We start from the raw sequence: 57,671 nt of genomic DNA on the forward strand, positions 1-57,671 counted from the left end.
GAGAATCACTTACACCAGCTGCTTCTTGATAGTCAGCCTTCCTTGCCTCCGGAACGACCAACTTATCTGCCTTAAAGGTTTGGAACTTAATTGCATCTGCTCCAGCATCCGCAGCTTCATCAATAAGGTTGATTGCCATTTCAACTGACCCGTTGTGATTCACTCCAGCCTCAGCAATAATATAAGTGCTCAATTCCCTGTCCATTTTCATGCTGCTCCTCACACATATTCTTCTTTTTGAAGATCATAAAAATCCTTTTGCACAATCCCTATTAGATCCGTATTCTTCAGCACTTCCTTGATCTTCTTGGAGCTATTTCCTTCACCGAATAAATAGACAGCATTTGCAATTTCATCTTGAAATGATTTTGAAAGTGCCAAATGAATGGATTTACTGATATCATTCGCAGTCTCGGAGCAATCGATGATCGTAGCCCCCTTTAACCGACCTTTCTGTCTATCACCGATATTCACAGTAGGTTTATAAAAAAAAGGCGCCTCATAAATCCCACTCGAAGAATTTCCAATTACAACATCGACGTGGGACAATGCGCTCATATATCTTAACTGACCCATATTTGTGACGGATATAGCTCGCAAAGTATTCTCTTCTACGTATTGATCAATCATTTGAGACAGTATTCTTCCTTCAGCATCTGCATTCGGTTTTGTAAATATTATTTTCACTTCAGGAAACTCATTTAAAGCCGACAACAACTCTGACATTACTTTCTCATTCCCGTCTCTATGTAAAGTAACAGGATGATAAGTGACTAAAAAGTTAAGCTTTCCAAGTCGGAAACCCACTGATTTCTCAAATTCATCTCTGGATAAACGAGACGTTTGCATTAGCTGATCTATGCCCATTGCTCCCACTTGAAACACACGTTGCGGAGGTTCGCCCAGCTGAATGACCCTCCTCCGATAATCATCGGCTGCGACAAAGTGAAGCTGTGACATTTTTGTAACAGCATGCCTGATTGATTCATCAATAGCACCCTCGGTTTTTTCGCCCCCATGTATATGAGCAACTGGAACCTTTAATACAAGCGCGGCCTGCGCGGCAGCCAGCATTTCATAACGATCACCTAGCAAAACGATGATATCAGGAGTGAGTCTGTCGAATGCCTCAGCAAAACTGATAACTCCTAGACCAATCGATTTAGCTATACCGATAGGTGTGTCACTCGATACAATCATCTCGATCTTACTGTTAATAATAAAACCATCTCGTTCAATTTCTTTATACGTGAGACCAAACTCTGGTGATAAATGAGAACCTGTCGCTATTAATATTAATTCAAGTTCCTCATCCATATTAATTTCTTTCATAAGCCAATACAACAGACCATATTCAGCTCTACTCCCAGTTATAATACATATTTTACGCCTTTCCATGTAAACTTCCCTTCCCTTCGTCAATTCAAAACGAATTTATTTCATCAGCCAAGGGTAGGTCCGCTAGGTATATTAATGATTTGCCTCTGTAGAATTAAGGTTGTTTCCAATTCCATTGCTGGGCACTCCTTGTACATCGACAATAAATGGAGTGGTTTCCATATTGGTCTAAGCATTAATCCTTCATTTGCAGCCGATTCCAATAGATCATCTCTGGATACTGTACCGCCCAAAAAAAGAACATTAAGCCAATAATTACTGCGTGCCCATTCCTGCTCCGTATACAAATGAACGCCAGAAACGTTTTTAAATGCACTCCGATATTTCTTAGCCAGTTCTCTTTTTGATTTTATGAAGTTAGGCAACTCTTCCATTTGTGCACAACCTAGTGCAGCATTAATGTTAGGCATTCTATAATTATAACCGATGGAATCGTGATCATATTCCCATTTATGAGGTATTTTAGCCGTAGTAGTAAGATGCTTCGCCGCTTTTGCTATCTCAGAATCGTTAGTAATAATGGCTCCCCCACCACCAGTGGTAATGATCTTGTTCCCATTAAAACTAATCGCACCCATTTTACCAAACAAACCAGTATGTTTCCCTTTGTAATACGAACCGAGAGATTCAGCAGCATCTTCAATCAATTCAATCTTGTAATGGTGCACTAATTCAATTAATGATTCAATATCTACTGGTTGTCCAAAGGTATGCATAGGAACAACAGCTTTTATTCGTCTGTTTGTTCGTCGATTATAACAGCCATCATGTTTCAAGATAGCAATGTCTTTTAAATAATGATCTAGTTTTTGTACATCAAGTCCTAGCGTGTGATGGTCTACATCAGCGAAATGAGGTATTGCCCCACTATAAGTTACTGCATTGGCAGTAGCAACAAAAGAAAGTGAAGGTACAAGAACTTCATCGCCTGCTTTTACTCCAGCCAGTAACAAGCATATGTGAAGGGCTGCTGTTCCATTTACAACAGCTACTGCATGTTTAGCCCCAGTGAATTGTTCTAATTTTCGTTCAAACAAATCGACATATTTGCCAACGGATGATACCCATCCCGTATCGATGCAGTCTTTTATATACTTCCATTCATTTCCTTTAAATGAAGGTTCATGTAATGCCACCGTCGCATCTGGCCCCACAGCAATTACGGATCGGATCGTTCTAATAATTTGCTTCTCAAAAGTTCCGATGGTCATTTCTTCTCACTCTTTTCATGAATGCCATTAGATATTATAGATACCCATCTTGTATTTTGCTAAATTCTCGCCATTACTAAACCACTCTACTGTTTTTTCGATTCCTTTATTTAAACCATCTAAAGTCCCATACTTAGGCTCCCAATTCAACAACCTTTTAGCTTTTTGATTATCCGCCCATAAACGTTCAACTTCACTGCCTTCAGGCCGCAAACGAGCAGATTCAGTCTCAATTATCAGTTCTTTCCCCATTATCTTTGCAATGAGTTGCGCTGTTTCTCCGATTGATACTTCGTAATTACTACCTATATTAATAATTTCACCAATCACTTTATCAGATACCAACGCGGCCAAAAAACCTCTTACTGTATCTTCTACATAATTAAAGTCTCGTGTCGGGCTGAGGGAGCCAAGTTTAATGGTTTGATTCCCTGCAGCTAATTGAGTTATAACTGTAGGTATTATAGCGCGTGCAGATTGGCGAGGACCATAAGTATTAAATGGTCTTATTATTCCTACTGGCGTTTCAAATGATCGAAAGAAAGACATCGCAATCTGATCGGCCCCTATCTTTGTTGCCGAGTAAGGCGATTGACCTTGTAGTGGATGTTCTTCCGTTATAGGAACAAATTGAGCTGTACCATAAACTTCACTAGTTGAAGTGTGAATGATTTTGCTTAAACCAAGCTCTCTTGCCGCTTGAAGTACATTTAAAGTTCCTTTTATATTTGTATCCACATAAGTGTCCGGAGAATGATACGAATATGGAATTGCAATCAGAGCTGCTAGATGAAGCACGGTATCACACCCCGACATCGCTTTTTTAACTCCGAATGGATCCCGAATGTCACCTGTGAAAATCTCAATTTGCTTAACGATCTCCTTATCGCAGTCATCCAACCATCCCCATGAGTTGAATGAATTGTACATAACAAATGACCGCACATTATATCCGGCTTTCACCAGCGCTTCTGTCAGATGAGAACCAATAAATCCATCGGCACCAGTCACTAATACTTTACGGTTATTAGGCATTATGTTCTCCTCATTAAATATTTTTCTTCGACTGATTTACACTTTCAATCACTTGTTCAAACAATTTTATTAGTATTGGGGTTTCACTATAAATAGAAGCGACTAGTCTCCCCAAATGAGTAATTACAAACTCCGCTTTCTTCGTTATTTCGCTGCAATCAATTATTGTTGGTAAAAAGCGATAGTAAATAGAAATATCAACTTGAACGACAAAACCATACACTGGATCAAATATTGCACTACTTGTTATCTCTTCCCATAACCAATTAATTCTAACCAATGATTTTTCGATCGTTTTTTCTTTCTTTTTATCTAACTTTTTACTCAAACTTTCGAATTCATCTAATATTTTTGTAATTGGGCCTTCTTGAAGTCGTCTCAATTCATTCAGACATTCATGCATACGATCGATAATTTCTCGAGTCTTCGTGTCACTGTATGGTAATGCATGATCATTGAAAATTCCCCCGAATTTCTCCGGTGTCATTTCCTGACACTTCAACTCATCGAGCATTTTAGAGAGTGGAACATTTCTAGCACCTTTAATAACCGCTCCCATTTGGGAAGTATTAATAAATTCAATTGTATCATCATAGTACCCTATAACCATCTCGATATTCTCTAGCATGTTTTTCATTGGTTTGGTTGTGGGATTGGTTCCACCCTGAACATTTTGCACTTCTTCGCTAATATTATTGATGAATCTTGTTAATTCTTTATCACTAAAATGATCGATTCCAGATGAATAAATTGTTTTTCCTGGGTATGATAAATCTTGACCAACAAAAATCAATTTTTTGCATCCTAAGTAAACAGCTGTCTGAATGACTGTCCCCGTAACAGAGGCTGTTGTAAAAAAAGATGGATCTGATTCCGTTAATCCAATAATATAAGAAGTCATTGTTTCTGACGAGATAAACACATGATATAGTTCATTAACTTTTTCTTCAATTATTTTATGTTTAATATACGAAGCATATACAAATGGAATCCCCTCGATATCTAAATCACTAAACGCTTCATAGTTTTTCACGCTTCCATCAACAGATACAATTAGGTGTGGACGTATTCCTCGCGAAAGCAATGCTTGTGTACTAGTACCTGCCGCGATAATAATGGCATGGTTTTGCAACTCTCTTAAATAATCAATATCTTGATCCAGGGAAGGACCTGATCCCACGATAATAGCTGTATGGTCTTTAAAATAACTTTTAACCCCAGTTAATGACCTCCCCTTATAGGTCTTTAGCAAATTCAATATTGCATTCTCGGGCCATTCTCGTTTAAAAATAATTTGAGTCGCATAATTGGTCCTATCCGTAAGAATTGTCGCCCTGAATAATTCCTGAAACTGCTTTATTTCCTCTTCATATAGCTTTAAATAATTAGGCATATACAACAAACAAAAGCTATTTGAAAGCTGTGATGTAAGTGTTGCAATAAATCTCCTAAAAACTAATTCGCCCTTTCCTATTGCCAACATACCTATTTTCTTATGCTTTAATATTTTACTATGGTCTCTTGCTTCCATGGCTGTTAGAAATATATCCAGATCTGGTTCAATAACATAAATAGTACGATCTGGGTATCGTTCAATTAACCGTTCCATGTGATATCCCAAACCAAAACCGAATAATAAAATACTTTGTGATTCTCCTATAACTTCTTCAACCGAGTTAATCCAATTTTCCGTTTCATTTCTTGGATCATATTTACTGTACAATAAAAAGGAAGGGTTCTCTTTTCGCTTGATTTCTATATTATAAAGATCCGACTTAGTAGGCAACAGTTGATATTGCTCTCGATCTGTTTCTTGATTTTTTATAAAACTATAAATATGAGGGTAATACTCTCGAATTAAATTCAGATTATCTTCCTTTAGTGACTTCATTTTACCACCCGTGTTCTGCAAATTGTTCATCAAGGACCTTAAAGACATCTATTAGCTCGTATTTAATAATATCGCCAGCTATAACATACTGTTGCCCTTGAAGTGCTCCGTCCAATTCCTGCAATTGATTCTCAAGAATATTTAAAGCTGGCTCCAGTATAACTAAACGCTGATCACTTGAGTTATTTTCAATCAAGATTGCAATTAAACCAGAAATACATTGATGTATCCATTGATAACCTTGCATAAGGGATTCTATAAGTCCCCATTCCCTTTCAGTTAAATCACCGTAAAATAATGAACCAATAGAATCGCATGCTGTTATAATTTTTTTGTTATAGATAATTAACTCATTCAAAGACGCATCAGTCAGTTCTGTATAAGAAACAATATTTAATGTTATTACTTTAATAGATGAGAAGTTCAAAACAATATATTGATTGTAGTCATCTTGCTCTAGCCCATCTATAACTGCAGATGAAATGACTTTCTTTTCCCTTTTAAAATTTTCATTTAATTCTTTCCAAAATTCATCAAATTCGGTCAAGCCATCAAAATCACGATTTATTTCATGATCATCAACGTAAAGTTTCAAACCTATCACCCTTTTAAAAGTTTATGTATTAATTATCGGTTACTCTCATCTTATTCTGTATAGAAAAAAAGTCCCATCCCTTATAGGATGAGACTTTTTTTGATAGGGGATATTATCCCAGAAGTTTCAGAACACCTTGTGGCATCGAGTTAGCTTGAGCCAGCATTGCAGTTCCTGCTTGTACAAGGATTTGATTGCGTGTGAATTCTGTCATTTCTTTAGCCATGTCAGCATTACGAATACGAGATTCTGAAGCAGCCAGATTCTCGGAAGTTACGCCCAGGTTGTTAATTGTGTGTTCCAGACGGTTTTGAACAGCTCCCAGCTTACCACGGTGTTGGGAAACTTCGATGATAGCCTTCTTAATAACGGAAAGTGCCCTTTGCGCACCGGTTTGGCTACCAATTGTTACACCAGCGGTCAGACCAATTCCAGTCGCGCTCATCGTTGCCATAGCTACTGTCAGGGTGTTCGAAGCTTCAACACCGATTTGGAATTTAATCGAGTTATTGGATTTCAAAAGGTTGATACCATTGAAATTAGTGGAGCTAGAAATATTCCCGATCTCCTTAATCAGTTCCTTCACTTCAGCTTGAAGAGCTGCACGATCCTCAGCGGTATTGTACGTACCATTCGCGGATTGGTTAGCCAACGTATTCATACGTTGCAGCATCGAGTGAACTTCAGTCAGTGCACCCTCAGCAGTTTGCAGTAAGGAAATACCGTCTTGAGCGTTACGTTGCGCTTGGTTCAAACCATTAATTTGGAAACGCATTTTCTCGGAGATTGCAAGACCAGCAGCATCATCAGCTGCACGGTTGATACGATAACCGGAAGAAAGTTTTTCCATGGTTTTACCCATAGTAGTGTTATTCGATGCTAAATTACGGTGAGAGTTGATTGCTGCTACGTTTGTGTTAATGTACATTGACATAATTGTTCATCCTCCATGATTAGGTTATTAGAGCCACATCCTTGTGGCTACATATATAATATCGGTTAATCTCATGTGATATTTAATAGATTATAAAAACTTTTTTTATTGTTTTTTGTCAAAATATAACGAAACGTAGTCCATCGAATTCATACCACCGTAGGAACGTACTGCTGTCTGCTGTTTTCTAGCACTTTCCATACCTATAGATGTTTGTAATGATATCCGATGCAGCTTCTCATTCATAATGATCACTTTATCATTCATATCCTTTATTAATAAGAGTATCTCTGAATCAGACATGAGAGTTGCTATATCCAACTCCGCTGCATCTCTTATTCTATCTATTACTCTGGCTAGATGATCCCATTCCTCAGATAGCACTGCAAACTTCTGCAACGCTTCTTCGTCCATATCATCAGCTATTAAAGTATTCTGTCGTTCCATAATTGATTTCATCTCATCTACAACTGCACGGAACTTTGTTAGGTCATCCTTTCCCAAGAGCAACTTCCTTTCCGATTTGCTCCCAGGCGGATTTGAGACTTTGAAGAATCTCAACTACTTCCTGCAATTTTTCGTGATTCTTTTGTAGATTGGCTTGAACCAAACAATCAATCACATAGAAATATAAAGACTGTAGATTCGTAGCAATTTGACCGCCTTGCTTCATATCCAAAGTAGCTATCAATTCGTACACAATATCTTGAATCTTCAGAAGTAACCGATTAGATGCAACTATATCCTGTTCTAAAAGTGCACGTTCTGCTTGAGAGGCGTACTTAAGCGCGCCTTCATAAAGCATTAAAATTAAGCGATGAGGAGAGGCAGTTTCAAACCTGTTCTTTTGATAGGCTTGATATCCCGCTTGATTTGGCATTTGCACGATTATTCATCCCCCTCATGAAAATGGATTAACTTGTTTTTGTCGGCGTAAGTGCAGCTAGCTGACTTGTTAACCAGCTCTGTTGGCTTTTAAGTTTAGATAAAGCAACTTCCATTGATGCGAATTGTTTTTTTAATTGATCCTGTTTCATCTGCAATCTGAGATCCATTGCTTCCATACGTTCATCAATAACAGTAATTTCCGAGCTGTAACCCTTTATTTTACTTGTCATCAAACCATTAACTGAATTAGTCCACTCTTTCAATTGTCCATCTAATACTCGCATAATACCCTCTTTGGATTTTTCTACTGCATCAGCTCCGTCAGAAGGTTTAAAATTAAACATATTGATAACTGCATTTGGATCAGCATTGAATTTTTCTTTGAAGACTTCTTTATCAAAAGTAATCTTCCCCGTCATTTGACTACCTACTTTGATTCCTTTATCAATATCAAAACCATAAGCAGACATCATGTTTGCTCCATGTGGCGAACCCGTTACCTTAGTGAAGATATCATACATTTTAGAGCTTATTTCTTTTAACACAGAATCACCTTGCAAAGGATTCATTTTTGTCTTATCCGTAGGTTTTGTAAGATTACCACGCACGAGACTAACCGCATCATTATAAGCATTAATGAATTTTTCAATTTTACCAGCAACTTTGTCCGTATCACGAGAAACGGTTACTTTAGAGCTTCCCGCCTCCAACAGGTCCAAGGTCACACCATTTATAACATCGCTGATCTTATTATTACTACGAGTAATACTAACGCCATTAACGGTAATTGTAGCATTATCTGCGGCTTGTGTCTGATTGACAGCCGTATCAACATTGGTAATCCCTAAATCTGCAAGTGAAGTACCACCTAACTCTATCCCTCCAGTCCCACCAGAAAGCTTCATTTTGTTAGCAGTACCCGTCTCTTTCGAGGAAATGAGTAATACCTTCTCCGTCGCGGAAATGGAAACAATCGAGGCTGCTAATCCACTGTCCTGGGAGTTAATCTGCCCCTTAATATACTCTAGAATGTCCCCGTTCGTAGCACCAGCTGCTGCGACAGATGTATCAATAGTTATTTGAGTGTGCCCTACACGATCAATTGTAAATGTTTTATTTTTCAAAGTGGAATCACCAATTGTAACAGCACCCGATTTAATGGCGTGACTTTGCGCTAACGTATTAACAGTTATATTGAAATCACCCGTCGAGGCCCCTTCGCTCGCAGTAGCTTTCAATACCTTTTCATTCGAGCTCGCACCTGAAACAAGATTGAAATTTGAATTTAACATCAAGTCAGACACTGCTGATTGTAAAACACCTAGTTTGGTATTCACTGTTTGAAAAATAGTTTGTTCTGCTCCCAAATCACCTTTCTTCTTATCCAAACGGTCATAAGGAATCCTATCAAACTCCATTAATTTATTAATGATAGCGGCTGTATCAAGGTTTGAAGCCAATCCTGGAAAACTAACAGACATCTTCATTCACCCTTTCAACGATTAATTTATAATTTCTTATCAACAAATAGTCCAATCAGTTCATTAAGCTTAGCTGAAAGATCTAACATATACTCTGGCGGTAAGCTATCAATAACTTCTTGCGACCTCGCATCAATGATTTGAACATAAAATTTATCCGCTTCTTCACTGTACTTGAATCTAAACAACTTGTTTGTGCTCTTCATTTGTTCATTCAGCTTCTCAATTTCCTTATGAATCTTATCTTTATCCCTGCCATCAGCTGCTTCTGTTTGTTGATTCATACTTTGTATTTTACTTACATCTCTTGATTCGTTTGGCGTTTTCTCGGTGTTAGTCATTGTTGTTTGGTTCGCCTGGTTCCAATCGCGAGCGGAAGCATCCATTCGATTAATTGCACCCAGCATAGCTATCCCTCCCTATTATATTTTTGTATTACGCATCATTGGGTTTCCTTCCCAATAGATGTAGTAACCTCTTAGGATCATTCTCTTGCTTGCCCGCTTGTAGATTTTCTTGGCGTATCGCCTCATAAATCTCAGATCTCATGATCGAAACATGCCTTGGAGCGACAAATCCTAGTTTAAGCACTTCTCCTTCGACCGCGAGAACATGGACCTCGATATGGTCTCCAATTCTAATTATTTCTCCAACTTTTCGCTTCAGCACTAGCATGATCCTTGCTCCTCAAACAATAATGCTTCCCTAATTGGATATGAAGGGTGGTGTATTACATATTGACAACCCTTCTGCGAAACTGGAACAATCAAAATTGGCGCCCTCAAGTTGATGTGAGGAACATCGTCTACAAAATTAACTATAAGGAATGGCAGTACATCAACTGCAGCATTTGTTTCTAACATCCTCACAGTTTCTTCATCTAACTCAAAAGCATAATCTTCTTTCACCTTTGCCGCTGCGATCAAGATAAAGCTTACATCTTCCCTTGAAGCGTGAAGAACAAAGAAATCCGTATCTTCGAATGGCATAAGAGCATACTCGGTAACGTTCGAGAATCCAACTATTCCTTGTGGAAATTCATAAACTTGCTCCTGTCGAACTGTCAAATCTCCATACCTTGAACTTTTTATCGTTATCATGATTCTCCTGTACGACCTTTCCACGCAATTATATGCGTTGGTCAATAAATCCGCTTGAATTGGATTGTAACGATTTCAAGCTTACTCTAGGACGAATATCATTGGGGTTTACTTCCGGACTATGCGGTTCGATATGAATATCCGGTTTATAAACGGTTACCGAGAATTTAGGCATTGTGTCTGGCATTAACACGAGTTTGGTTTCCAACTGACGTTCGCGATGAAACTTCTCCATACCAAGTCGTCCAAATATGTTTTTCTCACGCATTACAACACTTCGCGCTACCATATCGCCGTCCCTTGCGAGCTGAGCAATAGTCTCAAAAGATCGCCCTGTATCACTGGCCATCCTACTCCTCATTGAGCTTAACGGATTCTCCAGCCCAATACTATCCCACACCGGTTGCCAATTAACAGTGATCTCTGGGTTCCGTGTAGAAATAGATAACTCCGCAGCATGATATTTGACATCAATATCCGACAGTTTGCGTGATATCTCCATCTCCTGCAAGGGAACGTATACACTACCTGACGAAACGGCTACATGTGATCGAATAGACATAGACATTACCTCATTCCGATTATTTTATCGGATAAAATCAATTAACGAAACCTGCATGATTCGTGCACCCGTCGAAAGAGCCGCTTGCAGCACGTTTTCTTTTAATTTCAATTCTGTTATTGCTTCAGTCATATCCACATCGCCTACTTCTGAACGCAGTTGCTTCAATCCGCCTTTCTCATCAAGCAGATGATTCTCTACAAGATCAAATCGATTCATACGCGCTCCAATCTCCGCCCATGATTTGGACAGACGATCCGAAGAATCATCAATTAAGCTTAAATCCTGTAATAAAGCCGTCTGATTATTAGTATCCAGATGATTGGCAATATCATTAAGAACCTTGAATACATTGTCTGAAGCGCCCGCAGCACCGAATATTTTTTCGCCAGTAATACTGACAGGAACTGTAACTGAAGCACTTACGCTAAGGTAATAAACGCCATCATCTGTCTCTTCTGTCTCAGCACCTGCAACAGTATACGGCGCAGTATCTGTCTTTTGTCCATTGAACAAATATCTGCCGCTATAGTCGCTGTTCCCAATTGTCACAAGCTGCTCTCGCAATTGCCTAATCTCAGATGCGATCTGTTCCCTTGCATCCGCAGGAACTGTTCCTGTCGATGCTTGCTGTGTCAGCACACGAGCCCGTTTCAACACATCGGACGTCTGCAGCATAAGCGAATCCATCGTACGAAGCCATCCATTGCCCGTGCGCGCGTTCTCTAAAAATTCCTCTGTACGATTCAACTCGCTATCGTACCTCATCAAATATCCAATGCCGACTGGATCATCGCCTGGACGGTGAATCCGTTGACCGGTTGCCAGCTTATCCTGCCAACTCGAAATTCCTTCGTTCGTATTGCGCAAGTTTCTCATCAGCTGAATGTTCTGCATCATTCCCGTTACGCGCATGAATTATCCTCCTATCTGCCGACAAGGCCCATTTGATTGATAATACGATCCAACATTTCATCTACTGTTGTCATATTGCGAGCAGCCGCATTGTAAGCGTGCTGGAATTTAATCATGTCCGACATCTCTTCATCAAGCGACACGCCGCTTACCGACTGGCGCCGCATGGCTACCGAATCCGTCAAATCCTGCTGATTCTGCAAATTGCGGATCGCATTAGATGCCCGTATTCCCAAATCCCCAGTCAGTGCCCGAAAATAGTCATCGGTCGTTCCGCTAGAGAGCGAGGTCATATTCGCTGGATAGTTGAACACCTTGTCTCTCAACCCCGCAAGCGCATGAGCGATATCGCTGTTGCCTTTAATCGTTATCCTCGCTCCCGACCCATTAATTTCATATTTGCCGGAAGCAGCTACCTTGCTCGTATCCTGCACAATATCAGGATTAACACGGATGTTGGAAATATTAAAAGTCGAGCTTCCGTCAGAAGTAGTGAAGAATGAGATACCTGACTGTGAAGGATCTGACAAGCTGTATCCCAGCTCGTGCAAGCCGTTAAATCCGTTCACCTGAAGCTCAACCGCACTTTTGATCTTTGACCCAGCCGCGATTGTCGCGCCTGCCGGTATAACAGTTCCATCCTCCAATGTAACAGCATTCAATGCTGTAATATTGCCACTAGGAATGTAGCCGTTCTCAAGCTTAACTGTAACCTGCCCATTGACCAATGTGTTGACCATGGCGTTTAGTTGATCTCTCACCTTGGTCACCTCAGCTTGAGAAGCAACGTAGCCTGCCAGTTCGCCTGAAGTAGCGGTTGCAGCATTGCCTGCAGTAAGTGCGGTGAACGCAGTACCGTCAACGACCTGTACGCCAGCGGAAATGACATTAATCATATTATCCGGCGTCTCAGCAAACGTGACATCCGCAATGAGGGAGAGCTTATCGAGATATACATCGCGCTGGTCGCGATAATCATTGGCATTGTCGCCAAGCGCCTCCGTCTTGCGGATAATCTCGTTAAGCTGGGCAATATTCTCAATATACCCGTTCGCCTCAACAACCTTCTTATCGATGTTTGATGTAATATCGCTAGCTACTGTACTTAGCGATGTATCCATATATTTCATTGTATCTGCAAGATTCACTGCCGAGCCGATCAAATCAATCCGCGCGCTAAGCAAGGCTGGATCACGGTTCAATACTTCAAGCGAATTCCAGAACTTGTCCATAACGGCTCTCAAACCGCTGTTGGAAGGCTCGTTGATGATCTTCTCAATGGACTGCAGCGTCTGCTCTTGAACCTTCCAAGAGCCAAGCCCTTGATTCTCACGGCGATACTGCAAATCCAGGAAGGAGTCACGCACACGCTCAATGCTGTCATACTGCACGCCAGTGCCCAATTGACCCGGCGCATTGCTTCGCATCAAGCCCGGCGCCTCAATCGGACGCGCAGCCGATAGATTGACTCGTTGTCTGGTGTAGCCCTCTGTTGAAGCATTCGCAATGTTATGTCCTAAAGTCTGCATCGCTACATTCTGCGTCAATATAGCGCGCTTGCTTGTTTCCAGACCGTGAAATGTTGATCTCATTCTTCAACCTCCTGCGCTTAGGCGCGCGTATCGAATAATCCGTTACGGTTTTGTTTACCATTATGCAGCGCCGGATTCTGATAGGTGACCTCTTCTGTTGGAGAGCCTACTAGTAAATCCAGCGAGAATTCCAAGAGCGCTACTGACTGCTGTATGAGATGCTGGTTCAATTCATTGAGCGGTTTAAGTGCTGCTACCGTCTCGGACAGCTTGCTTTGAATCTGTCCCAGCTCCTGCTTGTCATCAACCGAGAACAGCATCTTGCTGATTTCAGTTAATGTGATGTATAACTTGGGCCGAACACCCATCTCCCGCTGAAGCTCAATAAGCGTCTGACGCCTTACCGTCTCATTCTCGGAGATTTGCTTCAATACCTTCGATTCCTTCGCAATCGTCGCCGTCAGGTCGTTGATCTGATTCTTTACAACCTGCTCCTTCTTCATCAGACCAAGCTCGTATAGCTCGATATAAAGCGAATGCAACTGTTCGAGCGTCTCCATTAATTGACGAAATGACACCAAGGATCACCCTGCTTTGCTTTATCTATTTAATGAATGGCCAAATCTTCTCTGCAAGTTTTCCTGAATCAACATGATAACTTCCCGTTCTGACCGATTCCTTCAAATCCTCAATCCGCTTGCTAAGCTCCGCGTTACTGGCGCGGCTATAGCTGAGCATTTCTTGCGCTTCCGCCGAAATCTGCACTTCGTCGGTTTGCTTTTTGCGGCCTAAGCCTCCTGCTCGCTGATCGTTTTGCTTCTGATAAGGATTCACTCCGCCAATTCGCTGGGTTTCATTAATTTTCATATTTATCCCTCCACTATCCGACGCCAATTAAAAAAAGCCGATAACTCTGTATAAGAGTATTATCGGCACTTTTGCATAAAAATTTATAGGTAATAAAATACGACTTAGTTTCGATCGCGAAGTCGATCCATAATTCGGTACGCCGCCCCTACTGAAGAAGGCGGTTTCTCCGAATCGCCTGCTTTTCTCTGATCGGGTTTATGGTTAATATCATGAACCAGGCGCGATCTGCAATTGATGCACATCGAGTTCTCGCGAATCAACGTTCCGCAAACTTCACAAGGATAGGCAAGATTAGGAACTCCAACAAGCGATATGCGCCCTTCACGAATAAACTTCGTTATTTGCTTGATAGAGACCGATGTTTCATCAGAAACCTCGTGAATGCTTGCTCCTTTTTGCTTGCGCAAATAATCGGAACAAAGCCGGTATTCCTCGTCAATATCTTTGATGCATGCCGGACAGACATCACGGAAGTTTACAGCGTACAGCTTACCGCAACGCGGACAGTTATCGAGACCCATGTCCTATGCCCCCCTCCAAACAGCTTGAATGATAATTATCCCTATTCTACCTCATAAACCGCCAAATTTCATCCTATTTTTTACTTTATATAAAACGAACATAAGAAATGGACCAGGAAGCGAAGCGAGAAGAATGGTACTGTAGAAGTATGAGGTCTAAGAACGCGCTAACGTAATCGTGTATATCTCAATATGCATTTGGAACCCTGCCCAATTAACCCCCTCTCTGACCGCTCTTGCACATGCATTCACCGTACTCCCTGTTGTGTATATATCATCTACTAAAAGAAATCTCACGCTTTCTCCTGAATTCAGGCGTGCTGGCATTGCCGAAACATCGCCGCCGAATAATCTGTCCATCATTTTCAGTATGGCGGGAACATTAGAGACAAAAAGCTCTCGTGAATCACGCAAACGCTCTCCTCGCGTCTTGAAGCTTTGCTTCTGGCTGTGACGAGCCCGGCGCAAAATGTCGAAATGAAGCAGGCCGCTCTGCTTTGCAATATAAGCCGCCAGCCGTTCCGCTTGATTAAATCCGCGCTCATGAAGTCGCTCCGTGCTTACCGGCACATGTACGACAGCATCTATTCGGAATAATTTGCTGCGTTGTGAGAATTCTTGCAGCAGGCCGCTGTAAGCAGTCAAAAGAAGCTCTCCAAGCAATGGCTCCAGCCCTTCATGCCCCCGGTATTTGTACAGAGCCAGCCATTGTCTGATGGTGTCGTTATACTGCACAGCACTGCGGTTGCAAATAAACGCCGCAGCGTGCCGTCGCCCACAATCGCCACAACGCTCCGGTCGACCGCAAATCGGACAATGGATACGAGAAATCCATGGAATGGATTCCCGGCATTCACTGCAGAGTGAGGGCAGCGCACTGACCGTCCGATGATCATTCCTGCCGCAAATAAGACAGGTGGAGGTTGAAGGCCGCAGCAGCGCTAGCAGATTGTGCATTGATTTGAAAAAGAGCTGGCTCCATGATTTTCGCATATGTATCTCCCTTCACTTCTTGATAAGATACCCGCTCCGTTTCGCCAGCTTGTTCATGCTGCGGATTTGCCGAATGGCCGCTTGCTGAGACCTGCTATACACCGCAGCACAGAAATAAACGCGACCTGCCGGGTCCTCCTTGGATCTTCCTGCTCGTCCCGCCATTTGCACCAGCGATGCTTCATCGAATAATTTGCCATCCGCATCAAGTATGAACACATCGCTTTTCGGAACGGTAACGCCACGCTCCAGAATTGTTGTTGTCACCAGCAATCGGATGCTCCGTCCCCGAAACTCCATAACTTTATTCGAGCGTTCAGCATCCTTCGATGAGGTTCCTTCGATTGCGATATTCGGAAAAGCATGGCGCAGTCGTTGTACAAGCGGTTCAACATGCCGGATCTGCTGCACGAACAGAAATAGCTGTGCGCCGCGATCCAACGATTTCTTCAGCGCATCCAACAATCTTCCTGGCAGCCTGCGCTGGTGAAGCAGCTGTCGCACCATAGGAATTCGGATCAGAGCTGGAACCGGAAGCGGATGGCGGTGAAATCGAACAGGAACACGAACATGGGCAAGATGCCCACGTTTAGCCGCCCGTCGCAGCTCAGCAGGAGGAGTGGCCGACAGCAGGACCGTGCATCCGCCAGCTGCGCAGACGTTGTCAGCCGCATAATGGAGCAGTTCGTCGTTATGGAATGGAAAAGCATCCAATTCGTCAATGACGACAAGATCAAACGCGCTTCGAAAACGAAACAACTGATGCGTTGTAGCAAGCGTAATCTCCCCGCTCTCCCAGCGCTGAGGGCTGCCTCCGTACAATGTCACTACCGAGGCCTCCGGAAAGGCCCTCCGTATTCTGGGATCCAGCTCCAACACAACATCCCGCCGAGGTGTTGCAATCAGGGCACGTCCTCCCCGCTCCAAGCAGGCCTCTATTAAGGGGAAGATCATTTCCGTCTTGCCCGCGCCTGTAACTGCCCATAGCAAGAACCTGCGTTGCGAAGCTTGCCGTGATGCTGAAACGAAAGGCAGCCTTCGGGCAAGACCAACGACCCTGCGAAAAATGCTGCCACCGGCAGTTGTGCCCGCCCCCGCTATATATTGAAGTGCAGCCGCTGCTGCAGCGGCCTGTGCAGGGCTAAGCTGCCAGCGGGCAAACCGCTCATCGCTGGCAGCAGCAATTGATGCCAGGTCTTGTGGCCCCTTCGTTGGGGCAGGGTGGTAAGCTGCTGGCGCAGCGGGGCTGGGAGCTAATGCAAAAGCGGAGACGCCCGCCTCTGCTGAGACGAGGGCGCGAGCTGTTGCAAAAGCTGGGGCGCTCGACGCTGCTGGGGTGAGGGCGCGAGCTGATGCAAAAGCAAGGGCGCTTGACGCTGGGGTCCGCGTGCCGAGTATGAGCAGTCCGCATTCGCGGCTGCGCCCCATGGTGAGGCACGCCTCGCAGTAGGCGCACATGCGCCCGCATACGGCGCATGGCGTGCGGCGCATGCGCGCCTCGCCGCTGCCGCATCGCTGGCAGCGCAGCCGCTGGCGCGGCGGTTCCGCGCGCAGCGCCAACCGCCACCGCAGCAGCGGTGGCTGCGGCTGCGGGGCGACCGCGCCGCCAAGGCGCAGCTGGCCGAGGAGCGCGGCCAGCTGGAGCGCGGGCGCTGCCGCGCTCCAAGCGGCCTGCTGCGCTTCGCCAGCAGGCCCGGCCGCATCCGCGGCCGCAAGCAGGGCGAGCGCTTCGCTGCGAAGCAGCGCTCGTCCCTGCAGCAGCGCAGCGGCGCGGCAAGCTGCCGCCGCCAGCGCACGCGCACCCGCGCGGTCCGCGCCACGCTCGGACGCGCCCCTCACAAGCTCAGCACGCGCCACCGGCGCTTCCTGAGCATCCGCTCTCCTCGCTCTCTGAGCATCCGCTCTCTTCGCTTCCTGAGCAACCCGCTCGCTCTTAGCACTCTCTCTCCTCGCTTTCTGAGCATTCCGCTCGCTCTGAGTACTCGCTCGCGGCTCTTCTGCCGACTGAGCTCCCGCCCCCGCCCCCCAAGCATCGCTCACGAGCCGCCCCAAAACCTCACGGACCGTACGCTCACTTGACGGGCCCCCTTCCCTATCCGGCCATCGCTGTGCAATCGCAACAGCGATTCCTAGCGGGAGCAGTTCTGGCCACAGCAGCATACTCTGACTTTCCCAATGAGTCAGCCTTTTCGCAGTCCGCTCCACTTCATTGCGATAACCCCTATCGAGCCAATAGGCACGGTCAACTTCTGGCGCGACCGACCACATGGCCCGCGAGCCTTTAGCGGACAACAACACATATAACGTTACCTGCACTTTCCCCTCTCCCCATTCCCAAATCCATATTTCCAACTCTCCAATAAACAGCCGAATAAAACAAAACACACCCGCAAGCTGTCATAGACAGCCATACGGGTGTGCTTCACTCGTCAATTAATAGATTTATAAAGATTATAACCCAGCCCCTTGCGCTTAGCAATTAATCATATAAAAGCGATGCACCGCCGCTATCCACAACTCTCAAAGGGGAAGCTTGCAAATATCCGCAGGATTCCGCAAATTCACCAGAATCGCATGATCATATTCCGTAACAATTCCTTCTTCTTGAAGCATCCACATCAAGTGTATCGACTCGGCACGCTGCCGGCTATCATTCTTCGCTTTTCGCGGAGGTAGCTTCCTCGCATTTCGAAAGCGTTGCCATTTTGCCCAGAGCGAGCTTCCCTTTACGACTTCCCTCTTCGTACAGTCAACCTTGTCTTTAGCTGCCCGGTCATCGTACTTGCCCCCAACTTCCATTCCAGCCATTACCCGAGGAGAAGCCCCCTCGCTCCACCCTTGTCCGGGACGATGCCCCAGCTCGCGTGCAAAATCATCAAATTGCCTTCTGCTTGAAGAAAAAGCATCACATGATCGGACGCGAACATCCATGCCTCTTCTTGCAAAACAGCGAACGATACCCATCGTCTCATCCTCGCACCCTTGGTTTAGTACGGTTACCCTAACTAACGTCCCGGTCACTTGGGAAAATCGGCGCAAGCAGCGCATATACATCTCCATATGGAGCCCTTCATTGCCAGCAATAAGCACGTAATGCTTCGTAACACTGCATCGTTTCATCGCAAGCGCAGTATAAGCATGAACGGCTGCAGCAGCCAAGGCGTAACAACCAAAGATCCAGAACAGGATCGGAATCATGGCGGCCACCTCCTTTTTGTGACATGATATGCCACTGACCGCCCAGGGGTTCCAGACATTTTGGACAATCAAGCAAAAAGGCGGCTGCCCGGCTAATCGCCCCTTTTTCTAACTCCCTTCTGCTTTGATCTTGATCTTGATCCTGCTCTTGCTCTTGCTCTTGCTCCTGCTCTTGCTCTTGCTCCTGCTCTTGCTCTTGCTCTTGCTCTTGCTCTTGCTCTTGCTCTTGCTCTTGCTCCGTCTTATCTTCCTTCCCCACTAAATAAGTTGGACAAAAGAAAGAACAACAGAGTGGAGCAGGGGAATGTTTCTGGAGAAGCGTCAGCGATCGTAAGAACATTCCCCAGCGCAGCGGCCTGTAAGTTCATTTCAATCGTTCAACTTATGTAGCACTTCACTCCACAAACCTCCAGCTGTCAGGCAGCTTGCTGCCCGCAGCCAGCGAAACATTCATATTTTGCGTGATCTCCACCTTTTTATCACTGGGCATAACGAGCATAAGGCTGCAAGCAGGAACATGCTGCTCCATGAGCATGCGCGTCCGCTCAGGACGTTTCATCTGTACGTAAAGCGTATCTCCCACCACATTGGACGTCACCAGCTCGACAGTATCAGGCTCCTTCTCATCCTTGCCTACCTCATAATGGCAAGTGCCGAAAGCCTGCACTTCATCAAGACCTGCGCGGCCAGCATCAATCTCCAGCATTCCATTCCAGTACGGGTCGCCCTTAACAACGATCCGATCAATTCCAGCGACGGATACCTTCAGCGTCTCCGCATCCACGTGAACCTCTCTGGCACTGATTAAGCCTCGTATTTCCGTAAAAACCCCTGATGCATTCACTGTCATAAGAACAATGCTGAACATACCGATCAAAGCGATGAACACGATGCTGAACAAATCGTACCGGAGCACCGGCTGATCCTCCTGACTGCGCCACAAATAAACCATAATCTCGGCCCCCAGTACGACAAGCAGGAGCGGCCACCACAGCAGTCCCTGATCAAGCCCTTGCAGTCCATTAAAATGGGATAGTATGAGCAGCACGCCCATCCCCGCGAGCGCTGCTCCCATCGACCACGTACCAACTCTCCATTGCCTTCTCATGATTGTCCCTTGCCTTCCTTGGATCTGCTGCCCAGCAGCAGCTTCATCCCTGCGCCAAGGAGCAGAAGAGCCGTTATACCCGTCTTGAAGTAATATCGAAGCTCATACGAAAGCTCATATTCCTGCAGCACACGCTGCAAATAATCAATCAATATTCTGTCTGCAATATAATACAGCCCCGCCATAAGCAGCCCAATGCCAATCCAGCGCTGCTGAGGAATCGCCCAGTCGACAAGCGGCACATCCTCAAGCATCCCTCCCCCTGCCTTGTAACGCGACTGAAGCTGCAGCCCATCGAAGAAAGAATAGCACCAGATAAGCGGCACAATAAACAACAGCAATGTCAACTGCAGCGCATTCAGCAAATAGAGCGCGATCAGAAACCCTGCCATGAGCTGCAAGCCGCGCTTCTGCAAGCCCAAATACATATGGCCCGCCCCCGGCACAAGTGACAGCATCACAGCAAGCCATTCGCTTCGATTCCCTCCCTGGCGATGCTCGTCCCAATCATCAACTATTGATCGATCCACAAGCGCCACACCTGCCTCTTTTAGCTGCACGTGACGAATCGCATCAAACATGCCATACAGCCAAATAATCGGCAGCACAAACAGGATGACAAGAAAGCTATCCTCATTCGCCAATGTCGATACAAACAGAATCATCGCAATCAGGCCAAAAAACCCGATCATTAGCGTAGAGCCCCGCTTCATCAGTCCAAGCTGCAAATGTCCGAGCCCCGGTATAAATGATAGCAAGATCGCATAGAAACGCTCTCCCGCATCATCTCTCCCGCGATTGGAGGCAGCCTCATTTCGCATAGCCCCATTGCTTTGAGACTGCCTTTGCCCGATTGAACCCTGTTGAAAGGCCGGTGGAATGAAATTGCCATCCTGCCCTAATGCCGGGTAACCTCCTCCTCCGCTCAGAGCTGCCATAGAATCCGCCGTCGGAAATACGGTGCCAATGGGAGTGATGCCGCCAGCTTGAAACCCGGCATTCCTGTCCGTGTAACTCCCCTCGCCCAATCTTTCTCCAGATGGCGGAGACGGTCGACTGCTTCTAAGAAGCAAATAGATCACCAAATGAAGCAGACTAATCGCCCAGATGATACCTGCAATAAACGCACCCGCAAGAAACGGAAACTCGTTATTCTCAGCTACTGACAGCATAAACCCAAGACCGGCAACCATCAAAGGAAGCGCAAAATAGACAAATCCCCATACCTTTCGCCCCACCGCCAAATGACCAAAGCCAGGAATAAACCCCAGAAATAAAGCTGCAACCGGATTGTTGACCATACTCGAATCTCCCTTATTGTACAATTGTTTGTCTTGCAAATTTCCCCATCCCAACAATAGACGATTGACAATAGAAAAGAGCTTCCGCATACATGCAGAAGCTCTCTCATTTCGTTATGTAGTACCTGCAAACACTAGAGCGTAACCCAACCAAACTTGATTGAATTGATTACTGCCTGTGTCCGATCATCAACTTCCATTTTTTGCAAAATGCTGCTGACGTGATTTTTCACTGTTTTCTCACTAATAAATAAATATTCGCCAATGAGCTTATTGCTCTTGCCCTCCGCCATTAGGCGAAGCACTTCCGCTTCCCGTCTGGTCAACGGATTGTTGTCGCCAGCGATAAACTTCACGCCCGCCTCACGTCCGGCAGCTGCCCCGGAAACGGCGCCGATCTCATCCAGATATGTCATGCGGCGCAGTTGGTTGATCAGCTTTCCCGTCACCTTCGGATGTATGTAAGCATGCCCGCCCACGACAGAACGAATGGCGTTAATAAGCGCCTCCGCCTCCATGTCCTTGAGCAAATAACCTGACGCTCCCTTGCGCAGGGTCTCAAAAACATAGCTTTCATCATCATGAATCGATAATATAATAACCTTCACATCTGGAAAAATATCGCGCAAACGCTCCGTTGCAACTACACCATTCTCAATCGGCATATTAATATCCATCAATACAACCTCAGGCTTAGTCTGATTGCAGAATTCCAACACTTGAATGCCGTCATTGCACTCCCCAATTACTTCCAGGTCATCTTCCATGTTGAGAATTCGTTTAAGCCCCTCGCGGAAAAGTTGATGATCGTCAGCAATTAGCACTTGAATCTTACGCTTGCCGGTCGTTGTTTTTTGGTCCATCGTCAATTACTCCTTTCTCTTGCCTCCGCGTTGATAGGGATATGGATGATAACCTTAGTCCCTTCATCAATTGCTGATTCGATCTCCATCCTCCCCTCCAATAGCTCGACTCTCTCGCGCATCCCGATCAAACCGAAATTCGCGCTGTCCTTTGCTCGGGATTCAATGAGATCGACGTGGAACCCAATGCCGTTATCCTTAACAATGATTTTAACGATTTGCGCCTGGTACGTAATTTCTAACGCGACATATGAAGGGTTGGCATGCTTGAAAGCATTGCTGAATGCCTCCTGCACCATTCGGTAGATTCCCGCTTCCATTGCGGAAGGCAATCTCATTTCCTTGCCGACGGTGTCGAATATCGTCCGAATCTTTGTTTTCTCCTCGAAATCTTGAATATACTTGCGAAGAGTTGGAATCAGTCCCAGATCATCCAATGCCATTGGACGCAGATTAAAAATGATTTTGCGTATCTCTTCGAGACCGGAGCGTACTTGTCTCTTCAAATCTATTAATTCTTCTTGCACTAATTGAAATTCCTTCTTTACGAGCATTCTTTCTGCAATTTCCGTCCTAAGAACTATATTTGCGAGCGATTGAGCGGGACCATCATGTATTTCTCGGGCTATTCGCTTGCGCTCTTCTTCCTGGGCCAAAATAATTTTCAACCCGATTTGCTGCCGGTTCTTCGCTGATTCAAGAATGCGTGTGACCTGATTCAAGTCGCCGGACAAATATTCCAGAACAACATTGATCTGAGATGCAATGGTCTCTGCCCGCTCAATCGATTGCTCGACATTGCGAACCCGCTTCTGAAGGTCATCCCGACGCGCTTTGAGATAACCTTCTTTCTCGCGGAACACCATGAGGTCCAACTGTATATGCGTCGCTTTTTCATAGGCGGACTTAATATCTTCTTCTTTGTATTTGACGAAATCACGGCTAACTTCCGTTAATCTGATCCGCGCAAGCCGATACGACATCTCCAGCTTGTCGACCTTCTCAATCACCTCTGCCGCTTCCATGATCACTTGATTGAGTTCTTGCCCAAGCGTATGCAGCTCCTTGCGAGCAGATTCGCAAATTTCAAATATTTGATACTTGCTTTCCTCCATCACAAGCACAGCATTGGTTATTACGCGATCGATATCGTTAATTCGATAGTCCACGTTGAGACCGGCCTACTTTCTTCTATAAGCTATTAGATAATATCATATCATAAAACAGCCTCGTCGCGTTCATATCATTCGACGGTAATCGTTCCCGTTTTCCCTTCCCAATTAACAGTAAAGCCTAATTGCTCCGATACGAGACGCAGCGGGACCAGTGTTCGCCCTCCGCGAGCAATTGGAGCAACCTCAGTGCTTATGCGGACACCATTCAGAACAATTTCTTTACGGCCGATCCACATCTCCAGCAGCTTGTCGCCGCGAAGAACCGTAACCCGCTTCAATGTCGGCTCCCAATTAATCTGGGCTCCCATGGCATCGGTAACGAAACGCAGCGGCAAATAGGAGGTTCCCTCCAGCAGAATCGGCGCAACATCCAGCTTGAATGGCTGACCGCCCAGCTTAGCCGATTTGGAGCCAATCTTAAGCGCTACTGCCGTTCTCTTCGGCTCTGGTACTGCAGCCGGGTATTGGAAGCTAATATTGTCAAAGGCAATCTCACCGCTGAGCGCCCGCTCATCCTGTCCCTCTTCGAGGGATGCGACATATAATCGTTTGAGCGTGATCGGATATGCCATACTGTCGCTAGGCAGATTCACCTTAATCTGCTGCCAGCCAGTCCAATCGATTTGCTTGGCTAATGTAACTAAATGCGCCTTGCCGCTGTTATCAATAAATTCAGCTCTAAGCCAGTTCAGACTTCCATCGCCCATCGCATCTATCGTCATCGCGGTCGGCTTGCCTTCCAGCTTCTGTCCTGCACTGCCCATAACAGCATATGCAGCCTTTGTGCCTGATCCATTCGTGAAATCATAACGCAATCTGAGCGCATTGCTGCTCTCGCGTCCTGGCAGCCCTGCAGCAATATCAACAGAGCCCACTACATTGTTCGTGCTGGAGAACGTAATTGGGTAGGTCGGCTTCTCGAAATCATCAAACTTCTTATCCGCTCCCCCTCCAAGAACTGCCGCTGAGGAGAATCCGTCATATCTGGCTATCGCATAACCGGCTTGAGCACCTTCTTTAATCGCGCCAATAGTCAGCTTATCTCCATCAACGCTGCCGCTGAACCCTTTCAGCTCCCATTTGACCGATGCTGCCGGAATTGTCATTTTGCGGCCGTCATTAAGAACGACGCGCACAGGAACGGTTATGCTCTTGCCCTGCTCCAATACAAGCGAGCTCGCATCGACGGTCATTTGCGCAATTTGACTGCCGCTAATAATTTCGACAGGCAGCTTGTCACTTGCGGCTCCAGTCCCGACAGTGACCGTTGTTTTGCCTGCCTTGACAGCCGTAAACGTGTTTCCGCTGAACGTGCCCAGCCCCTCTGTCGACTTCCATGTCGATGCCGATGCCGTCGCACCTGATTCGACCGGATTATAGTGGACATCATAAGCCTTCGTCGTGTACGTGGCCTGCTGGCCAATGAAGAGCACGTCCGGACCGCTGGCCTTAATGCCCTTCACCTCTCCCTGGGGAGCAGAGGTATACACACCAATACCATTGGCAACGAGGCGCTGTGTCGTTCCATACTCAGTCGCATGAGTCAGCTTCGGGTCGAATTCTCCGAGCGGGCGCGATATCATCGTTGTTGAACCGCCACCATCCAGATTTGTGCCCTTCCAGACACCGAGCTGCACCATAACCTTCTGCAGCTCAGCCAATGTCATTCCTTGGCTGCTTGAGCTATCCTCAATGGTAATCAGCATCACCTTCGTGCCATCCTTCGAATAACCAACCGCAGTTCTTGCACGGTCAGACGAAGGGCTGATGCTGCTCACACTGCGTGAGAAGGCTGCCGCCTTGCCTTGATCCACAAGAATCGTGTGGCCGCCGACCAGCATTTGCAGAGATGCCGGATCAACCTTCTGACCCGATGATTGCGAGACAAGATTGTAAGAAGCCGCAACCATCGTACCCGGCTGCAAATGCTCGCGAACATATTGCGCCGCCTTGCCGTGCGTGCGAAGGATGTAGCCGTTCTCAGGCGGGTTCATCGGCAGCAGTGCATTCTCCGATACCTGCACAACCACACCATCCTGCACAAGCACCTCCGTAGGTGTCGAAGCACTGTCCTTAACATCCGGCCGCGTTACCGTCCATGCATTCGTATAGATATACATCGCATTGACGTGGCTGTAGGCCTCATCCGGATCTGTCCGGTAAGCGGCCTTGTTAATGCCCGCCAGCTCGAAGCTGGAGCCGTCTCCGGAAGTGATGCTGCCTTCGAATGCAAACTGATCAATAATCGGCTTGCGGTCTTTCGTCACAGCAAAAGCAAACATGCCCTTCAGCTTGGAGGGACTTGCCATTAATGCTCCACTTGTCACCTGCGGACCTATCGGTGTGCCTTTGCCGCTGGAGGTATTGAAGAAATCAGCATTGATACCGGCAACGGCACCCGTCCCCTTGACCATGCCCGCTACAGAGCCATTGCCCGTAACCGACCCCTGCTTGCCATTCATCACATCGAGACGGACATAAGGGTTGGTCAGATCAATTTCGATCACATGAATATCAGTTTTCTCTGTGCTGCTGCCTGCTTTGGACATCCACGTATAATCGATGAGTTTAGCACCCGAGGTTATCATTTCTTCACGCTGCTTGACAATTTGCTGCAGTACAGCCTTTTGTTCCGTTTGCTGTGTCGTTGAAGTTCCGCCCGCTGCCGCAATAACTGGCACATTCGTTGCCAACTGCTGGATGAGCAAGGCTGCTCCAAGTGTTAATACAATAAATTTTTTCTTTGTTTGTTTGGAACGACAGTGTCTAGCAATCCTGTTGTCAACTATTTTAAGCATTATTTCAGCAACTCTCCTATCTAGAAGTCTATTAGTTATAGACTCCAAAAGGTTGCTAAAAGTTACGCTGATAGAAGACTCCTATCAATATAGTGAGAGCGAAAAGAAAAAGCTATCCAGGCAAATGCCGGGATAGCTTTCGAGAATAATAGAGCTGATCGTGCAACGCACGTATTAAACATCCATAAAACCTAAGTATACGAGCAAGCGTTTCGTCATTACTGCAGCCTGGGCACGCGTAGCATTGGATTTGCCGCCGAACGAATTAGCAGCCATACCGTTAATAATGCCAGCTTCCACAGCCTTTGCTACATCTCCTTGCGCCCATGTTCCGATTTTTTTGTTGTCCGTGAAGCGCTTCAGCACTTCACTCTGGCTCTTGGACAGCTTCATTTGATTGCCCGCAGCATTAGCTGCACGTACCATCATCGAGGCCATCTGCTCACGAGTTACGGGACTATTAGGCTTGAATGTCCCGTCCGTCATCCCCTGCACAATACCCGCATTGGATGCTGCGCCGATATAGGCAGCCATCGCTGTAGAAGTATTCACATCCTTGAACTTGCCAGCTGCCTGCTTATCGCCGGACAATCCCAATCCCTTGGCAATAAACATTGCGAACTCGCCGCGAGTAACCGGCTTATCAGGTTCAAAGGTCGTTAACGTTCTTCCTTCAACAACATATTTATTGCCCATTAATAGAATATCGTTGCGTCCCCAATGCTTGGCAATGTCGGTATACTTCACCCCGCCCTTCACTACCGCATATACACTATTGCCCTTGCGTTTGAAGGTAACGAGCGATTTGCCACTCTCCTGTGTTACTTTGGTCGGCACATAGGAGAGCTTGCCTGTCTGCGAATCCAGCCAGACGACTGCGATCTGGCGCGCTTCCAGGTTTGACCCTGTCATGATTGATCTCGTCACGTAACCGTTCAGATTATCTACCGATTTAGTTACGCCGCTGCTTTTGACAAACAGCTCGAAGCTTACCGGGCTAATCTGCATTTGAGCATTGGAAGCATTCAATTCCGCCGTGAGCTGGGATGACATTCCGATTGCATTCGTATCAATCGATACAATTAATTGGCCTACCGGAGCCGCAGCATTCATCATTTGTCCCAACTGGCGATAATCCAGCGCACTCAATGGAAGCTCATACGTCGTATCCTTGTAAATAACAGCAACGGAAGCTGTTGGATACGCATTCTTGGCGTCCTCCAGCGCTTTGAGCGGAAGGGCAACCATTCCTGCATTCTCGCTATCCGGCACTGTAAAGACCACTCTAGGCTGCATGCCGCTAGCCGATCGGATTGCGCTATATGCAGATGTAATCTTCTCTGCCGACAGCTCATATTGCGTTGTGCTGCGTCCTGCAGGCGATATAGCGCTAGTCGTCGTTGCCGCCGATTTCTTAATCGACAAGCCGCCGCCTGTCGCCGCTTCGAAATCCCCGCCTGCATTATCTGTCCATGATGTCTGATTCGCCGCATTAATATCGGTGAAGGAGTTAACCTGCACACCGCCAGTGCCTCTCAGCGTCACACCTGCAGCAGAATAGCTGATCTTCACAGTATCTCCTATTGCTACAGGCGTATAGAGATTCAGAATGACCGATGATCCATTAATCGAAATTGACGATATGGGTCTGGTCACATTGTTAACCTTGACTGAGAATTGCGACGAAGATGGAACATACGAGCTGTTCAGCCCTTCTGAGAACGATATCGTAATCGTTCCCGCCTTGGCAATTGCGCCGGAGAACGTAATGTAAGAACCACCACTGCCTCCACCGGCTGTCATATTCGTAAACGCCGGGGCAGGATTGCCGCCGAAATCAGAAAACGCAGGCGACTTTATGGAATACGAAACAATAACATAGTCACTGCTGCTAACCGCAGATGCTAAGTTCAATATGACATGCGTTCCAGAAATGCTGACCGAGCTCACGCCGCGCGCAACGCCATTGACCGTTACGGAGAACGCACTGGTTGGAGGAAGCAGAGCCGGATTGATCGATTCATTGTATACGAGCGTGATTTGATTCGATAATACAGTCATCGATTGCAGCACAGGCGCAATCGTATCCTGCCCATTCTGAATCTGGAAGCTGCTGAAGGACGCAAGCTTGTTGCCCGCCGGATCCTTCACAGGATAAGAGCCTGCGCTATAAGACAAGGATACCGTCTCATTCGTTGCGACAGCATTACCATTGAAAGTGATGAAGAGCGTGCTGGAACTGCTCGACAGATTCGTAACAGAACGGTAAGAGCCGCCTAGATAGACCGAGAATTGACTGTTAGCGTTGGAAGTAACCTGCTCGATCTCTTCACTCATCGTAAGAATGATCGTATTCCCGCTCACTATTCCGCTTAGCTGCCTTGGCAGCGTATTGTCAGGACTATTCGTAATATCGCGATTCAGAATGCTTGCTGCTGCTGTCCCCGTTGTATCTTGAATGGGCTTAGCTCCGGGCGAATAAGAGAGCTTGACGACTTGTCCTGCGGATACCGTTCCCTGCAATGTCAGCGTAACAGTCTGGCCGCTGACTTGCACACTCGCTACAGAACGTCCTGCACCATTAACGGTTACATAGAAATTGGCAGGCACAGGTACAGAATTTGCATCCAATCCTTCATTGAAGGTCAGCACAATCTTGGAATTTCCGAGTATTTCCGACTTCGACAGCACAGGCGCGCCGCTTGTCGAATTTACAGTCTTGAAGGTCCACTGGGCGCGATTGAGAATGCCATCGAATTTATTGCCCGCAATATCTGTAACCGTTCCTTCAGTTATCTCAACATAATAATCCGTATATGCTGCCAACGCGCTATCTGGTGTAATAACCAGCTTGCGAGTATTCTGCGGATCAATCGCCAGCTTCGTCGTAATCGGAGAGTTATCCGTGCCTGAAGCACGTTTTATCGTAACCGAAGGCACAGTTGGCGCAGTGCCCAATTGAATTTGCTCGTTGAACAATGCTTCCAATACTAAGCCTGAGGTTGCCGCGTCCTTCGAATTGTTTAATGGTGATAAAGAGATGACCGCAGGCTTCTCCGTATCCTGCGTAACCGTGAATTCCCAATCCGATTTGCCCGTTATCCCTGCAAACTTATTTCCTCGTGCATCTTGAAAAGCTTGTCCGTCTATTTGAATGTAGTATTTTGAATTATTTACAAAAGCAACACTCGTATCCTTCACTGCTATTTTGGTCGTTCCTCCGCCAGTAAGCTTGGTTGAAGTTACTGGAATGCTTGCAACAATTGCATCATTGCTTGATTTAATAACAATATTGCCTGACCCTACATACACCGGCTCGCTGAAGTTCAACTCCATATCTAGTGTCGGAGACGTCTGAATATTGCCAGGTTTACGTTCCCCAACAAGGGTTGGAGGCGTATTGTCATCGCCATGATCCGTCTCGAAATTCCATACATTCGCCGCGCTGATCCCTTCAAACAAAAGTGCCCCGTTGCTGGCATCCTTGAAAGCGCCCGGATCGATCAGAATATAATAGCCCCTCTTGCCGGCTAAATCTGAAGGCGGATTAATCGTAACAACACCGCCACTCACCGTTACATACGAGGAGTTGACGTTAATCGTCTGAACCGTACTGTTGTCAGAAATATTGTTGATTCTTATATTGCCTGTATGGACAGCAACATGGACTGGAAACGTTAATACAAAATTGCTGGAAATGCTCACGTTATACGCATCATCCGCAGGCTGCAGCGATACTGCGCCAAGCGGCGGTGCAGATGTAGCGAATCTCCACTGACTAGAGCTCACACCGGCAAATTTATTGCCGGACAAATCCTGGAATGCGCCATTCGATATAAGAACCTCATATGTACTGCTTGGCTTCAAGGCGTTGTTCAACGTGAAAGATATCGTAGACGTTGAATTGCCGGATACATTTGTCGAAACCGTACTTATTATCTGAGAATCGCTCGGTTGATTAATATTGGTTACCGTGATGGTCCCGCTCGCTGCATATACAGGCTCATCGAATTGGATGGTGTGCGGAGCCCCCATAACAGCAGTCCCCCCGTTGCCCGGGTTCAATCCTGTAATGACAGGTGCTGTCGTATCCAATGTTTCTACAGTTCTGAAATTCCAATCTGCCGGGCTAGTCAGCCCATTGAAATTCGCATTATTGCTTTCGTTCTTGAATGCTCCGGCATCAATAACGACATAATATCTTTCATTAACAGCAAATGGCTTGCTCGGTGTTATTGTAACGAGGTTTCTGCTCGTTGCGTTGATCGAGACACGACTGTCGGAAGCCACGACATAAGATTCAAACAGCTCATTATCGAATCTCCGTATCGTTATCGCAGCAGAACCTGTTCCTTTCGACACATTCTCATCAAAGGTAATAATCAACGGGGAATTAGGCGCCACATTGCCTGCACCAGAGGAAGGCGACTTCGCTAAAATAGCAGGCCCGCTAGTGGCAGCCGATACTTGTGCTGGATCAGTTAACAAACTGCCTATTCCGATTTGTACAATTAAGAGAACTGCTAACAAAAAAGACATACTACGATTTCGGATCAACAATATCCACTCCCCAATAAACACACTAGTACTATATTTTTCGGTCAAAGACGGCATTAAATGAAGACTTGCCCGCTATTTTTTAACGAGGTTGCAAATTGCCTGCCAGGCTTCACCACAAAGAAACCGCTCCTCGAATCAGGAGCGGTTTCTTGTTGCCGTATCTTCTGCTGCTTCGCTTATGCCAAAGCGTCAGCTTTCAGCTGCTCTGCCTTGTCCACGCGTTCCCATGGAAGATCGATGTCTGTCCGGCCAAAGTGGCCATAAGCTGCAGTCTTCGCATAGATAGGACGACGAAGATCCAACATTTTGATTATGCCTGCGGGACGAAGATCGAAGTTCTTCTTAATCACTTCAACCAGCTTCTCTTCAGCGACTTTACCTGTTCCATAAGTATCGACATTTATCGACACTGGCGTTGCAACACCAATTGCGTAGGCCAATTGGATTTCGCATTTGTCAGCAAGGCCAGCCGCTACGAGATTCTTCGCTACATAACGGGCCGCATAGGCTGCCGAGCGGTCAACCTTTGTAGGATCTTTGCCTGAGAATGCGCCGCCGCCATGACGTGCATATCCACCGTACGTATCCACAATAATTTTACGGCCTGTCAGACCCGCATCCCCTTGCGGTCCGCCGATAACGAAACGGCCCGTAGGATTGATGTAGTACTTGGTTTCATCATCCAGCCATTGCGTAGGGACAACCGGCTTAATGACGTGCTCGCGAATATCAGCTTGAATCTGCTCCAGCGATATTTCTTCCGCGTGCTGGGTCGAAACAACAATCGTATCTACACGTGTTGGCTTGCCATCAACATATTCGATCGTTACCTGTGTTTTTCCGTCGGGACGCAAATAATCCAACGTGCCATTCTTGCGCATTTCAGATAATTGACGCGCAATACGATGAGACAATGCAATTGGCAAAGGCATGAGTTCTGGTGTTTCATTCGTTGCAAAGCCGAACATTAAACCTTGGTCGCCGGCTCCAATATCTTCATTCTCTTGTTGAACATCCTTGCCATCACGTGATTCCAATGCCGCATTAACACCTTGGGCAATATCAGCAGACTGTTCGTTCAAAGAAGTCAGAACGGCACATGTGCTGGAATCGAAGCCGTATTTGGCACGAGTATAGCCAATTTCCTTAATTGTACGACGAGCAATTGCAGAAATATCTACATAATCTGCACGGCTGCTAATCTCCCCTATAACAAGAACCAAACCTGTTGCAACAGAAACCTCACAAGCAACACGAGCGTATGGATCTACTTCCAGAAACGCATCCAAGACCGCATCTGAGATCTGGTCGCAAATTTTATCCGGATGTCCTTCCGTTACCGACTCCGAAGTAAACAAATGACGTCCTTTAAGTGACATCTGTTCTCAACCTCCTACAACCTGAATTGTAATAATGATGAATAAAAGGATTTTGAAAAAGAGACTATAAAGAAGTCAACGTCGTTTACCTGAACGGTACACTGACTTCAAAAAATGAACCTTTTCCGGAGGTGGAAAAGGCTCATGACAACTCTCTAAAACAGTATGATACCGAAACTGTCGCTTCCTGTCAATGGATTTCTCAATGGATTCTCAATGCTTTACAAACCATTTAAAGCTTGCTCTGCCTGCTGGATCAAGCGTCTGGTCATTAACCCGCCAACAGAACCGGCGTCTCTGGTCGCAAGATGGGACCAGGGAACACTTCCTGCATCACTGGCTGTACTGCCTATAGAGCCCAGTTCAGATGCGAATTCGGTATGCCCTAGCCGCTCTGGTGTCAATCCGCCCGCGGTTAGTCCAAGCTCTGCCGCAATTTCATATTTCATTTGATGAAGCGCCTCACGGCATTGCGGAACAACAACTTTATTAGATGATCGTTTGGCCATCTCCTGCACCTCCATTAAGTTAGGAAAGGATGTGGACTTATTATGTCTTCCCTTAACGATAATGAAGCGTTAAATAAATTGTTATCTCGGCCAAATAGTTACACTATTGCTTAGGCTGGTCTTTAATTTCATGGCCGCCTGTCACCATAACCGTCAAACCATTCTTCTGTCCAGGCTCCGGCATCAGCCCCCGACCGCCACGCGGGAAAAGAATCAGATGATTATTAGCGACTCGACTGCCGCTCTTAATATCCGTTCCGTCCGTTACATCGGCAATTCCGTTAGAGTCGGGACTGTAGGCGACAGCCTTGCCAGCTCTAACAACAGCTTCTGCTCCATCCTTAGTGATCAGCATTTGACCTGGAGCTATATTAATAATTTTAACAACAGCAGACTCTGTATCCGTATCTTTGCTCGGAGTGTCTGTACTTCCTCCACTGCCACTTATCGCTGCAATCTTGCTATCTACATAGCTTTTAGTTACCACTGGATCATCTACACTGCCCGGAGACACAGCAGTCGACTCCCCTTCCGCACTTGTTGGCCATTGCGTGCCTACTATAATTCCTGCTCCGACAACTACAGCAGTAACCAATAATTTAACTTTCCGATTCAATACATTCTCTCCTCTCATTGCAATCGTTCTTTCTAGGATACTAGATTTATGAGTTTTGTTCTACCATGGAAATAAAGAACCCTGCCCGACAAGGTTGCATCTTGTTGGACAGGGAATGGGTACAGACTCAATTACTTACTCGGATGTTGTATTCCATTTTAAAGTCTTGGTTGCTATCAAGAGCTTCGTATTCTGAAAAACATCATAAACATTAAGTGTATAATCATCATATTTTTGAACTTTATTTTGAATCTCAGGATCGCTAATCGTAAATGTTAATGTGCTGTCATTGGTTTCTTTCAGAGTATCTTCATTTTCAGATGCTGCAGTTATTCCATACTGCTTTGAATACGTTGTTTTTGCAGTATCATTATTAATGAATTCAAACAGTAACTTGTGCTCGCCAGCAACATAATCATATTCTGCGTTTTTATTAAGATTATAATTCAGTGTCATTTTAATACCATCTACAGTATATAAACCTTGAACATTTAAAGTTGTGAAAATTTTGGATAAATTGAGTTTATATCCAGCAAATTCAATATCTTTGAAATCAGTTTTCGTTCCGGTATTAGCATCACCTTTCAAGGCATAACTAACTGGTTTGATTATAACAGCAGTTTTATCATTACCTGCATTTGCATTATCACTTCCATTCCCTGTTCCTCCATCAGCTTTTGTTGTGCCAATGGTTTGCCCAAATGTGAGGCTATAATTAGTTGAATCAAAACTTTTACCAATTTGGGCCCATGCAGAAATGAGTATTTTACCGTTTGGTGAAACTTTTTCTTTCACCTCGGCAAACTTCAAAGGAACAACATTTCCAATATTATCTTTAATATAACCACCTAAGCTTGCAATAAGTGCTGATCTATTTTCATTATTGACAGCTTCAAATTCAACGTAATAATTGTTTTTAACTTTGCCTTCAAATATTGCTGATCTTAATATTTTTATAGAAGCTTTTTTTCCGATTATCGTAATTTCATAGGGTGCATCTGTACTTTTAAGCGGCAAAGTGGTGAGCTGTTGTCCCGAGAATTGATAGAGCATTTTTCCGGGTTTATCTTGTACAGGTTCTGTACTTACAAATGTTATTTTATCAATAATAGTCGTATATGGAATTGGAGAATAAACGACCATATCATATGAAGCACCAGGAGCAATTGTAATTGAATCATCTAGTGCTGTCGCTTGTTGCTCCGTACCTACTTTCACACCATTAATCATAAAATAACCACCCATTGCCGGTACCTTCTTAGATATATCACTATTATTTGTAATCGTTATATTGGCAACAAGCACATCATTTTCTTCCATAGGTGAACGTTCGATAGAATTCAGCTTCACACGATAATCATTGTGTTTAAATGAGCTGCCCAAGCCACCTTCTTGTGAAGTAGTTTGAATATTATAAGTACCAATAATATAAGATTTTTCTTTTTCTGATGCTGTAGTTTTTACTAGCAATTGAGCTGTATCGGGTTTTATAGACGTAGGAATTTCACCAGTTAATGATACAGTTTTCTCAATATTCGGCAACAGGGATCCGTTTTCTTCTTTAGTGTAGGTAAGAGGATAACTTGTTCCTGTTGAGGTAAGAATATAATAGTCAAGATTCGGATTAACAATAGCTGTAGTACCGATATTGGTCATCTTGTAGTCAAGCGCTATCTGATTTTTGTCTGAGCCCTGTGTTAAAAACACTTGTCCTGTTTTCGTATCTATTGGCATACCACTCATATAGACCATTCGTGTTTGTCCAATTGGAACGGCTGTAGATACCTTCGTTGCAGGCAAGGCAAATACACCCGAAGGCAATTGTACTTTTGAGGTCTCATCATTTTGAGCTGTTATAAATGACAACGTTTTACCTGCAACAGAAATAGGTATTGTCGCATGAAGCGTTACGATTTTACGCTCTTTGGGTTGAATCGTAGTTTGTTCTAAACCAGATACAGTAGCGTTATAAACTGATAAACTCTCCGTTTGCAAGAAAAAGTTCAGTTTCGTCAAATCTGTTGTTTGTAATCCCACATTTTCCATCAAAAAGTTAATGGTCAAATAAGCACTATTCGCATCCTTTGTAATAGAGGTCTGTTTAATTGCCCCTCTAAGCTTACCATTGTTGATAAGCATGACAGTATCTTTGAATGCAGGAGTAACATCTGTGGTATTCGCGGGATATTTGATGAGACCTAATCTACGCTCATAGTTGGCAGCAGAAAAATCCCATTTCACAACTTCAAAGGCTAGATCACTTATTTTAGTGGCATTATCTACGACTGCGTAATATGTAATATATTGTGTCGACTTCGCAGCTACAGTTGTCTTTGCTTTATCGGCTTCAAGGACTGTCGATTTAAAAGACTTTCCTGACTTTGTCTTAACACGTAGCCAATAGTCCAATAAATCTAATTGATTGGAACCATTATTGGTGATTGCCACCGAAAACGCGAGCACCTTTCCTTTCTCCTGCATTAGAAAGTGAGCATCACGGATATTTAGATAGCTTGAACCATTTAGTTTGACAATTGAACTTGATAATGTTGCTTTTGTAGTTTTACTGGCTGCTGCAGAGATCGGCAATGAAGAAAGAATTCCTCCCTGCAATAACAAGGATGATGCTGTTAATGTTATGACCCCATATTTGATCCATTTTTGTTTCACATTCATTCCTCCTGGTTCTTTCTTTATACACTATTAGACGCTTGTTTGGTCAAGTTTGTTTCGTCTTAATTGAATTTTTATATAATTTCCATATAGAAGCTTTTAAACTTTAGTGTCTATACAACAATTAAAAAAAACAAAAAAAACAGACAGGAGATATCTCCTGTCTGTTTTCCAATAATGGATTAGTTAACTACAACGATTGTAGTAGCCGTAACACTATTGCTTGTCATGTAAGTCAATGTAGCTTGACCTGATACTTGATCAGCACCGCCAGTGGTAATGGATTTGTTATTCACAGCAGCAACTTTAACATCGCTGGAGTACAAGAATCCATCAACATTGATTTCAACACCGTATTGGTCTTTAACAGTTACTTTGTAGTCATCGCCGCTGTTAACAGTGAATGTCAGACCAGCTGGTCTAGTCACTTCATATTCACCTTTTTTGAATTCTACAGTTTTAGCAACTGGAGCTGCTTTAGACGTTTTCACTACTTGATCAGCAAGTTTCGAACCGTCTGCTTTAATAGCAGAGATTGTAGCTTCGCCTTCATCAAGACCAAAGATTTTATTGCCGGATACATCGATCTTAGTGCTGTCAGAAGTTGTTACGCGAGCAAACGCATTTGCTTGAACGATTTTAACTTCGTCGCCACTGGACAGTTTACCAACCAACTCAACAGTTTTAGCGTGAGAGCTGCTAGCTGTCAGATCTTTGTTAGCGTAGATGGTATCGATTGTTTTGATTGCATAAGTTTTGATGTCATCAGCTTTAACAACTTCAACGTCGTAAACGAATTCTGGATCATTATCAACTGCATTCAAAGAAATTTTGATTTTAGCAGTACCAACAGCTACTGCAGTCAATTTTCCGTTTGCAACAGTTACTGCATTACCTTCAACAGTAACGCCATAAGTAGCAGCTGCAACATTTTTCGTACGACCATAGTTGTCGAGGTAAGTGATGTTGTCTTGATCGAAATCAGTGTCAGCGCCTACTGCGAAGTATTTGCCAACATCTTTAACGCCATTGATTTTATCTGCTTTGGATGCTTCTCTAACATCCAGTTCCAGACTTCCCAATTGAGCGCCTGAAGCTCCACCGTCACCAACGAGGTATGCATAGATATGAGCTTTACCGTGTCCATTGAACTTGAACAGAAGCTCGCCTTTACCGTTGATTTTCGGATATCCAGCTGCAAATGGAACATTGGAATTGAAAGTTATGTTATTCTTTGCATTGCCGACTTTAACATCTTTACCAGCGATTTGAGCTCCGAAGGAATCAACAGCTGTGAAAGGAACTTTGACCTCTTCTTGAGCTGCAATAATAAATCCAGGGCTGGAAAGTTGCAATGTTTTTACAACTGCATCGCCTTGAACAGTAATAGTTGTGTTGCCACTTGCACCTGTAGTTGTGTTCATAGCAGTGATAAAGAGATTGCCATGAGATTTACCAGTAGTTGCGAAAGTCAGAACACCTTTGCTATCTACTTTGAAGGAAGCGATAACGCCAGCTTCGCTCATCATGAATGTAATTCCGCCTACATTTACATTGTTAGCATTACCAGCAACTGTTACTGTGCCGTCAGTTTCAGTCAAAAGAACTTTTTGACCGTATTGATCAGCCATTTCGTAAGGAAGGATCAGGCCGCTTTCGTTAATCGAAATGTGTTTTTTGTCTTTCAATGGAGCTACAGTTCCAAGCTTGATGGAAGTAGCAGTACTGCCTGCAACGATTTTGAAAGTTTTGGAAACATTCAATGTTGCAGCATACGAAGCAGTAACAACAAAGTTGTCGTCAATCTTCGCATTTGCGTCCTCTTTCAGGTCATACTTACCTTTTTCGTCTTTAGGAATTGATTTACCTTGGGTAGCGTTGAATACCGTTACTGTGAGCGTAGGGTTTTCAATTTCTTTATCAAACTGGTTGAACAGTTTAACACCCAGGTCTTGATTGTCTGCTTTTTGCAGGGAGTTAGCTGTAATTTCAAGCTTCGTTGCTTTTCCGTCTTCAACTTTGACTTTAACAGCATCGAAACCTTTAACAGTTACAGTGTACTCGTTAGCAGGCAGGAAGTTAGAAGACAATACAACTGCTTTCTTATCTTCAGACCACTTAGCAGTAACATCGTAAGTAATAAGATCGAATTTAACTTCGTACGTCAGAGCAGCAATTTCAGTTGCAGTCAGAGCACGGTTGAAAGATACAGTGATCTCACGAGCATTAGTTTGTACCGCTTTGGAAATTGCAACTGCTCCAAGCGTTACTTCTACTTCGTAAGTTTTGCCTTTGTATTCAACGGATACTTTCGTTGCTTGACCAGCTACGAGAGCAGTGTCAAGAGCTTTCTTAACAACTTCGTTGTCGGAGAAAGTAACTTCGATGTTTTTGTCGTCGATTACAGTAGCGGATTTAACAGTAACGCCTGCTGCATCGCCACTAAAATCGTAAGCAACATTTACGAGCAACGAACGAAGTGCGTTACCTTTGTAGCTAGCTTGCTCTGGAATAAATCCAGCTTTGATTGCTGCAGCAACATAACCAGTTGCCCAAGCGGAAGTTCCACCTACAGTTGCGCCTTCTTCTGGCTCAAGACCAGCAAGCTCAACTACAACTTTAGCAACTTGCTCAACTGTTACTTTACCAGTTGGGCCAAATTTGCCAGCGCCAAGACCGTTCATGATTCCTTCAGCTGTTACAGCACCAATAAATGGTGATGCCCAGTAGTTTTTAGGAATGTCGGTGTATTGTGCTGCACCTGCTGCATTATCTTCATAACCAGCAATAATAGCAACAATTTTAGCGAACTCTGCACGAGTCATTTCTTTGTTCAGACCAGCGTCACCATTTGGCGGATAGCCAGAGAAGACACCTGCTTCTTTCAATGCGTCAAACTTTTGTTGTGTTGTCAATTCCGGTGTTGCTGCAGCTGCTACGGAAGCAAACATGCTGAATACCATAGCGATAGCTACAAGTAGGGATAAACTTTTTTTCATAACCTTTTTTTCTCCTCCTCTAAAATGCTTCGGTTCTTGAGAGTTTTGTTTAAAATATGGATCGCTCGTATTTCTCATTGGCCGATTCACCCCCTTTCCAGAGTTGAGCACATTTCTTATAAATGATGTCTGCGGTCATTTTGACGTCCCTTGTAGGAACATGTCGCAGAAACTTGTAACCTGATGAATGGATGAAGATTTTGGTAGAGTCGCTAAGCCACTATAACATTATACAATGGGCTAAATCTACCGTAAAGAGTATTTTGAGAATAAGTTCCAATCAGCGGCCGAATTAAGATATTTTCTTGTCTGCGCGACGCTCATGTAATTAAACGCAGCAGGATTTAAAAAGTTGCGTTGGGAATGAAAAAACTTCGAAAAACTTTTTCAAGTCACTTTCACACATGCCAACCGCTAGCTTTGAAGCTGTAATTGGCTCCGGCTTGTCTACTACTTTGTTAGTATAGCTTCAATACCCGCTAAACGTCATTGTAAAACATCTTCCAAGTGGGGGAAATAAAGATAAAGACTGCCCGAGTAATCTCAGACAGTCCAATCTGCAGAAATACTAGTTCAATTTAGGCAGCTTCTTCAAGTCAGCCAGCATTTTTCCGATAATGATTGCTGCATCTGAACGAAGCAGATTAGCTTGCGCCTCAAACACATAACCTTTCTTCGGATCACTTACATCTACTGGGGCTCCCTGAATATAGCCTTTCTTGGCTATAGCGGACACTGCAGCTCTTGCATAGAAATTAATATCACCATAGTCTTTAAACTGTTTTTGCAGTGCTTTATCAATTTTCGTAGCATCTGTATCAAGCTTTAGTTCCAAGCCTCTGGATAATATGACTGCAGCTTCTGCTCTTGTCAGGTTATTCGTTGGTTCAAATGTACGCGGCTGCGTGCCTCTGATGATACCTTGACGCGCAGCAGTCTCAACATAGCGATAATCCCATAGCGCATCCGGGTTAATGGTTGGAGAAACATCATCAAAGTGCGGCTTGCTCAGCTCGTAGTTAAGCGGAAGCTCAAGCGCTTTAACCAGCATACGGGCAAATTCACCGCGAGAGATGAATATATTAGCTCCAAACTCATCTGTGCCTGCCGAATTCATAATGCCTTTCGCATATATAGCCTCCATGTAATTACGTGCATATGGATGGCTGGTAACGTCGGAGAAGGAATTGACCATCTTGCCTACAACATAATAACCGAATTGATTAAATGGAACAGTAATCGTATTTTTCTTGGCATCGACGACACCGCCGACATTCTCCCAATACTTGTTCTTTACATCATAACGATACGTTGTGATAATTGTGCCGATTCCTTCACGCATGCTCGGATCGAAGGTCAGTGTCATTTTTCCTTCTTTGGATAAGATCAGTTCTCTGCTATCCGGACGCTCATCATAGGTCGGCAATTTAGTTCCAAAAGTACCGGTAGCGTTAGGGAATTGATATGGATCTACACCTGATGTTTGCGGATCGTACACGCCGCTGGTTTGCAGATCGTCCGCCATACCTGCATCAACCCAATATACAGGGCTTGCTTTGGTAAAGCGAGTCGGATATGAGTTTTTGAAACGATATCCAAAATTCTGAAGAATGCGGTCAAAGTTAATTGGCAGCGTCTCGAATTCATGCCGATCCACAACTCCATCCTCCGGGTTCGCTATCGCGAAGAGCAGCTTGTGACCTGTAAAGACCTGGTTCTTGTATTCCTCAGGCAGGTTAAAGTCTCTGCGAATGAGCGTCGTTCCTTTCGGGAACGTTAAGCTAAGCGCACCGTCGAACACTTTACTCGAATTCTTCATCTCCTGCAAGAATTGTGCCCCTGGAATATTGGTCGGGGAATATTTAATAACAAACGAATCACTGGTCGTTTCATTTTTGTTCTTAATTGTGAACGTAATTTTGTTGTCTCCAGCCTTCAATCCTTCTACAACGGCACGGAAAGCATGCTGGTAATCGATAACATTGTCATTGTCAGCATCGAATTTAATCTTTTCTGCATTAACTTTATTGACGACAACAGTATCTGCACTTGGTGCGTTAATAATAACTTCGACGAAGTTTTTATTAACGATAGCTTTCTTAGGAAGCAGCGGTCTCACCAAATCATACGGCAAAGCAATTGGATCTACTTCCAAACGGTAGCTGGCCCGAGGTCCTACTAAACCGCTATTGTATACATAGAAGTTGTACACGCTAGGGCTTCCGTTATCATTCAAAGTCTGTTTGTTCAACGTGAATGAGAAGGATTGTGTAGCTAGATCATAGCTCACGGTAATGCCCGGAACAGGACCGTCAGCACCAATGTCAACTAATCTATTTACAGCAATTGCAGCTACTGTAGGCTTGCTGCTGTCATACACTTGCAGCTCATGTTTCAAATCCCATTCTATTGGGGTTGTCAGGTTTGTGCCTTCAATCCTCAGGATGTACTTCTCCCGATTACCAGCTAAACTAGTTAGTTTTGCCTGAACTACCGCTGCACTTTGCGTGATCGTTGTTGGGGTATCCGCCGGTTCAGAATCGCCTAAATCGATGAAATCGAATGTACCAAAAACCTTCATCTCAGATTTCTTGGTCGTGTATATGCTTCCGACAAGCGGAAAATCCGGATCATTCGGTAAAGGGTTTACATTGTCAGCATTATACGGGAACACTCCTGCTGATCCTTCTACTGGGATAACCGGCAGGTTTGTTGGAACAAGATATAGTTTGACTGTTTTTACATAAGAAGCTTTGCTACCTTGATACATCAATTTGATGATATTCTCTCCGGGCATTAAAGCCTTGGCAGCATTTTCAAGATTGGTCGAATCTTCATCAATTTGGAACTCGTTTTTCTTTGTTGTGGATGTTTCCTTTAATTTTATAGGCGTATTATTAATATAGAAGAATATCGTCTGTGCTCCTCCCGCAGTACCAGTAGGTGCGTAGCGGATATCATCTATAATTTTCACATTCTCTATTCTTCCTTTGAATTTTTTCAAAGTACCAGTACTTGTTCCATTACCAATTAAATCCTCCATATGAGATCCGACTGTCGTATCAATATCGATTTTCATATTGTCGTAAACGGCATCATAATTAGCGTATATTCCAACGAGCATCGTTATTTTCACACTTTTATCAACGACTCCCAAGGAAGATGGAAATAGTTTAAAATCAATTGACTGCGTTCCTTCAAACGGCGCGGTTAATTCAATCAAAACCCGTTTGAATTCTATCGATTCACCGTTGATGTCACGTGATGCAGTTCCAAGGCCACCCAGCAATTCCACCTTGCTATACGACCCAGCAGCTGCCAAACTGCCTGCAGCATCCTTGATTACCAGACTCGGTATATCAATAGTTGTATTCGTCCCAGGATTTCCAATTAGAACTTCTAGAGCAAAAGGTTGGCTGTACAGATTCTTGCCATCTACCGGAATACCTTCCACGCCATCGTAATCAGCGGGGGCATCACCAGTTTTGTAACCTGGCAAATAGTTGATTTCATGGATATACGGTGCGTCTTTATCCATAATTTTAAAATTGTAAGTAGCGCCTTCCTTTATTATATCAACCGGCGCCGGCGGCGTCCTATTGCTCTTCTCTTCGTTTATTGTCTTAAGCTCAATTGTATAATTGTTGTTAAATGTTAAGGCTTGAGCCGGAATTACGAATTCATATTCAAAAAAGTCATTCGTTATTGGCGGCGTTGGGCTAGGCAACAAGCTTTCTTCCATTCCAGTACTAAGAGTTGTTGCCCCTTGTTTTATAATGAAGTCAATTGGCAGCTTATCTGTCGCCGGATTAGGATGCGGCTCAAGCTCGGGATCGGCATCATCGTTATATCTTTTGTTAGGGACGATTACTTTACCCGTGAATTTAACTGTCTCTGAAGTGGACATAAAGTCGGAGCTGTAGTCCAATGCACCTTGATTTGTAGAAACTGAATTATCGACTATATTCACATCGTAGAAGATAACCTCTCCGTTATAAAAAGCGATCTCTCTGGTCGTCTCGATGACCTGATTATTGTTGGATACTTTTAAAGTAACCAAGTTTTTCCCTTTTTTTAGATTGATAGGAGATGCAACGAATGAATAATTCGATGTCTTGTTTACCGGGAAGGTACGACTATTTCCGTTGACTACAATTGTAACCTGTGTTGCGTTAGGGGCATTCCCCAGAATACTGATGTCAGCGGCACTACGTCCACGAGATGGCGCGGAATTAACTACCGTAACGCCTGTTTCTTTCATCGGGAACCGTTCACCGTCAAGATGCGCCTCAAGATTGTAAAACAACGGTCCATTATGATAATTGATATAGATCGATGAGGTGACCTGACTGCCACCTTGCGTGCCTGTGAATGTGATTTTATTAAGTCCAGGGAACAATTGAAGGTTGAACACTTCGATATTAAAGCCACTGGCCGTTATGTTATTCGTTAAATTTTCTCTTTTTTCACCAACCTCATTATTTACCATTTGGTAAATGCTGTACGAAATCGATTGCGGATTAACTCCGTTAATTGTTCCTTTCAAAGTTACACGCTCATCGGATGTTGTACGCGGAGCGGCAATGTCATAGCTTTCTTCAGGGAAAATAAAGTTTCCAGCTGCAGCAACTGCTGTCGTTGCGCCAATTGGCGGCAACAGCTGGAGGACGAGCGAGAGCATCAGTACGACAAAAGCAATTTTCTTTCTCACGGTAAGCCTCCTCCAAATTCTAATCCATTCGTTTGTTTTCGTACTGATATTATCGGCCCGGAATGGGCAAAAGTTTAGGCTTTTTCCAGATTTGAGTTCCCAGTAGGCTCATTAGTTTAGTTCGATAAGTTTCTGTTTCTTATTTTTCTTATAGCAAAAAGCAAAAAAACACCCTGATTCCATTCGGAATACAGGGCGTTCGATTTATTGTCTATTTAGAGCGCGATTGCTCCGTCCGAACAAGTACCCGCTGAATAAAATTCAGCAGCGGACGGCGGGATTTATCGACGATGCCAATAAGCTCTGCGCCGATCTGCAGGACGAATATGAGAACGAGAATAATAACGAAGGTGATCCAATTGGCCGCACTGGATTGTACGATCGTTGACTGCAGGATCGCACATACACCGAAGAATGCAGCGATCGCATAAATGATCAGCACCGTACGGCGATGGCTGAAGCCAAGCTCCCGCAAGCAGTGATGAAGATGTCCCTTGTCCGGCGCGAATATCGGCTTCTTGTTCACCCAGCGGCGTACAATCGCGAAGAAGGTATCCGACAGCGGAACACCGATTATGAGCAATGGAACGAGGAACGAAACAACCGTCACCTGCTTGAAGCCGATCATCGACAGGGTCGCCAGACTGAATCCAAGGAACAGTGACCCCGTATCACCCATGAAAATTTTTGCCGGATGAAAGTTATAGCATAGGAAGCCGATTACGCCTCCCAATAACAATGCGCTCAGCAATATTACAGGCACAAAGCCCATTATAGTTGCCATGACCAGAATGGTGCCGATGGCAATTGCGGAGACGCCTGCTGCAAGTCCATCCAACCCATCGATCAGGTTGATCGCATTGGTAACGCCGACGATCCACAGAATCGTCAAAGGAATACTTAGCCATGCCGCCACTGGCTGCATCGTCTCTCCGAAAGGAATGTTGAGCAAGTCGATCTTGACGTCGAAACCAAGAACTACAACGCTTGCCGCAATTATTTGACCGACGAGCTTAACCTTTGCGGACAGCTCGAAACGGTCGTCCAACACGCCAATCAGAATAATAATGCTGCCGCCCGTAAGCAGCGCATTGATCAGATTGGTATCGTAATTGCGGAGCAGTCCATCTGGAATAAAGGGTTTAATGGCGAAATATGCGCCGACAAAAGCAGCATATATACCTAATCCGCCCAAACGCGGCATAATTCTCGTGTGAACTTTCCTATGGTTAGGCTTGTCTATAGCACCAATCTTGAATGCCAATTTAATGACAAACGGAGTAAGTACAAGTGCCAGTGTTAGTGATATGATAAATCCGATTACATAAAGAAAGCCTTCAGCCATCTTCATCTCCCTCTCAATTGCTAGTGCCGGAATGAATTATACCCCGTTTGAAAAAGAAACTCCACTCTTATTTTCAAGCAATTTTCACGAAATACTCGAAGTTTTCAGGTGGTTGGACGATGTTTTCGGACGTTTTCTTTATCTCGCATCACTTTCACTACGAATTTCGGCAAAATAAACATTCTTCTGAATCTGGAGGGCTGCTGCAATAGACGGTACAGCCATTCCAAACGCAGCTTCTGGAATATTCTCGGAGCTCGCTTCAGAACTCCGGCAATGATATCAAAGCTGCCGCCTACACCCATCATGACAGGAACACTTAGCTGCTCCTTGTGCTGTGCGATCCAAGGCTCCTGCGTATCAACCCCGCGAGCAACAAACAACAGGTCCGGAGAGCTTTCGCGAATTTGCTGAATGATTGATGCATCATCGTCCGGGCCGAAAAAGCCGTTGCGGTAACCAGCAATTATTATGCCCGGAAACTGCTCTTGCAGCTTATTCGCCGTTCGTTCAATCACTTCCTGAGAGCTGCCGAGCAGAAAAACACGCCATCTCCGCGATTGGCCGACCTCCAGCAGCTTGTGCATCATGTCAAAGCCGGCCACACGCTCCGTAACGGGTTCGCCAATATGGGATGCCGCCCACACAACGCCTGTCCCATCCGGCACAACAAGATCGGCTCCGCACATGACGCGGTGAAAATCCGGATTCTCCAGCCCCGTCATCACCATGATCGGATTGCCGGTAATGACCTGCGTAGTGATGCCTTGTTCAACCCGCTGTGTCAAATATTGAACGGTGTCCTGCATATTTAATTTGGAAAACTGAATACCATATATAGAAACCGTCGGCACGCTTGCAATTGCAGACTGACTCATTGCTCGTTGTCACCTCTATTATGATTGACGCAGAAGCGCTGCGATTTGTTGCGCAGGCCTGCGAGCTTCTTGCTTTAATTTGTCGATCGCAGCGTGGTGAGCTTGCCGCCACGCTTCTCCATCGTCTAGAAGCTTGAGCGCTTCCGCCGCGAATACGGCCGGATCAAGCGATTCGGTGGTGCCGACAGGCGTGAGACCCAATCGATTCAGGAACTGATCGATTTTGGGATCATACGAGAGCCCCAGCATCGGCACCGATTGGTTGGCCGCGTATATGAGCGCATGCAGCCGCATGCCGAATAGCGCGTCGCAGCGGCTGACCTCCAGCAGCATTTGCTGGGGGTCGTCGCCGGGCTCGGCGATCTCGGCTTTACTCGCGCCGAGATCGCCGAGCCGTTCCATCACCCATCGAGACGCCTCTGCGTCTGATGGGGTGTGGAACGGGAGGAACCGCAGCCGCACCGCCCGGCTGCGGGCCAGCGCGCCCAGCGCAGCGGCCGCGCGCGCCGCATAACGCCCGTATAATACGGGATCGTCTTGACGCCTGTCGCATCCTGCAGCAGGCTGCCGCCGCCGCTGATCAAACCGTCGCTCCCGCGAATCGCCCGAATAACCTCGCCAAGGCGCATCCGATGCACGGACTCCACGCCATACATCTGGCTCGTCCATGCCGGATCAATCGACAGGACGACGGGCACAATGGCAATCCCCTGCCGCGCGCCTTCCTCCTGAAGAGCGAATAAAATCGATTTCAATACGGCTTCATCGCCGCTATTGCGATACCCGTAATAGCCGGAAATAACTACGCGCCGGCTTTGAATTGCTGTTTGATCCCTTCCAGCCGTGGTGCTCCCCATCGCCGCCAAACTCCTTCCCCAACCTGCCAAACCGCAATCAATACAAGTCCGAACAGCGCGCCGATGGCAAGACCGAGCGAGACACGAATAAGCGAGATCGCAAGCGGTGTATGAATATGCGCGAATGTATCAACGATTGAGAGCTGGCCGATAGCAGCTACAATAAACAATACCCACGCTGCGCGATAGCGAAGCGCAAGGAAAAGTCCGAACAAGAAGAGCGGATGCGAGAGCATAAATTCCTTGAACCGAGGACGCACCCCGATGGTCGTCTCCAGCAGATTTCGGATAATCATCTCTACGCCTGTAACCTGACCCTCGTTGCCCGTGCGGGACAAATAATACATGCCTGCTGCGCCAAGTATCAGCCCGCCAACAACCCACAGCACCGTAATCGGCATCATGAGCAGCTTGCGCAAATTGCCCAGCACCGAATCGCCCGTGTACAGGAATACATAGAGCGCGGTCAGACCAATCGGCGCCATATGCAGCAAGCCTACACCCCTAAATTGATCAAGCACAAGCGAATATTTGATGCTGTTCAATAAACCGAATACAAACGGCACGCCTGCCAGAGAAATAATGGACGTAGCCGCGAACAAGGCGATCGCCATCTTGAAGCGTCGTCCGGCGGAGAGGCCTGGGAATATCCAGCGTCCTCCCACATTTGCCGCTGTCTCGACATTTGCGCCAACTGCTCTGCGGTTGCCCACCGTATGGGCTCTCACCCGATTAATCGCCCAGATTAAGGCGAGCGTCGGCGCGCTGATAGCCGCTCCAAGCGCCAGACCCTGCTCCAGAATCGACGGCGACAACACATTGAGTCCTGCACTGCCGATAAGACCAATCACAAAGACTGGAATGTTCACGCCAGATACAAAAGCAGCGACAAGCAATACGATAAGAGCAATAGCGCCAAGCGCGACAAGCCCTTTCAGCGCCTTCTGCCAAGCCGTCAGCTCCGTACTGGAATCGAACGCTTCCGCCGTTCCCGCAGAAAAGCCCCATTTCTCAATTTTTGCAATAGCGCCATCCTTGCCGTTCAGCGCCTCATAAATATTGTCCAGCGAGTACGTAATGGACGATTTCGCGGAATCGCTCATCGGCGCTCCGTTCAGATAGAACATCCGGATATTGCGGTCCTTGACCGCAAGCTGGAATCGATCGGCAATCTCATTCGCCTTCATGCCTGCAGCATCAATGTCCGAAAGCGAATAAATTCTGGCCACATTGTAATCGAGCAGATAGCCAAGTGTACCCATACCCTTTTGCGGCTTCGAGTTTTCAATTGCAGCTACGCCGATGCCATGCTTATTAAGTATATCGGCAAAGGTGTATAAGCTCTTCTTCTCTTCATTGTCAGCAAAGCCCTTCACCGCATTCCCGTCGAACAGAATCCGCTTCACGCCTAGCTCCTTGTAGTCGGCTATTAGCCGATCAACAGACTCCACATCATAAGGAACACGGTCCGACAGACGCGGCAGAATGCCAAGATCTGCGTCACGAATCATCTGCAGCGCAATCGGATCAGGACTCATAAGCTTTAATTTAGCATCCTCGTACGGTGTTTCCAGCACAAGTCCGGATCCATTATCGGCCGTAAATGGACGAACTGCAATTCCCCACTTCTCATAAGTCGATTCAATAAGCGGACGCAGCTCGGATTCTTCACGGCTGCCGGCAAAAATAACGTAAGTAAAATTCTCGTTAACCGGCGCCAGCTTGCCATTAATCCCGTTCAAAGCAGCTGAATTGTATACTGACAATCGGCCAGCCCAGCTAAGCTCGTCAAGCGAGCTTTCGAATACGGCCATCGATTGAATGCCCGCTTCCTTCATTTTGCCTAATTGCTCCTGAATAAATTCCTGCGGGCGCGCCTGATAAGAAGCAATTTGAACGAGATCCCGATAATCATACACAAATTCCACCTTATTGGCCGACTGCTCCATTCCCCAACGGGAAATCCCGAGCGGAATTGCGGCAATAATGCCAATCAGGGTCAAAATCAACATGAACGTTTGCGCTTTCCGATTCCATTGCTGCCAGTTTAGCTGCACACTTTCCACTCCTTAAGCCTTGTTGTCTACTCGTTCCATAACCGCCTGCGTCAGGTGCTTCACAGCTGCAACCGCCTCATCCTGCGTCGTTCCGCGAACAGCAAAATATACTTTTATTTTGGGCTCCGTGCCCGATGGGCGAAGACAGAACCACGAGCCGTCGCTTAACATGAATTTAAGCACATTCTCGGCTGGCAGTCCGTCCAGACCCCTCAAATAATCCAGCATCGCATCCACTTTGACACCCGCCACCTCAGATGGCGGATTGCTGCGCCAGTCATCCATGATCGACGCAATTTTCTGCACGCCGTCCAAGCCTTTAAGCGTCCGCGATTCCAGCGCCTCCAGATAAGTCCCGAACTGTGCGTACAGCTCCTGCAGCACATCATACAGCGTTTTTCCCTGGCTCTTATAATAAGCGGCCGCTTCACAGATCAACAGGGAAGCGATAACCGCATCCTTATCACGCGCATACGTGCCTGCCAAATAACCGTAGCTTTCCTCATAGCCAAACAAAAATGTCCGCTCGCCGGACTGTTCATATTGCGTCATTTTCTCACCGATATATTTGAACCCAGTCAGCGTATTGACGACCTCAGCGCCATAATGACGGGCAATATCCGCGCCCATCTCGCTAGTAACAATCGTTTTGACAACTACGCCATTATCCGGAAGCTTGCCCCGTTCCTTCAGTGTACCCAACAAATAATTGACCATTATCGCACCCGATTGGTTGCCAGTCAGCACGACATACTCGCCTTCATTATTGCGGACGACCGCCCCCATGCGATCACAGTCCGGGTCCGTGCCGATAATGATGTCTGCGCCAACCTTTTGCGCCAGTCCAATGGCCAGCGTGAACGCTTCGCGCTCCTCCGGGTTCGGCGATTTCACCGTGCTGAAGTAGCCATCCGGCTGCTCCTGCTCGGGAACAACATAGACATGGCTGAAGCCAGCCTGCTCCAGCACCTGGCGAACAGGCTGATTGCCTGCGCCATGCAGCGGAGTGAACACCACCTTGAACGAGTCTCCAAGTCCGCCATTCTTCAGCAGCTCGCTATTGAGACTGTTGGATACTACCGTGTCCACATACTTGCGGTCTTCCTCTTCATCGAGCCAGCGAAGCAGCCCCTTGGCCTCCGCTTCATCACGGCTCAAGCGACGCACCAAGTCAAAGCTCGTCACCTTCTGAATCGCGCCAATCACCTGCTCCGCATCCTCCGGCACAAGCTGGCAGCCATCCGAGCCATAAGCCTTGAAGCCGTTGTACTCTGGCGGATTATGACTCGCTGTAATAACAATTCCGCTCGTAGCGCCCAGACTGCGTACAGCAAACGACAATTGCGGCGTTGGACGCAGCGAAGGGAATACATAAGCCGTCACTCCGTTGCCGGCAAGCACAAGAGCGGCGTCCAGTGCAAACTGAGGGGAGTTGTTGCGCGAATCATACGCGATCACGACAGAAGGCTTGTCGCTCTTGCCGAGCGCCCACTGGGCAAGCCCTTGCGCTGCTTTGCCGACTGTGTACCTATTCAAGCGATTCGTCCCCGCGCCCATAACACCACGCAAACCGCCCGTTCCGAACTCCAGATCACGGTAGAATCGATCTTCAATTTCCTTGGCATCGCCGGCAAGAGCCGCCAGCTCCTCTTTCGTTGCCTCATCAATAAGCGCGTCATTGAGCCATGCTTCATAACGATTCATTGGTGTCATCTTCATCGATCCATCCTCTCCAGTGAGTCCATATTATATTTATGTAGCCTATCTTTAATGAGAAGCCTGTCTTTGCGTGAGCAGCCCTACTACTCGGGATCTTTCAACGCGAACATAATTTCACCTTCCGCTACGACGTTGTCTCCAACCTTCGCCACAGCTTTACCCTTGCCAATAATTCCTTTCAGACGGATAATCTCGACCTCCAGCGTCAGCGTGTCTCCTGGCGTAACCTGGCCACGGAAGCGGAAATTATCGATGCCTGCGAAGAAGCCGATTTTACCGCGGTTTCCTTCAACCATCAGAATCGCAACCGTCCCTACCTGTGCGAGCGCCTCCACAATAAGAACACCCGGCATAACCGGATATTGCGGAAAGTGGCCGGTGAAGAACGGCTCGTTCATCGTCACATTCTTAATGCCGACAGCACGCTTCCCGACTTCAACCTCCAAAATACGGTCAATGAGCAGAAAAGGCGGTCGATGCGGTATAATTTCCTGGATTTGTCGAATATCTAGCATTAATTTTACCCCTTTCATCATTTCGAGTTATAAAAACATTGTATATTAGCCACAATAAGTCCATCCTTCGTGAACTGCAGACATGGAGGTTGAGATAAGGGGGCTTGGCCGGATGACCCGAAGTGTCTTGCGGCCAAGCTTCTTTTGTGTAACGTCAGGCTTGACGGCGTTCCTTGACTCTGTCACCCTCATCCGTCATAAGCGTCTGTTCCTCCGCAGCAGCCTTCCCCTTGTTCAACCCAACAAACAGAAGGATATAAATGAAGGATGTTACAAAAGAAAAGACGATGACTCCCCACAAATAAGTTTTGGCAAACGGCATTTCGAAGAAAATAAAGAGGATAGCCAAATAATAAAGCACCGTCGTTAATTTCCCCATCCAATTTGCCGGCACTGTCTTCATCCCCCGAAAATGAAAAAATGCCGATCCCGCAATCATGCCCAAATCTCTTATGAAAATAGCAGCTCCAGCGCTCCACGGAATATGTCCGGTAATGAGCAGTGATAGAATGACCGTAATCATCATCGTTTTGTCTGCAAGCGGATCAAGCATGGCGCCAATCGTAGTCACTTGGCCGTTCTTGCGGGCAAGATAACCGTCCAGCACATCGGTCAAGCCAGCAACGACAATAACTGCAAACGCCCATTTCATATATCCAGGTACAAAGATGGCGACGTAAACGGGAATCAGTGCAAACCGCAGCATTGTTAACATATTAGGTAGATTCATACGCTCACGCCTCCTTACCTTTTGGGATGACGCTTCAAAGTTCCCCAACCATTATACCTCTACACTAGGAAAAATAAAACTGTTTGAACAGACGGCTTCCACGCCTTTTGTCCTAATTCCTATATCCTAAATGCACAATTTATATGGAAATTGATGGCGAAAGTCTTCAATTTCGCGTCCTTCTAGCCGTTAACTATATATAGTAGTAGAAATTTTTGAAGCTGGAGGGAAAACTATTCATCATGAACAAATTACAATTGGCCGTTAAGAATCGGCTTGCGCGCTCTTGGCTGGCCAGTATGCTGGCGATCGCTTTGACACTGTCCGCTTTCTCTGGAATCGCATTTGCCGAGGATACCGTAACCGGTATTGAATTCGAAACTATACCATCGCCGGCAAAGCTGTTTGTTGATGACGAAGCCTTAATCCTCAAGTTAAATGCAACGATCCAAGGCACGACCTCTCGCAAGGATGTCACGCAGGATGCAGTATGGGCAACCACCAATTCTTCCGTAGTTAAAGTAGATAAAGGAACCCTGACCGCCATAAGCAACGGCAGTGCGCAAATAAGCGCGCAATACAAGGGCTTCAAGGTAACGCTGAATGTTGCCTCGGAATATAAATATGATAGCGTGAAGATTACTTCTGGTGGCGCAAGCGCCCCTGAAACAGCCGACTTCGAGCTCGGTCAAGCGCCTGTATACGGGCTGACAGCAACGAAGGACGGAGTCGATACGGTTGTGACAACCGGTGTAGAATGGACGAGCTCCAATAGCGAAGTCGCTACAGTCAGCGCCGGTAAAGTAAAGCTTATCTCAGCAGGGGAAGCAACAATAACGAGTAAATACAAGGGACGTTCTGACACCATTAAGCTTAAAGTAACCTCCCCTTACAAGTCTGTAACCATTAATACGCCAGGCAAGCTGGTAGAATTCAAAATGGGCGCAGCCGACGTGCTCTTGTCCGTAACCGCATTGTCGAAGGACGGCAGCGTTGCGAATATTGGCAATGACGCTTATACCTGGACGACCTCCAACGCCGGCATCGTAACAGTTGACAAAGGAACGATTACTCCAGTCGGCACAGGAACTGCAACGATCACAGCATTTCATCTCGGAGCAAGCGATACCATTACCGTAGTTGTGCGCCCTGCCTATGAGGCTATGCGGATCACGCCTAAGGATGAACAGCATCTGACGCTCAGGGACGCTGCCGTGCAGTTCAAGGTAGAGGTGCTTGATAGCCCTTCCATCGTAGAGGATGTAACAGCGCTGGCAACCTGGACCTCCAGCAACGTCTATACAGCAACCGTTAGCAGTAACGGTCTTGTAACACCTAAAGGAATCGGCACAACAATGATCAAGGCAGCTTACAAGGGATTGACCAAGGAAATATCGATCACGGTATATCCTACAGTGAGCGCCCTTACAGTTGCCAAGGACAAAGTAGATGCCTTCATTGATGAGACGATCGCGCTCCCCAAAGTAACCGCCAAATCTCTTGCAGAAGAGACCGTAGACGTGTCTAGCCTTGTGCGCTGGACGAGCAGCAATGAATCCATCGTCGCTTTAGTTGACGGCAAATGGACAGCCAAAGCAGTGGGAACCGCGGAATTAAAAGCCGTTATTCAGAATCATGAAGTGAAAGTAACGATCAACGTGCATGAGAAGCCGGTTCTTCTAACGCCGAGTCAAGAAAATCTATCTGTTGTTATCGGCACAGACACCAAGCTTCCGACAATAACAATGACTAGCGAGAGCGGAGTAGAAACCGATGTAACAGACAAGGTTACGTGGAAGAGCTCTTCCCCATACCTTCTCATCAAAGCGCCTAACGTGAAGGGCTTGCGCGCTGCCAATGCCACATTGACCGCTACTTATCTCGGCAAGTCGACAACGGTCAAAGTGACGATTGAAGAGGAAATTACGAAAGTATTCGTAGAAGCAGCAGCAATATCGCTCAATCCCGGTCGCACCAAATCGATTAAAGTGACCGGCATCTATAAGAGCGGCAAATCCGTATCCATCGGCTCCAAGATGAATTGGACGATTAATCCCGATACGCTTGCTACAATCAATGGCAGCACGATCAAAGCACTGACAGAAGGAACAGGCAAGCTAACCGGAACGTATCAGAAGAAGACTGTAGAAATTATTATCATAGTCAAACATAAGGTCAAGAAGCTGGAAGCATCCGAGAAGACACTAGCCCTTAAACCAGGCGATATCAAAACAATCAAAGTCAGTGCTCTTTACGAGGGCGGCAGAATTGAAGACGCAACAAAAACCGCCGTATGGACAAGCTCCAATACCAAAGTGGCCACCGTATCTGGAGGCGTAATTACTGTTATCGGCAAAGGCTCAGCTACCATTAAAGCCGTCTATGAAGGCAAAAATGTCACAGTAAGAGTAACAGCAAAGCAGTAGGCACAGCAACCTTCAAGCTAAGAAGGGCTGGTTAGGGAAATAACCCCCCTCCCAGCCCCCACATAGAATAAAAAAAGATGCTTCCAGCCCCACTTCTATAGTGGTTTTGGAGGCATCTTCTATGCATCATGCTTATCAATAATTATTCAGCGAATACGAGATCGTACATGTGCTTCCAAGTCGCCCATTGAAAAACATCAGAAGACGGCTTGTTGCCTATAACGACGAACCCGACATATAAACCGACGATCAATATGATGACAAAAAGGATCGGAACGATGCTTTTGATCAGCAACCAGAGAAAAACTCGAAGAGCCAAGGGCTTTTTCGAACGGCCGCTTGGTTGATCCTGCTCTTCACGAGCTTTACTTCGACTTACACGCCCGCTTAATTGTGATGCTCCTGATTCCGGATTATGTCTTGCAGATTCACCTAATAAACCGGATCGCTCCGCATGAGTAACACCTTTATATCCGGCAACAGTCTCTTTATTCGTTTCCATACTTGTTCAACTCATTTCCTACCCGCGCAGATTGTTGGCGAGCCCCATCATCGTTTCGCTTGAGGACAACGCTCTTGCACTTAACTGATAAGCGCGCTGCACATTAATCAGCTCTGTCATTTCTTCAGTAAGATTCACATTGGATTGCTCCAGGTAGCCCTGATGAATCGCTACGCCATTATCTCCACCGGCTGTTATCGTACGTACAATATCATCGGCATTCAGGCCGTCCGCAACAGTGAACAGGTTGTCCGCAACTTGAGTAAGCAGAGCAGGCTTAACCGCTTGTACAACTCTCAGCTGCCCCAGCCCAATCGCTGCTCCTGACACCAGAATACCCTGAACTGTTCCGTCTGCTCCGATCCGGATCGACTTTGCTTCTGCCGGAATGACAATTCGCTGCCCGTTAACACCAGTAAGCGGATAGCCATCCTTAGTCGTCAAAATATTCGTTCCAGCAGCGTCGAAGGAGGCTTGAAGCGCACCACCTCTCGTATAGGCGCGATTGCCTGCTGTATCGGTCATAACCTCGAATAAAGCATCGCCTTCAATGGCGACATCATACTGCTCATTCGTCTGCTGCAGCGGTCCCTGCGACAAATCAGGCTGAATCATTGTCAACCGCGAGCCCCAGCCCTGGTTGAAGCCAAGCGGTGTAAGCCTGCCGGGTTGTGTGAATACCTCCGGCTGCTGCTTGATCGTAGTAAGCAGATCCTCGAAGGTCCCCTGCTTTCGTTTGTAGCCTGCCGTATTTGAATTTGCGATGTTGTCTGCGAGCATATCCAGCTTCTGCTGCAATCCGTTCATCGATACCATCGCGTTAATCATAGAGCCGTTCATGTGGCGGCCTCCTTCAATATCACATCAATAACTGACTCGGTAAATTAGATTCGTCCTACTTCATTGACAGCCTTCTCCAGGCTTCGGTCATAGAACTGAACGACCTTCTGATTCGCTTCATAAGCACGCATGGCGGACATCAGGTCAACCATCGATTGCGCAGGGTCGACATTAGAACGTTCTATGTAGCCTTGACGCACTTCAACGCGATCTCCCGCTTCAAGCGGACGAGCGCTGCCTGGATCGCCCAGTAGACGGAACTTGCCGTCCCCTTCACGAACAAGCTCATTCGGGTTATCCACTCGCGTAAGGAGCAGCCCGCCGACAGAAGCGCCTGTCACGTTATTGATTAATTGAAAATCCGGCGACATGGTCAGCTGATCCATTGAGATGCCCGCAGGCAATTGAATGGGCGTGCCGGCCGCTCCAACCACACGGGAGCCATCTGCCATCGTGAGATAACCCTGCTCGTCCACTGTGAAGTTGCCAGCTCGCGTATAGCGGGTCTCACCGGCCGCATCCTCAATCGTGAAGAATGCCTGTGGCTGGAATGTCAGCTCGCCTTCTTCCGAAACATATTTGCCCGAAGCATCGAATGTGATTCCCGGCACTGCGATATCGGACATGATGGCGAAATCGCTGGATCGATTCGTCTGCATCAGATCGCCCTGCAGCTGGATCTGCAGACTTTCCTCTGCGAAAACACCGGTATTGACCCGTCCGATCGCAGTCTGTCCTTGATCGGCTCCAGTGAGCTGCAGCAGCATCTCCGGGAACGAACGAGTAACCGCGTTATTTTGCTTATAACCCGGCGTGTTAATATTTGAAATATTATTAGTAACCGTATCATGACGGTTCTGCTGCGCGACCATACCTGCGGCAGCTGTATAGAGACCTCTTAACATGGAGCAAACCTCCTGGCATCAAAAGCGTACGCTGCAATCATTTCCGTTTCTATAAGTTATATCGGATAATGAAGCCGCATGATGAATAGACGTCCATGCGGCTTAAGACTCATTTATTCATTCGGCACGCTCCCCTAAAGCGTCCTACCTGTGAACAAATGCTCAGCGCTGCTATTGCTTTCTTGGAACACGGTCCAAGTACTCCAATAGCAATCCCGTTCCCTTAACTACGCAATGCATGGGATCTTCCGCGATTAATACCGGCACCTTGAGCTCTTCCGCCAGCAGCGCATCAAGACCTGACAGCATCGCGCCGCCACCGGTCAGAATAACGCCGCGATCGATAATATCGGCCGACAATTCCGGCGGAGTGCGCTCCAGAACGGATTTTGCCGCCGAGACGATGGACGATACCGGTTCCCATAACGCTTCACGCACTTCACTTGAACGAATCGTTAGCGTCAGCGGAAGACCGGTTACCATGTCACGACCGCGGATATCCATCTCTTCATTGCGACCATCATCATATACCTTGCCGATCTTGATCTTGATGTCTTCGCTTGTCCGTTCCCCGATTAAGAGCTTGTATTTGCTCTTAATATATTTCATAATCGCAGCATCGAACTTGTCCCCTGCGACTTTAATAGAAGAGGCGGTAACGACATCGCCCATAGAAAGGACGGCAACATCTGTCGTACCACCACCGATATCAACAACCATATTCCCGCTAGGCTGGTATATATCCATCCCTGCGCCGATTGCTGCCGCTTTCGGTTCCTCTTCCAAAAACACGTCTTTAGCTCCGCTTCGTTCAGCCGCTTCCCGAATCGCCTTCTGCTCCACGGAAGTAATATTCGTGGGCGCGCAAATAAGAATTCGCGGACGGCTGTACCAGGAGCGGCCGCCGACACGGCTAATAAAAGCTTTAAGCATTAATTCTGTAATTTCAAAATCGGCGATAACGCCGTCCCGGAGCGGGCGTATGGCGATTATATTGCCTGGTGTCCGTCCCACCATACGGTGTGCTTCTTCTCCAACAGCCAGCACACGCTTCGTCTCGCTTTCGATCGCGACAACCGAA

45 protein-coding genes and 1 pseudogene (2 of these 46 cut by a window edge) are annotated in these 57,671 nt (G+C 46.1%); 1 reads left to right on the forward strand and 45 read right to left on the reverse strand.

The genetic code is table 11. The features are described from left to right. The 41 genes and pseudogenes from neuB to L6H65_RS01905 all read right to left on the reverse strand — a co-directional run. Positions 1-205 carry the 5' portion of an N-acetylneuraminate synthase gene (neuB, locus tag L6H65_RS01705; protein ID WP_236338583.1) on the reverse strand. Its footprint begins 872 nt before the window's first position, so the window shows 205 of its 1,077 coding nt (coding positions 1-205); its start codon is at positions 203-205; its stop codon lies beyond the left edge, outside the window. A 14-nt stretch (positions 206-219) separates the two neighbouring features. Next, a complete protein-coding gene (gene neuC / locus L6H65_RS01710; protein WP_236338585.1) occupies positions 220-1,398 on the reverse strand; it encodes a UDP-N-acetylglucosamine 2-epimerase in 1,179 nt (392 codons plus the stop codon). A 44-nt stretch (positions 1,399-1,442) separates the two neighbouring features. Next, positions 1,443-2,609 (reverse strand): LegC family aminotransferase, encoded by a 1,167-nt coding sequence (locus L6H65_RS01715; protein WP_236338587.1) that lies wholly within the window; start codon positions 2,607-2,609, stop codon positions 1,443-1,445. Positions 2,610-2,636: 27 nt separating this feature from the next. Continuing rightward, positions 2,637-3,644: an NAD-dependent 4,6-dehydratase LegB gene (locus tag L6H65_RS01720; protein WP_236338588.1), complete on the reverse strand. Its 1,008-nt coding sequence runs from the start codon at positions 3,642-3,644 to the stop codon at positions 2,637-2,639. A gap of 13 nt (positions 3,645-3,657) precedes the next feature. Then, positions 3,658-5,535 carry a motility associated factor glycosyltransferase family protein gene (locus tag L6H65_RS01725; protein WP_236338589.1) on the reverse strand — a complete coding sequence of 626 codons (1,878 nt, stop codon included), beginning with the start codon at positions 5,533-5,535 and terminating at the stop codon, positions 3,658-3,660. Position 5,536: 1 nt separating this feature from the next. After that, positions 5,537-6,130 carry a DUF8042 domain-containing protein gene (locus tag L6H65_RS01730; protein ID WP_236338590.1) on the reverse strand — a complete coding sequence of 198 codons (594 nt, stop codon included), beginning with the start codon at positions 6,128-6,130 and terminating at the stop codon, positions 5,537-5,539. 112 nt (positions 6,131-6,242) lie between these two features. Next, complete coding sequence (locus L6H65_RS01735; protein ID WP_236338591.1) at positions 6,243-7,064, reverse strand: flagellin N-terminal helical domain-containing protein; 822 nt, start codon at positions 7,062-7,064, stop codon at positions 6,243-6,245. A 105-nt stretch (positions 7,065-7,169) separates the two neighbouring features. Continuing rightward, a complete protein-coding gene (locus tag L6H65_RS01740) occupies positions 7,170-7,568 on the reverse strand; it encodes a hypothetical protein (RefSeq protein ID WP_236338592.1) in 399 nt (132 codons plus the stop codon). Further along, entirely contained in the window at positions 7,555-7,944 is a 390-nt protein-coding gene (gene fliS / locus L6H65_RS01745) for a flagellar export chaperone FliS (protein WP_236338833.1), read from the reverse strand. The genes L6H65_RS01740 and fliS overlap by 14 nt, the downstream gene beginning before the upstream one ends. A 34-nt stretch (positions 7,945-7,978) precedes the next feature. Further along, positions 7,979-9,433, reverse strand: coding sequence for a flagellar filament capping protein FliD (fliD, locus tag L6H65_RS01750; protein ID WP_236338593.1), 1,455 nt, complete (start codon positions 9,431-9,433; stop codon positions 7,979-7,981). A 26-nt stretch (positions 9,434-9,459) separates the two neighbouring features. Continuing rightward, positions 9,460-9,840: a flagellar protein FlaG gene (locus L6H65_RS01755; RefSeq protein ID WP_236338594.1), complete on the reverse strand. Its 381-nt coding sequence runs from the start codon at positions 9,838-9,840 to the stop codon at positions 9,460-9,462. 28 nt (positions 9,841-9,868) lie between these two features. Continuing rightward, the gene (gene csrA / locus L6H65_RS01760) at positions 9,869-10,108 is read right to left on the reverse strand and encodes a carbon storage regulator CsrA (protein WP_236338595.1); all 240 of its coding nucleotides are present in this window, start codon (positions 10,106-10,108) and stop codon (positions 9,869-9,871) included. Continuing rightward, on the reverse strand, positions 10,102-10,533 hold the full coding sequence (gene fliW / locus L6H65_RS01765) for a flagellar assembly protein FliW (protein WP_236338596.1): 432 nt from the start codon (positions 10,531-10,533) through the stop codon (positions 10,102-10,104). Before fliW ends, csrA begins: the two co-directional genes overlap by 7 nt. Before the next feature lie 28 nt (positions 10,534-10,561). Further along, a complete protein-coding gene (locus L6H65_RS01770; RefSeq protein WP_236338597.1) occupies positions 10,562-11,095 on the reverse strand; it encodes a DUF6470 family protein in 534 nt (177 codons plus the stop codon). 24 nt (positions 11,096-11,119) lie between these two features. After that, positions 11,120-12,010, reverse strand: coding sequence for a flagellar hook-associated protein FlgL (flgL, locus tag L6H65_RS01775; RefSeq protein ID WP_236338598.1), 891 nt, complete (start codon positions 12,008-12,010; stop codon positions 11,120-11,122). Positions 12,011-12,021: 11 nt separating this feature from the next. Further along, on the reverse strand, positions 12,022-13,602 hold the full coding sequence (gene flgK / locus L6H65_RS01780; RefSeq protein ID WP_236338600.1) for a flagellar hook-associated protein FlgK: 1,581 nt from the start codon (positions 13,600-13,602) through the stop codon (positions 12,022-12,024). Positions 13,603-13,619: 17 nt separating this feature from the next. Continuing rightward, entirely contained in the window at positions 13,620-14,120 is a 501-nt protein-coding gene (locus tag L6H65_RS01785) for a flagellar protein FlgN (protein WP_236338601.1), read from the reverse strand. Positions 14,121-14,145: 25 nt separating this feature from the next. Further along, complete coding sequence (flgM, locus tag L6H65_RS01790; protein ID WP_236338602.1) at positions 14,146-14,409, reverse strand: flagellar biosynthesis anti-sigma factor FlgM; 264 nt, start codon at positions 14,407-14,409, stop codon at positions 14,146-14,148. 104 nt (positions 14,410-14,513) lie between these two features. Further along, positions 14,514-14,933 carry a TIGR03826 family flagellar region protein gene (locus tag L6H65_RS01795; RefSeq protein ID WP_236338603.1) on the reverse strand — a complete coding sequence of 140 codons (420 nt, stop codon included), beginning with the start codon at positions 14,931-14,933 and terminating at the stop codon, positions 14,514-14,516. A 156-nt stretch (positions 14,934-15,089) separates the two neighbouring features. Continuing rightward, positions 15,090-15,926 (reverse strand): ComFC family protein, encoded by an 837-nt coding sequence (locus tag L6H65_RS01800; RefSeq protein WP_236338604.1) that lies wholly within the window; start codon positions 15,924-15,926, stop codon positions 15,090-15,092. 12 nt (positions 15,927-15,938) lie between these two features. Continuing rightward, on the reverse strand, positions 15,939-18,242 hold the full coding sequence (locus L6H65_RS01805; RefSeq protein ID WP_236338605.1) for a helicase-related protein: 2,304 nt from the start codon (positions 18,240-18,242) through the stop codon (positions 15,939-15,941). Between the two features lie 204 nt (positions 18,243-18,446). Next, positions 18,447-19,124 (reverse strand): hypothetical protein, encoded by a 678-nt coding sequence (locus L6H65_RS01810; RefSeq protein ID WP_236338606.1) that lies wholly within the window; start codon positions 19,122-19,124, stop codon positions 18,447-18,449. A gap of 394 nt (positions 19,125-19,518) precedes the next feature. After that, the gene (locus L6H65_RS01815) at positions 19,519-20,232 is read right to left on the reverse strand and encodes a hypothetical protein (protein ID WP_236338607.1); all 714 of its coding nucleotides are present in this window, start codon (positions 20,230-20,232) and stop codon (positions 19,519-19,521) included. Further along, positions 20,229-21,572, reverse strand: a complete 1,344-nt coding sequence (locus tag L6H65_RS01820; RefSeq protein WP_236338608.1) for a multi-tm2 domain protein — start codon at positions 21,570-21,572, stop codon at positions 20,229-20,231. Before L6H65_RS01820 ends, L6H65_RS01815 begins: the two co-directional genes overlap by 4 nt. 95 nt (positions 21,573-21,667) lie before the next feature. After that, positions 21,668-22,396, reverse strand: coding sequence for a response regulator (locus L6H65_RS01825; protein WP_236338609.1), 729 nt, complete (start codon positions 22,394-22,396; stop codon positions 21,668-21,670). Positions 22,397-22,398: 2 nt separating this feature from the next. Beyond that, positions 22,399-23,565, reverse strand: coding sequence for a sensor histidine kinase (locus L6H65_RS01830; protein WP_236338610.1), 1,167 nt, complete (start codon positions 23,563-23,565; stop codon positions 22,399-22,401). A 74-nt stretch (positions 23,566-23,639) separates the two neighbouring features. Beyond that, on the reverse strand, positions 23,640-26,369 hold the full coding sequence (locus tag L6H65_RS01835) for a stalk domain-containing protein (RefSeq protein ID WP_236338612.1): 2,730 nt from the start codon (positions 26,367-26,369) through the stop codon (positions 23,640-23,642). A 174-nt stretch (positions 26,370-26,543) separates the two neighbouring features. Then, positions 26,544-30,926 (reverse strand): Ig-like domain-containing protein, encoded by a 4,383-nt coding sequence (locus L6H65_RS01840; protein WP_236338613.1) that lies wholly within the window; start codon positions 30,924-30,926, stop codon positions 26,544-26,546. A gap of 179 nt (positions 30,927-31,105) precedes the next feature. Next, entirely contained in the window at positions 31,106-32,308 is a 1,203-nt protein-coding gene (gene metK, locus L6H65_RS01845) for a methionine adenosyltransferase (RefSeq protein ID WP_236338614.1), read from the reverse strand. Between the two features lie 221 nt (positions 32,309-32,529). Beyond that, positions 32,530-32,817: an alpha/beta-type small acid-soluble spore protein gene (locus L6H65_RS01850; protein WP_236338615.1), complete on the reverse strand. Its 288-nt coding sequence runs from the start codon at positions 32,815-32,817 to the stop codon at positions 32,530-32,532. Between the two features lie 103 nt (positions 32,818-32,920). Continuing rightward, positions 32,921-33,433, reverse strand: coding sequence for a hypothetical protein (locus L6H65_RS01855; RefSeq protein WP_236338616.1), 513 nt, complete (start codon positions 33,431-33,433; stop codon positions 32,921-32,923). A 135-nt stretch (positions 33,434-33,568) separates the two neighbouring features. Further along, on the reverse strand, positions 33,569-36,103 hold the full coding sequence (locus tag L6H65_RS01860; protein WP_236338617.1) for a hypothetical protein: 2,535 nt from the start codon (positions 36,101-36,103) through the stop codon (positions 33,569-33,571). A 185-nt stretch (positions 36,104-36,288) separates the two neighbouring features. Next, positions 36,289-39,183, reverse strand: coding sequence for an S-layer homology domain-containing protein (locus L6H65_RS01865; RefSeq protein WP_236338618.1), 2,895 nt, complete (start codon positions 39,181-39,183; stop codon positions 36,289-36,291). Between the two features lie 490 nt (positions 39,184-39,673). Further along, a complete protein-coding gene (locus L6H65_RS01870; RefSeq protein ID WP_236338619.1) occupies positions 39,674-43,816 on the reverse strand; it encodes an S-layer homology domain-containing protein in 4,143 nt (1,380 codons plus the stop codon). A 211-nt stretch (positions 43,817-44,027) separates the two neighbouring features. Then, entirely contained in the window at positions 44,028-45,161 is a 1,134-nt protein-coding gene (locus L6H65_RS01875) for a glycosyltransferase family 4 protein (RefSeq protein ID WP_236338621.1), read from the reverse strand. Positions 45,162-45,265: 104 nt separating this feature from the next. Continuing rightward, the gene (locus L6H65_RS01880) at positions 45,266-46,039 is read right to left on the reverse strand and encodes a WecB/TagA/CpsF family glycosyltransferase (RefSeq protein ID WP_236338623.1); all 774 of its coding nucleotides are present in this window, start codon (positions 46,037-46,039) and stop codon (positions 45,266-45,268) included. An 18-nt stretch (positions 46,040-46,057) separates the two neighbouring features. Then, positions 46,058-46,896: pseudogene (locus L6H65_RS01885) on the reverse strand (polysaccharide pyruvyl transferase family protein). After that, on the reverse strand, positions 46,842-48,908 hold the full coding sequence (locus L6H65_RS01890; protein ID WP_371877624.1) for a DUF5693 family protein: 2,067 nt from the start codon (positions 48,906-48,908) through the stop codon (positions 46,842-46,844). Before L6H65_RS01890 ends, L6H65_RS01885 begins: the two are co-directional and overlap by 55 nt. 57 nt (positions 48,909-48,965) lie before the next feature. Further along, positions 48,966-50,672 (reverse strand): phospho-sugar mutase, encoded by a 1,707-nt coding sequence (locus tag L6H65_RS01895; RefSeq protein ID WP_371877617.1) that lies wholly within the window; start codon positions 50,670-50,672, stop codon positions 48,966-48,968. Positions 50,673-50,755: 83 nt separating this feature from the next. Then, complete coding sequence (gene fabZ, locus L6H65_RS01900; protein ID WP_236338626.1) at positions 50,756-51,187, reverse strand: 3-hydroxyacyl-ACP dehydratase FabZ; 432 nt, start codon at positions 51,185-51,187, stop codon at positions 50,756-50,758. A 154-nt stretch (positions 51,188-51,341) separates the two neighbouring features. Continuing rightward, positions 51,342-51,917 (reverse strand): CDP-alcohol phosphatidyltransferase family protein, encoded by a 576-nt coding sequence (locus L6H65_RS01905; RefSeq protein ID WP_236338627.1) that lies wholly within the window; start codon positions 51,915-51,917, stop codon positions 51,342-51,344. A gap of 242 nt (positions 51,918-52,159) precedes the next feature. Here L6H65_RS01905 and L6H65_RS01910 point away from each other — a divergent pair, with 242 nt between their 5' ends. Next, positions 52,160-54,343: an Ig-like domain-containing protein gene (locus tag L6H65_RS01910; protein ID WP_236338628.1), complete on the forward strand. Its 2,184-nt coding sequence runs from the start codon at positions 52,160-52,162 to the stop codon at positions 54,341-54,343. A gap of 142 nt (positions 54,344-54,485) precedes the next feature. Here the strand turns inward: L6H65_RS01910 and L6H65_RS01915 are convergent, their stop codons facing one another. From L6H65_RS01915 to L6H65_RS01930, 4 genes are all read right to left on the reverse strand, one after another. Beyond that, on the reverse strand, positions 54,486-54,845 hold the full coding sequence (locus tag L6H65_RS01915) for a DNA-directed RNA polymerase subunit beta (RefSeq protein ID WP_236338629.1): 360 nt from the start codon (positions 54,843-54,845) through the stop codon (positions 54,486-54,488). A gap of 18 nt (positions 54,846-54,863) precedes the next feature. Continuing rightward, positions 54,864-55,685, reverse strand: coding sequence for a flagellar hook-basal body protein (locus tag L6H65_RS01920; protein WP_236338630.1), 822 nt, complete (start codon positions 55,683-55,685; stop codon positions 54,864-54,866). A gap of 44 nt (positions 55,686-55,729) precedes the next feature. Further along, positions 55,730-56,590 carry a flagellar hook-basal body protein gene (locus tag L6H65_RS01925; protein WP_236338631.1) on the reverse strand — a complete coding sequence of 287 codons (861 nt, stop codon included), beginning with the start codon at positions 56,588-56,590 and terminating at the stop codon, positions 55,730-55,732. A gap of 171 nt (positions 56,591-56,761) precedes the next feature. Further along, positions 56,762-57,671 carry the 3' portion of a rod shape-determining protein gene (locus L6H65_RS01930; RefSeq protein WP_236338632.1) on the reverse strand. It continues 86 nt past the right edge of the window, so the window shows 910 of its 996 coding nt (coding positions 87-996); the start codon falls outside the window, past its right edge; the stop codon is at positions 56,762-56,764.

It is taken from the genome of Paenibacillus plantiphilus, assembly GCF_927798095.1.
GTDB classification, from domain to species: Bacteria; Bacillota; Bacilli; order Paenibacillales; family Paenibacillaceae; genus Paenibacillus_Z; species Paenibacillus_Z plantiphilus.

Bases quoted from the DNA above. Each gene is read 5' to 3' on its own strand.
- neuC (WP_236338585.1), bottom strand. From the start codon at position 1,398: ATGGAAAGGCGTAAAATATGTATTATAACTGGGAGTAGAGCTGAATAT.
- L6H65_RS01715 (WP_236338587.1), bottom strand. From the start codon at position 2,609: ATGACCATCGGAACTTTTGAGAAGCAAATTATTAGAACGATCCGATCC.
- L6H65_RS01720 (WP_236338588.1), bottom strand. From the start codon at position 3,644: ATGCCTAATAACCGTAAAGTATTAGTGACTGGTGCCGATGGATTTATT.
- L6H65_RS01725 (WP_236338589.1), bottom strand. From the start codon at position 5,535: ATGAAGTCACTAAAGGAAGATAATCTGAATTTAATTCGAGAGTATTAC.
- L6H65_RS01735 (WP_236338591.1), bottom strand. From the start codon at position 7,064: ATGTCAATGTACATTAACACAAACGTAGCAGCAATCAACTCTCACCGT.
- fliS (WP_236338833.1), bottom strand. From the start codon at position 7,944: ATGCCAAATCAAGCGGGATATCAAGCCTATCAAAAGAACAGGTTTGAA.
- fliD (WP_236338593.1), bottom strand. From the start codon at position 9,433: ATGTCTGTTAGTTTTCCAGGATTGGCTTCAAACCTTGATACAGCCGCT.
- L6H65_RS01755 (WP_236338594.1), bottom strand. From the start codon at position 9,840: ATGCTGGGTGCAATTAATCGAATGGATGCTTCCGCTCGCGATTGGAAC.
- csrA (WP_236338595.1), bottom strand. From the start codon at position 10,108: ATGCTAGTGCTGAAGCGAAAAGTTGGAGAAATAATTAGAATTGGAGAC.
- fliW (WP_236338596.1), bottom strand. From the start codon at position 10,533: ATGATAACGATAAAAAGTTCAAGGTATGGAGATTTGACAGTTCGACAG.
- L6H65_RS01770 (WP_236338597.1), bottom strand. From the start codon at position 11,095: ATGTCTATTCGATCACATGTAGCCGTTTCGTCAGGTAGTGTATACGTT.
- flgL (WP_236338598.1), bottom strand. From the start codon at position 12,010: ATGCGCGTAACGGGAATGATGCAGAACATTCAGCTGATGAGAAACTTG.
- flgK (WP_236338600.1), bottom strand. From the start codon at position 13,602: ATGAGATCAACATTTCACGGTCTGGAAACAAGCAAGCGCGCTATATTG.
- flgM (WP_236338602.1), bottom strand. From the start codon at position 14,409: ATGAAAATTAATGAAACCCAGCGAATTGGCGGAGTGAATCCTTATCAG.
- L6H65_RS01795 (WP_236338603.1), bottom strand. From the start codon at position 14,933: ATGGGTCTCGATAACTGTCCGCGTTGCGGTAAGCTGTACGCTGTAAAC.
- L6H65_RS01800 (WP_236338604.1), bottom strand. From the start codon at position 15,926: ATGCGAAAATCATGGAGCCAGCTCTTTTTCAAATCAATGCACAATCTG.
- L6H65_RS01810 (WP_236338606.1), bottom strand. From the start codon at position 19,124: ATGATTCCGATCCTGTTCTGGATCTTTGGTTGTTACGCCTTGGCTGCT.
- L6H65_RS01815 (WP_236338607.1), bottom strand. From the start codon at position 20,232: ATGAGAAGGCAATGGAGAGTTGGTACGTGGTCGATGGGAGCAGCGCTC.
- L6H65_RS01825 (WP_236338609.1), bottom strand. From the start codon at position 22,396: ATGGACCAAAAAACAACGACCGGCAAGCGTAAGATTCAAGTGCTAATT.
- L6H65_RS01835 (WP_236338612.1), bottom strand. From the start codon at position 26,369: ATGCTTAAAATAGTTGACAACAGGATTGCTAGACACTGTCGTTCCAAA.
- metK (WP_236338614.1), bottom strand. From the start codon at position 32,308: ATGTCACTTAAAGGACGTCATTTGTTTACTTCGGAGTCGGTAACGGAA.
- L6H65_RS01850 (WP_236338615.1), bottom strand. From the start codon at position 32,817: ATGGCCAAACGATCATCTAATAAAGTTGTTGTTCCGCAATGCCGTGAG.
- L6H65_RS01865 (WP_236338618.1), bottom strand. From the start codon at position 39,183: ATGAGAAATACGAGCGATCCATATTTTAAACAAAACTCTCAAGAACCG.
- L6H65_RS01875 (WP_236338621.1), bottom strand. From the start codon at position 45,161: ATGGCTGAAGGCTTTCTTTATGTAATCGGATTTATCATATCACTAACA.
- L6H65_RS01880 (WP_236338623.1), bottom strand. From the start codon at position 46,039: ATGAGTCAGTCTGCAATTGCAAGCGTGCCGACGGTTTCTATATATGGT.
- L6H65_RS01890 (WP_371877624.1), bottom strand. From the start codon at position 48,908: ATGTTGATTTTGACCCTGATTGGCATTATTGCCGCAATTCCGCTCGGG.
- L6H65_RS01895 (WP_371877617.1), bottom strand. From the start codon at position 50,672: ATGAAGATGACACCAATGAATCGTTATGAAGCATGGCTCAATGACGCG.
- fabZ (WP_236338626.1), bottom strand. From the start codon at position 51,187: ATGCTAGATATTCGACAAATCCAGGAAATTATACCGCATCGACCGCCT.
- L6H65_RS01905 (WP_236338627.1), bottom strand. From the start codon at position 51,917: ATGAATCTACCTAATATGTTAACAATGCTGCGGTTTGCACTGATTCCC.
- L6H65_RS01910 (WP_236338628.1), top strand. From the start codon at position 52,160: ATGAACAAATTACAATTGGCCGTTAAGAATCGGCTTGCGCGCTCTTGG.
- L6H65_RS01915 (WP_236338629.1), bottom strand. From the start codon at position 54,845: ATGGAAACGAATAAAGAGACTGTTGCCGGATATAAAGGTGTTACTCAT.
- L6H65_RS01920 (WP_236338630.1), bottom strand. From the start codon at position 55,685: ATGAACGGCTCTATGATTAACGCGATGGTATCGATGAACGGATTGCAG.
- L6H65_RS01925 (WP_236338631.1), bottom strand. From the start codon at position 56,590: ATGTTAAGAGGTCTCTATACAGCTGCCGCAGGTATGGTCGCGCAGCAG.